This window comes from Ruegeria sp. BHSC026 (assembly GCF_059613065.1).
Map to the genome: position 1 here is coordinate 1 of NZ_JBXWRV010000008.1, position 55,054 is coordinate 55,054.

The 55,054-nt window shown below is 63.0% G+C and carries 59 protein-coding genes (1 of these 59 cut by a window edge); 31 read left to right on the plus strand and 28 right to left on the minus strand.

The window, feature by feature from the left end:
* The coding region (locus AC2FME_RS11470) for an ACT domain-containing protein (protein ID WP_496800497.1) at positions 1 to 770 on the plus strand (770 nt) is incomplete at its 5' end.
* Complete coding sequence (murJ, locus tag AC2FME_RS11475) at positions 767 to 2,308, plus strand: murein biosynthesis integral membrane protein MurJ (RefSeq protein ID WP_496688109.1); 1,542 nt, start codon at positions 767 to 769, stop codon at positions 2,306 to 2,308. The genes AC2FME_RS11470 and murJ, both read left to right, overlap by 4 nt.
* A gap of 3 nt (positions 2,309 to 2,311) precedes the next feature.
* Here murJ and AC2FME_RS11480 read toward each other — a convergent pair whose 3' ends face one another.
* Positions 2,312 to 2,998, minus strand: coding sequence for a rhomboid family intramembrane serine protease (locus tag AC2FME_RS11480; RefSeq protein WP_170342144.1), 687 nt, complete (start codon positions 2,996 to 2,998; stop codon positions 2,312 to 2,314).
* Positions 2,999 to 3,084: 86 nt separating this feature from the next.
* On the opposite strand from AC2FME_RS11480, the gene trpS reads away from it, so the two are divergent.
* A complete protein-coding gene (gene trpS / locus AC2FME_RS11485; protein ID WP_490359977.1) occupies positions 3,085 to 4,113 on the plus strand; it encodes a tryptophan--tRNA ligase in 1,029 nt (342 codons plus the stop codon).
* A 58-nt stretch (positions 4,114 to 4,171) separates the two neighbouring features.
* Here trpS and AC2FME_RS11490 read toward each other — a convergent pair whose 3' ends face one another.
* Positions 4,172 to 5,221, minus strand: a complete 1,050-nt coding sequence (locus AC2FME_RS11490; RefSeq protein WP_496800498.1) for a Glu/Leu/Phe/Val family dehydrogenase — start codon at positions 5,219 to 5,221, stop codon at positions 4,172 to 4,174.
* Between the two features lie 129 nt (positions 5,222 to 5,350).
* Here AC2FME_RS11490 and AC2FME_RS11495 point away from each other — a divergent pair, with 129 nt between their 5' ends.
* The 14 genes from AC2FME_RS11495 (at position 5,351) to AC2FME_RS11560 (ending at position 17,162) form a co-directional block, all read left to right on the plus strand.
* The gene (locus AC2FME_RS11495) at positions 5,351 to 5,812 is read left to right on the plus strand and encodes an Lrp/AsnC family transcriptional regulator (protein ID WP_496682099.1); all 462 of its coding nucleotides are present in this window, start codon (positions 5,351 to 5,353) and stop codon (positions 5,810 to 5,812) included.
* 58 nt (positions 5,813 to 5,870) lie between these two features.
* Positions 5,871 to 6,734: a branched-chain amino acid aminotransferase gene (locus tag AC2FME_RS11500; protein WP_496800499.1), complete on the plus strand. Its 864-nt coding sequence runs from the start codon at positions 5,871 to 5,873 to the stop codon at positions 6,732 to 6,734.
* A gap of 67 nt (positions 6,735 to 6,801) precedes the next feature.
* Positions 6,802 to 7,257 carry a universal stress protein gene (locus AC2FME_RS11505; protein WP_005978853.1) on the plus strand — a complete coding sequence of 152 codons (456 nt, stop codon included), beginning with the start codon at positions 6,802 to 6,804 and terminating at the stop codon, positions 7,255 to 7,257.
* Positions 7,257 to 7,850 (plus strand): 2-hydroxychromene-2-carboxylate isomerase, encoded by a 594-nt coding sequence (locus tag AC2FME_RS11510; protein WP_496682103.1) that lies wholly within the window; start codon positions 7,257 to 7,259, stop codon positions 7,848 to 7,850. Before AC2FME_RS11505 ends, AC2FME_RS11510 begins: the two co-directional genes overlap by 1 nt.
* A gap of 69 nt (positions 7,851 to 7,919) precedes the next feature.
* Positions 7,920 to 8,483, plus strand: coding sequence for a NifU family protein (locus AC2FME_RS11515; protein ID WP_496682105.1), 564 nt, complete (start codon positions 7,920 to 7,922; stop codon positions 8,481 to 8,483).
* Entirely contained in the window at positions 8,473 to 9,063 is a 591-nt protein-coding gene (tsaB, locus tag AC2FME_RS11520; protein ID WP_496800500.1) for a tRNA (adenosine(37)-N6)-threonylcarbamoyltransferase complex dimerization subunit type 1 TsaB, read from the plus strand. The genes AC2FME_RS11515 and tsaB overlap by 11 nt, the downstream gene beginning before the upstream one ends.
* Entirely contained in the window at positions 9,060 to 9,473 is a 414-nt protein-coding gene (locus tag AC2FME_RS11525) for a GNAT family N-acetyltransferase (RefSeq protein ID WP_496796744.1), read from the plus strand. The genes tsaB and AC2FME_RS11525 overlap by 4 nt, the downstream gene beginning before the upstream one ends.
* Positions 9,474 to 9,632: 159 nt before the next feature.
* A complete protein-coding gene (locus AC2FME_RS11530; protein WP_496682109.1) occupies positions 9,633 to 10,631 on the plus strand; it encodes a BMP family lipoprotein in 999 nt (332 codons plus the stop codon).
* Between the two features lie 113 nt (positions 10,632 to 10,744).
* Positions 10,745 to 12,274 carry an ABC transporter ATP-binding protein gene (locus tag AC2FME_RS11535; RefSeq protein WP_496800501.1) on the plus strand — a complete coding sequence of 510 codons (1,530 nt, stop codon included), beginning with the start codon at positions 10,745 to 10,747 and terminating at the stop codon, positions 12,272 to 12,274.
* A gap of 1 nt (position 12,275) precedes the next feature.
* A complete protein-coding gene (locus AC2FME_RS11540) occupies positions 12,276 to 13,370 on the plus strand; it encodes an ABC transporter permease (RefSeq protein WP_496682113.1) in 1,095 nt (364 codons plus the stop codon).
* Positions 13,370 to 14,338: an ABC transporter permease gene (locus AC2FME_RS11545; protein ID WP_496742208.1), complete on the plus strand. Its 969-nt coding sequence runs from the start codon at positions 13,370 to 13,372 to the stop codon at positions 14,336 to 14,338. Before AC2FME_RS11540 ends, AC2FME_RS11545 begins: the two co-directional genes overlap by 1 nt.
* An 87-nt stretch (positions 14,339 to 14,425) precedes the next feature.
* The gene (locus AC2FME_RS11550; protein WP_496800502.1) at positions 14,426 to 15,346 is read left to right on the plus strand and encodes a sulfite exporter TauE/SafE family protein; all 921 of its coding nucleotides are present in this window, start codon (positions 14,426 to 14,428) and stop codon (positions 15,344 to 15,346) included.
* Positions 15,347 to 15,475: 129 nt separating this feature from the next.
* Positions 15,476 to 16,396, plus strand: a complete 921-nt coding sequence (locus tag AC2FME_RS11555; protein WP_496682119.1) for a sulfite exporter TauE/SafE family protein — start codon at positions 15,476 to 15,478, stop codon at positions 16,394 to 16,396.
* Positions 16,397 to 16,418: 22 nt separating this feature from the next.
* Complete coding sequence (locus AC2FME_RS11560; RefSeq protein WP_496682141.1) at positions 16,419 to 17,162, plus strand: TIGR02186 family protein; 744 nt, start codon at positions 16,419 to 16,421, stop codon at positions 17,160 to 17,162.
* A gap of 3 nt (positions 17,163 to 17,165) precedes the next feature.
* On the opposite strand, the gene AC2FME_RS11565 is transcribed toward AC2FME_RS11560, so the two are convergent.
* The 7 genes from AC2FME_RS11565 to AC2FME_RS11595 form a co-directional block, all read right to left on the minus strand.
* Positions 17,166 to 17,894, minus strand: a complete 729-nt coding sequence (locus tag AC2FME_RS11565; RefSeq protein ID WP_496800503.1) for an SDR family oxidoreductase — start codon at positions 17,892 to 17,894, stop codon at positions 17,166 to 17,168.
* Positions 17,891 to 19,423 (minus strand): ATP-dependent DNA helicase, encoded by a 1,533-nt coding sequence (locus tag AC2FME_RS11570; RefSeq protein WP_496682124.1) that lies wholly within the window; start codon positions 19,421 to 19,423, stop codon positions 17,891 to 17,893. Before AC2FME_RS11570 ends, AC2FME_RS11565 begins: the two co-directional genes overlap by 4 nt.
* A gap of 51 nt (positions 19,424 to 19,474) precedes the next feature.
* Positions 19,475 to 20,113 (minus strand): acyl-homoserine-lactone synthase, encoded by a 639-nt coding sequence (locus AC2FME_RS11575; RefSeq protein WP_496800504.1) that lies wholly within the window; start codon positions 20,111 to 20,113, stop codon positions 19,475 to 19,477.
* A gap of 82 nt (positions 20,114 to 20,195) precedes the next feature.
* Complete coding sequence (locus AC2FME_RS11580) at positions 20,196 to 20,915, minus strand: helix-turn-helix transcriptional regulator (protein ID WP_496742201.1); 720 nt, start codon at positions 20,913 to 20,915, stop codon at positions 20,196 to 20,198.
* Positions 20,854 to 21,072, minus strand: a complete 219-nt coding sequence (locus tag AC2FME_RS11585; RefSeq protein ID WP_496682143.1) for a hypothetical protein — start codon at positions 21,070 to 21,072, stop codon at positions 20,854 to 20,856. Before AC2FME_RS11585 ends, AC2FME_RS11580 begins: the two co-directional genes overlap by 62 nt.
* 205 nt (positions 21,073 to 21,277) lie before the next feature.
* A complete protein-coding gene (gene ccrA, locus AC2FME_RS11590; protein ID WP_496682128.1) occupies positions 21,278 to 22,564 on the minus strand; it encodes a crotonyl-CoA carboxylase/reductase in 1,287 nt (428 codons plus the stop codon).
* Positions 22,565 to 22,676: 112 nt separating this feature from the next.
* Complete coding sequence (locus AC2FME_RS11595; protein WP_496688088.1) at positions 22,677 to 24,062, minus strand: 1-acyl-sn-glycerol-3-phosphate acyltransferase; 1,386 nt, start codon at positions 24,060 to 24,062, stop codon at positions 22,677 to 22,679.
* Between the two features lie 146 nt (positions 24,063 to 24,208).
* On the opposite strand from AC2FME_RS11595, the gene AC2FME_RS11600 reads away from it, so the two are divergent.
* From AC2FME_RS11600 to deoD, 3 genes are all read left to right on the plus strand, one after another.
* Positions 24,209 to 26,176, plus strand: coding sequence for a protein meaA (locus tag AC2FME_RS11600; RefSeq protein ID WP_496682131.1), 1,968 nt, complete (start codon positions 24,209 to 24,211; stop codon positions 26,174 to 26,176).
* 114 nt (positions 26,177 to 26,290) lie between these two features.
* Positions 26,291 to 26,608 (plus strand): H-NS histone family protein, encoded by a 318-nt coding sequence (locus AC2FME_RS11605; RefSeq protein ID WP_496800505.1) that lies wholly within the window; start codon positions 26,291 to 26,293, stop codon positions 26,606 to 26,608.
* Between the two features lie 19 nt (positions 26,609 to 26,627).
* Entirely contained in the window at positions 26,628 to 27,338 is a 711-nt protein-coding gene (gene deoD / locus AC2FME_RS11610) for a purine-nucleoside phosphorylase (protein ID WP_496682136.1), read from the plus strand.
* Between the two features lie 30 nt (positions 27,339 to 27,368).
* Here deoD and AC2FME_RS11615 read toward each other — a convergent pair whose 3' ends face one another.
* The 11 genes from AC2FME_RS11615 to AC2FME_RS11665 form a co-directional block, all read right to left on the minus strand.
* Positions 27,369 to 28,214 (minus strand): urea carboxylase-associated family protein, encoded by an 846-nt coding sequence (locus tag AC2FME_RS11615; RefSeq protein WP_496800506.1) that lies wholly within the window; start codon positions 28,212 to 28,214, stop codon positions 27,369 to 27,371.
* Between the two features lie 325 nt (positions 28,215 to 28,539).
* Positions 28,540 to 28,686 (minus strand): hypothetical protein, encoded by a 147-nt coding sequence (locus tag AC2FME_RS11620; RefSeq protein WP_496800507.1) that lies wholly within the window; start codon positions 28,684 to 28,686, stop codon positions 28,540 to 28,542.
* Between the two features lie 136 nt (positions 28,687 to 28,822).
* On the minus strand, positions 28,823 to 29,602 hold the full coding sequence (locus AC2FME_RS11625; RefSeq protein WP_496683194.1) for a succinate dehydrogenase iron-sulfur subunit: 780 nt from the start codon (positions 29,600 to 29,602) through the stop codon (positions 28,823 to 28,825).
* A gap of 12 nt (positions 29,603 to 29,614) precedes the next feature.
* Complete coding sequence (sdhA, locus tag AC2FME_RS11630; protein WP_496683195.1) at positions 29,615 to 31,420, minus strand: succinate dehydrogenase flavoprotein subunit; 1,806 nt, start codon at positions 31,418 to 31,420, stop codon at positions 29,615 to 29,617.
* 19 nt (positions 31,421 to 31,439) lie between these two features.
* Complete coding sequence (gene sdhD / locus AC2FME_RS11635) at positions 31,440 to 31,811, minus strand: succinate dehydrogenase, hydrophobic membrane anchor protein (RefSeq protein WP_496800508.1); 372 nt, start codon at positions 31,809 to 31,811, stop codon at positions 31,440 to 31,442.
* Between the two features lie 13 nt (positions 31,812 to 31,824).
* Complete coding sequence (sdhC, locus tag AC2FME_RS11640) at positions 31,825 to 32,211, minus strand: succinate dehydrogenase, cytochrome b556 subunit (protein ID WP_149776949.1); 387 nt, start codon at positions 32,209 to 32,211, stop codon at positions 31,825 to 31,827.
* A 215-nt stretch (positions 32,212 to 32,426) separates the two neighbouring features.
* The gene (locus tag AC2FME_RS11645; protein ID WP_496800509.1) at positions 32,427 to 33,089 is read right to left on the minus strand and encodes a DUF1194 domain-containing protein; all 663 of its coding nucleotides are present in this window, start codon (positions 33,087 to 33,089) and stop codon (positions 32,427 to 32,429) included.
* A 60-nt stretch (positions 33,090 to 33,149) separates the two neighbouring features.
* Positions 33,150 to 34,178, minus strand: a complete 1,029-nt coding sequence (locus tag AC2FME_RS11650; protein ID WP_496800510.1) for a MaoC family dehydratase — start codon at positions 34,176 to 34,178, stop codon at positions 33,150 to 33,152.
* Positions 34,178 to 34,384: a DUF1737 domain-containing protein gene (locus tag AC2FME_RS11655; RefSeq protein ID WP_496683208.1), complete on the minus strand. Its 207-nt coding sequence runs from the start codon at positions 34,382 to 34,384 to the stop codon at positions 34,178 to 34,180. The genes AC2FME_RS11650 and AC2FME_RS11655 overlap by 1 nt, the downstream gene beginning before the upstream one ends.
* Positions 34,385 to 34,396: 12 nt before the next feature.
* Positions 34,397 to 34,951, minus strand: a complete 555-nt coding sequence (locus AC2FME_RS11660) for an NnrU family protein (RefSeq protein WP_496683211.1) — start codon at positions 34,949 to 34,951, stop codon at positions 34,397 to 34,399.
* A 6-nt stretch (positions 34,952 to 34,957) separates the two neighbouring features.
* A complete protein-coding gene (locus tag AC2FME_RS11665) occupies positions 34,958 to 35,815 on the minus strand; it encodes an HpcH/HpaI aldolase/citrate lyase family protein (RefSeq protein ID WP_496683213.1) in 858 nt (285 codons plus the stop codon).
* 168 nt (positions 35,816 to 35,983) lie between these two features.
* On the opposite strand from AC2FME_RS11665, the gene AC2FME_RS11670 reads away from it, so the two are divergent.
* Positions 35,984 to 36,289 carry a hypothetical protein gene (locus AC2FME_RS11670; RefSeq protein WP_496800511.1) on the plus strand — a complete coding sequence of 102 codons (306 nt, stop codon included), beginning with the start codon at positions 35,984 to 35,986 and terminating at the stop codon, positions 36,287 to 36,289.
* Positions 36,290 to 36,292: 3 nt separating this feature from the next.
* Here AC2FME_RS11670 and AC2FME_RS11675 read toward each other — a convergent pair whose 3' ends face one another.
* On the minus strand, positions 36,293 to 37,048 hold the full coding sequence (locus AC2FME_RS11675) for a sulfite exporter TauE/SafE family protein (protein ID WP_496800512.1): 756 nt from the start codon (positions 37,046 to 37,048) through the stop codon (positions 36,293 to 36,295).
* A gap of 160 nt (positions 37,049 to 37,208) precedes the next feature.
* Here AC2FME_RS11675 and mdh point away from each other — a divergent pair, with 160 nt between their 5' ends.
* Positions 37,209 to 38,171 (plus strand): malate dehydrogenase, encoded by a 963-nt coding sequence (gene mdh / locus AC2FME_RS11680; RefSeq protein ID WP_496683221.1) that lies wholly within the window; start codon positions 37,209 to 37,211, stop codon positions 38,169 to 38,171.
* A gap of 98 nt (positions 38,172 to 38,269) precedes the next feature.
* Here the strand turns inward: mdh and AC2FME_RS11685 are convergent, their stop codons facing one another.
* The gene (locus tag AC2FME_RS11685) at positions 38,270 to 39,262 is read right to left on the minus strand and encodes a zinc transporter ZntB (protein WP_496800513.1); all 993 of its coding nucleotides are present in this window, start codon (positions 39,260 to 39,262) and stop codon (positions 38,270 to 38,272) included.
* A 368-nt stretch (positions 39,263 to 39,630) separates the two neighbouring features.
* On the opposite strand from AC2FME_RS11685, the gene sucC reads away from it, so the two are divergent.
* From sucC to lpdA, 7 genes are all read left to right on the plus strand, one after another.
* Positions 39,631 to 40,824 (plus strand): ADP-forming succinate--CoA ligase subunit beta, encoded by a 1,194-nt coding sequence (sucC, locus tag AC2FME_RS11690; RefSeq protein ID WP_005978933.1) that lies wholly within the window; start codon positions 39,631 to 39,633, stop codon positions 40,822 to 40,824.
* An 84-nt stretch (positions 40,825 to 40,908) separates the two neighbouring features.
* On the plus strand, positions 40,909 to 41,793 hold the full coding sequence (gene sucD, locus AC2FME_RS11695) for a succinate--CoA ligase subunit alpha (RefSeq protein WP_496800514.1): 885 nt from the start codon (positions 40,909 to 40,911) through the stop codon (positions 41,791 to 41,793).
* Positions 41,794 to 41,837: 44 nt separating this feature from the next.
* On the plus strand, positions 41,838 to 42,380 hold the full coding sequence (locus tag AC2FME_RS11700; protein ID WP_496683231.1) for a DUF805 domain-containing protein: 543 nt from the start codon (positions 41,838 to 41,840) through the stop codon (positions 42,378 to 42,380).
* Positions 42,377 to 45,331 carry a 2-oxoglutarate dehydrogenase E1 component gene (locus AC2FME_RS11705; RefSeq protein ID WP_496683233.1) on the plus strand — a complete coding sequence of 985 codons (2,955 nt, stop codon included), beginning with the start codon at positions 42,377 to 42,379 and terminating at the stop codon, positions 45,329 to 45,331. Before AC2FME_RS11700 ends, AC2FME_RS11705 begins: the two co-directional genes overlap by 4 nt.
* 6 nt (positions 45,332 to 45,337) lie before the next feature.
* The gene (gene odhB / locus AC2FME_RS11710) at positions 45,338 to 46,843 is read left to right on the plus strand and encodes a 2-oxoglutarate dehydrogenase complex dihydrolipoyllysine-residue succinyltransferase (protein WP_496800515.1); all 1,506 of its coding nucleotides are present in this window, start codon (positions 45,338 to 45,340) and stop codon (positions 46,841 to 46,843) included.
* A gap of 4 nt (positions 46,844 to 46,847) precedes the next feature.
* Positions 46,848 to 47,117, plus strand: coding sequence for a hypothetical protein (locus tag AC2FME_RS11715; RefSeq protein ID WP_496711656.1), 270 nt, complete (start codon positions 46,848 to 46,850; stop codon positions 47,115 to 47,117).
* Between the two features lie 69 nt (positions 47,118 to 47,186).
* The gene (gene lpdA, locus AC2FME_RS11720; RefSeq protein ID WP_496688049.1) at positions 47,187 to 48,575 is read left to right on the plus strand and encodes a dihydrolipoyl dehydrogenase; all 1,389 of its coding nucleotides are present in this window, start codon (positions 47,187 to 47,189) and stop codon (positions 48,573 to 48,575) included.
* A gap of 18 nt (positions 48,576 to 48,593) precedes the next feature.
* On the opposite strand, the gene AC2FME_RS11725 is transcribed toward lpdA, so the two are convergent.
* Positions 48,594 to 49,172, minus strand: coding sequence for a TetR/AcrR family transcriptional regulator (locus AC2FME_RS11725; protein WP_496711655.1), 579 nt, complete (start codon positions 49,170 to 49,172; stop codon positions 48,594 to 48,596).
* Between the two features lie 102 nt (positions 49,173 to 49,274).
* On the opposite strand from AC2FME_RS11725, the gene AC2FME_RS11730 reads away from it, so the two are divergent.
* Positions 49,275 to 49,868, plus strand: a complete 594-nt coding sequence (locus AC2FME_RS11730) for an NAD(P)H-dependent oxidoreductase (RefSeq protein ID WP_496711654.1) — start codon at positions 49,275 to 49,277, stop codon at positions 49,866 to 49,868.
* Here the strand turns inward: AC2FME_RS11730 and AC2FME_RS11735 are convergent, their stop codons facing one another.
* The 4 genes from AC2FME_RS11735 to AC2FME_RS11750 are packed head-to-tail and all read right to left on the minus strand — an operon-like array spanning position 49,869 to position 52,774.
* Positions 49,869 to 50,474: a pyridoxamine 5'-phosphate oxidase family protein gene (locus AC2FME_RS11735; protein ID WP_496688041.1), complete on the minus strand. Its 606-nt coding sequence runs from the start codon at positions 50,472 to 50,474 to the stop codon at positions 49,869 to 49,871.
* Entirely contained in the window at positions 50,458 to 51,201 is a 744-nt protein-coding gene (locus AC2FME_RS11740; protein WP_496800516.1) for a lysophospholipid acyltransferase family protein, read from the minus strand. Before AC2FME_RS11740 ends, AC2FME_RS11735 begins: the two co-directional genes overlap by 17 nt.
* Complete coding sequence (locus AC2FME_RS11745) at positions 51,201 to 52,100, minus strand: cell division protein FtsX (protein WP_496796726.1); 900 nt, start codon at positions 52,098 to 52,100, stop codon at positions 51,201 to 51,203. The genes AC2FME_RS11740 and AC2FME_RS11745 overlap by 1 nt, the downstream gene beginning before the upstream one ends.
* On the minus strand, positions 52,097 to 52,774 hold the full coding sequence (locus AC2FME_RS11750) for a cell division ATP-binding protein FtsE (RefSeq protein ID WP_496711651.1): 678 nt from the start codon (positions 52,772 to 52,774) through the stop codon (positions 52,097 to 52,099). The genes AC2FME_RS11745 and AC2FME_RS11750 overlap by 4 nt, the downstream gene beginning before the upstream one ends.
* A gap of 182 nt (positions 52,775 to 52,956) precedes the next feature.
* Between AC2FME_RS11750 and AC2FME_RS11755 the strand changes: the two genes are divergently transcribed.
* On the plus strand, positions 52,957 to 53,700 hold the full coding sequence (locus AC2FME_RS11755) for a zinc-ribbon domain-containing protein (protein ID WP_496800517.1): 744 nt from the start codon (positions 52,957 to 52,959) through the stop codon (positions 53,698 to 53,700).
* A gap of 6 nt (positions 53,701 to 53,706) precedes the next feature.
* Here AC2FME_RS11755 and AC2FME_RS11760 read toward each other — a convergent pair whose 3' ends face one another.
* Positions 53,707 to 55,054 carry the 3' portion of a TIGR02302 family protein gene (locus AC2FME_RS11760; protein ID WP_496683255.1) on the minus strand. The gene runs 1,190 nt beyond the window's last position, so 1,348 of the gene's 2,538 nt are visible here — the last part of the coding sequence; the start codon falls outside the window, past its right edge; its stop codon occupies positions 53,707 to 53,709.

The window sequence follows — 55,054 nt, forward strand, 5'->3', positions numbered from 1 at the left end:
AGGCGCTGCGCGAGGCGCTGGCGGGCTGGTCCAAGGCCGATCTCAAGACCGAGACCGCGCGGCACTATGACCCGTATTGGCAGGGTCTGAACCTCGAAACCCATGTCGAGTTCGCCGAAATGCTGCGAGCGCTGGAACACGGCGGCGACCCGGGCGCCATGGAAATCCGTCTGCACCCCGACGAGGACCGCGACGCTACCCGTGCCTGTTTCGCCATGGCCGACCATCCCGGCATCTTTGCCCGCATCGCCGGGGCGCTGGCGCTGGCGGGGGCCAACGTCGTGGATGCGCGCAGCTACACCACCAAGGACGGTTATGTCACCGATGCCTTCTGGATCCAGGATTCCGAAGGTCACCCCTTTGACACGGCCCGCTTGCCACGCCTGACCCAGATAATACACAAGACATTGAAGGGCGAAGTGGTCGCCCGCGACGCGCTCAAGTCTCGCGACAAGATCAAGAAGCGGGAAAAGGCGTTCAATGTTCCGACCCACATCACCTTCGACAACGAAGGTTCGGAAATCTACACCATCATCGAGGTCGATACCCGCGACCGCCCCGGCCTGCTGTACGATCTGGCCCGAACTCTTGCAGCGGCCAATGTCTATATCGCCAACGCGGTGATCGCGACCTATGGCGAGCAGGTGGTGGACACGTTCTATGTCAAGGACATGTTCGGGCTGAAATACCATTCCGAGTCCAAGCAGCGCACGCTCGAGGCCAAGTTGCGCAGCGCCATCGCCGAAGGCGCCGAGCGGGCGGCCTCATGAAGCAGATCCGCCTGTTTTCGGGCCTGTTCACGGTCGGGTTCTGGACCCTGGCCAGCCGCATTCTGGGATTTGCGCGCGAAATCCTTCTGACCGCGCTGATCGGCCCGGGGCCCGTGATGGACGCCTTTGTTGCGGCCTTCCGCCTGCCCAACATGTTCCGCCGATTCTTCGCTGAGGGCGCTTTCAACGCGGCCTTCGTTCCGATGTTTTCGAAACGGCTGGAAGGCGGCGAGGACGCGCAAGGGTTTGCGCAGGATGCGTTCAACCTGCTGGCAACGGCCGTTCTGGCGCTGGTCGGGCTGGCCATGGTCTTCATGCCGGGGCTGGTCTGGCTGACGGCCGAGGGGTTTTATGGCGACGAACGTTTCGATCTAGCGGTCGGTTACGGATATGTCGTCTTTCCCTACATCCTGTTCATGTCTCTGGCCGCGCTGTTTTCCGGGGTTCTCAATGCCACCGGTCGCTTCGCCGCCGCTGCTGCGGCTCCGGTCCTGCTGAACATCTTCGCCTGCACGGCACTTATCGTAGGCGCGGTAACCGGGGGCGAGGTCATCCGTTGGCTCATTGCCGTCATACCCATTGCCGGGGTCGCTCAACTGGCGCTGGTTTGGGTCGCCACCGAACGCGCCGGAATTCGCATCCGGTTCGGCCGACCGAAGCTCAGCCCTGACATGCGCAAGATGGTGCGCATCGCCGTTCCAGCCGCCCTTGCGATGGGGGTGACCCAGGTCAATCTGGTCGTAGGGCAGTTGGTTGCGTCAAAGACCGAAAATGCCGTCAGTTGGCTGTTCGCTGCCGACCGGCTGTATCAGCTGCCGCTGGGCGTGGTCGGCATCGCCGTGGGCATCGTGCTGTTGCCCGACTTGTCGCGTCGTCTGCGCGCGGGTGACGGCGATGGTGCGCGCAACGCTTTTTCCCGCGCCGGAGAATTCACCCTCTTGTTGACTATTCCGGCAACCGTGGCCTTCGTGCTCGTCCCGGTCCCGCTGGTTTCGGTCCTGTTCCAACGCGGCCAGTTCACCCCCGAAGACACGGCTGCCACCGCACTGGCCGTGGCGGTCTATGGCGTCGGCCTGCCGGCCTTCATGCTGCAAAAGCTGCTGCAACCGCTGTTCTTCGCGCGCGAGGATACCCGTTCGCCCTTCCGGTATGCCGTGGTGGCTATGGTCATCAACGCCGTTCTGGCTTTTGGGCTGTACCCGATCGTCGGCTGGATCGCCCCAGCCATTGCGGCCTCGGCCGCCGGGTGGGGCATGGTGGCGCTGTTGGCACTGGGTGCCCGGCGCATGGGCGACGAGGCTCGTTTCGACGACAGGTTCAAGCGCCGCGCGCCCAGAATATTGGTCGCTTCAATAGGAATGGGTGTGGCGCTGGTCGTGGCAATGCAGATGTTCGGCTGGGCATTCGACATTCCGGGTTGGCGGTATCTGGCGTTACTGGCCCTGATCGTGGTCGCCGCAGTGTCTTACTTCCTTCTGGGCCACCTGCTGGGTGCGTTCCGCCTGTCCGAGTTCCGGTCCGCCCTGCGAAGGTCCTGACCGTCAATCCCGCCGGATACGCCCCACCAGCCGCGCCCATCCTCCCGGTGCCACGAAAAACGACAGCCCGAACCCGGTCGCGAAGCCACCCAGATCGGCAACCCAATCCGAGGTGCCGCCGAAGATCAGGCCGAACAGCAGTTGGATGCCCATCAGCACCGCGATCAACTGGAATGCCCGTGCCTGGTTCTCTCCGACCAGCGACAGCCTGCGCCATAGCAGCCAGGTGAACGCGCCGATCAGGCCGTAGACCGGCGGGAAGCCCCCGACCAGCGGATAGCGCGGGTCCAGCAGCACCGCATAGGCCAGCGCCCCGCCCACGCCGGACAGCACGAAGATCACCAGCATCGCAAAACCGCCAAAGACCTCGCCCACCATCTTGCCCATCGCCAAGACAAAGACGCAGACAAAAAGCGCCTGGGTAAAGCTGCCCGAGACGAAGGGGTAGGTGAAGAACCGGATCACATGCTCGACCGGCCAACGCCCGTTCATCACCATCCAGTCGAATATGTCGGCCGAGAAGGAATAGCGCTGGATCGCCTCCAGCCGCCAGCCTACCGCGCCGGGTCCGCCGACCAGGCCGCGCGTGCCGAGGGTGAAGGCCAGTTCGATCCCCATGATGAACAAGACCAGCGCCACCACCACGGGTGGCAGGGGGTTCACGGGGGGTGTGTAGTGCTCGCTGCTCATTGGGCGGGCCTTTCGCGGCTGTTGACGTCCCTTTGCCTCATGGGTAAGCGACGGAGGCTTATTTTTCCAGACGGGAGTTCCCTTCCATGACCGAGACCAAGTTCACGCCGCGCGTGTTTTCCGGCATTCAGCCCTCGGGAAACCTGCATCTTGGCAACTACCTTGGTGCGCTCAAGCGTTTTGTGGACATGCAGGGGCCGGAGATGGAGACCGTGTACTGCATGGTCGATCTTCACGCGATCACCGTCTGGCAGGATCCCAAGGAACTGGCGCATTCCACGCGCGAGCTGTGCGCGGGCTTCATCGCCGCCGGCATCGACCCCGAACAGTCGATCCTGTTCAACCAGTCCCAGGTGCCCGAGCACGCGCAACTGGCCTGGATCTTCAACTGTGTCGCGCGCATGGGCTGGATGCAGCGCATGACCCAGTGGAAGGACAAGGCTGGCAAAAACCAGCAGAACGCTTCTCTGGGTCTGTTCGCCTATCCCTCGCTGATGGCCGCTGACATTCTGGTCTATCACGCGACCCATGTGCCGGTGGGCGACGACCAGAAACAGCACCTTGAACTGACCCGCGACATCGCCATCAAGTTCAACCACGACTATGGCGTCGATTTCTTCCCGATCACCGAGCCGGTGATCGAGGGCGCGGCGACGCGCGTGATGAGCCTGCGCGACGGGGCCAAGAAGATGTCCAAGTCGGATCCGTCCGACATGAGTCGGATCAACATGACCGACGATGCCGACACCATCGCCAAGAAGATCCGCAAGGCCAAGACCGACCCCGACGCCCTGCCCTCGGACGTGGACGGGCTGGAAGGCCGCCCCGAGGCGCGCAACCTGGTCAACATCTATGCCGCGCTCAGCGATCAGACGGTCGAGCAGGTTCTGGCCGAGGTCGGTGGCAAGCAGTTTGGTGAATTCAAGCCGATGCTGGCCGATCTTGCGGTCGCAAAGCTGTCGCCGATCTCGACCGAAATGGCGCGGCTGATGGGCGATCAGGCCGAGATCGACAGGATCCTGGACCGTGGCGCGGAACGGGCGCGGGAGATCGCGGCTCCGATCCTCAGCCGCACCTACGAAATCGTGGGGATGGTGGGCGCCGGCCGCGCCTGAGAACCAGATGGAAACAGCAGCGCCGCCCCGGATCCGGGGCGGCGTTTTTCGTTGCAGATCAGGCAGCCTGCGGGTGAAGTTTTTCCTCGACGATGGATTCGGCCACCGCATGGGGGCTGACGCCATCCACCTTGGCGCGGGTCAGGATGCGGTCCATCGTCCGCTCCAACGCCTCGAGCCGCTGACCGACCCAAGCTTCGCGGTCCTTGATCTTCAGGATTTCGGTCGCCACGTTCACGATCCCGCCGCCATTGGCCACGAAATCCGGGGCGTAGAGGATGCCGCGGTCATGCAGTCGCTGCGCGTCGACATCGGTTGCCAGCTGGTTGTTGGCCCCTCCGGCCACTGCGCCGACCTTCAGCAGCGGAATGCTGGTTTCGTTCAGGATGCCGCCGATCGCGCAGGGCGCGAAAATATCCGCCTCGGCCGCATAGACCGCATCAGGCGCGACGGCCTGCGCCGCGAACCGGTCCGCCAGCCGGGTAGTCTGGCCCGCATCGATGTCGGTAATCACCAGTTTCGCCCCTGCGTCATTCAGCAGCGCACACAGGTGTTCGCCCACATGGCCCAGCCCTTGCACCAAGATGGTCTTGCCGCTCAGGTCGTCGGACCCGAACCGATGCCGCGCAGTCACGCGGATGGCGTTGAAGATCCCGCGGGCGGTGATGGGCGACGGGTCGCCGCTGGCGAATGGGCCATCGGGCAGACCGGCGACATATTCGGTTTCGGTGCCGATCTGGGCCATGTCTGCCGGGGTCATCCCCATGTCCTCGGCCGTCCAGTATCGGCCACCAAGGCTTTGCACAACGCGCCCGAAGGCCTGCAACAGCCGGGGCGTCTTGTCCGCGCTCGGGTCGCCGATGATAACGGCCTTGCCCCCGCCCAACGGCAGATCGGCCGCTGCGTTCTTGTAGGTCATGCCCCGCGACAGGCGCAGCGCATCGTCCAGCGCCTCGGACGGGTGACCATAGGTGCGCATCCGCACGCCGCCCGCTGCAGGCCCCAATTGCGTGGAATGGATCGCCACAAAGCCCGAAAGCCCGCTGGCGGCGTCTTTGAATTCGACCACACGCTCGTGATCTGGCGCGTCAATCGTGGTTATTTCCATTTTGCTCCTCCGGAAAGACAGATGGAGCTTGCCACATCGGACCGAGCGATTTTCGCCAATATATGCTGGTCAGAACATGCCTCTTGGCGATAATAATAATCTGAGCCGATTATTTTAGGGATTTTCTCCATGGACCAGATCGACCGCAAGATCGTGCGCGCGCTACAACAGGACGGGCGCATGACCGTTCTGGACCTGGCCGAAAAGGTGGGCCTGTCGCCCACACCCTGCGCGCGACGCCTGGAGCGCCTGCGCCGCGACGGGGTGATCACCGGATATTCGGCGCAGGTCGACCCCGAGAAACTGGGCTTTGGCGTCACGATTTTCGTGTCTGTCGAACTGGAGAAACAGGACCGCAACGCCATCGACGCATTCGAACGCGCCATCCTGCGCTGTGACGAGGTGATGGAGTGTTACCTCATGACCGGCTCGCGCGACATCCTGCTGCGCGTCGTGGCGCGTGACCTGACCGCCTTCGACGCGTTTCTGGAGAACCGGCTGATGCAGATTCCGGGCATCCGCAACCTACGCTCCAACTTCGCCCTGCGCGCGATGGTCAAGCGCGACGTGTTGCCATCGTCGGCCGGATAATCTGCTGGACCTCGGGCGCGCGCGCTCCTACGGTTCGGCGGAATTGACGGAGGGCACAATGGCAGTCGGCAAGAATATCCGCACCTATTTCGATGGAACATGGCACGATGACGATGCCCCGATCATGCGGGCCGCGGACCACGGGGCCTGGCTGGGATCATCGGTGTTTGACGGCGCGCGCTATTTTGACGGAATGGCGCCCGATCTGGCGGCGCATTGCGACCGGGTGAACCGCTCGGCCGAGGCGCTGATGCTGACCCCAACAGTGTCCACGGAACGGATGGTCGAGCTGGTCCAGGAAGGGCTGGCGACCTATCCCAAGGATGCCGCGGTGTACATCCGCCCAATGTACTGGGGCATCGACGGCGACGCGACCGCGATCGTGCCGCAGGCCGGAAGTACCGGGTTCGCGATCTGCCTGGAAGAGATCCCGATGGCCCCCGAAACCGCTTCGGCCACCCTGACCACCACGCGGTTCCGCCGGCCGGTCCTGGAAAACGCCGTGGTCAACGCCAAGGCCGGGTGCCTGTATCCCAACAACGCGCGCATGCTGACCGAGGCCCGCTCCAAGGGGTTTTCCAACGCGCTGGTGGCCGATGCCCTTGGCAACGTGGCCGAAACTGCAACCGCCAACATCTTCATGGTCAGGGATGGCGAGGTCTTTACCCCCATTCCCAACGGCACCTTCCTTGCCGGCATCACCCGCGCGCGGCACATCGACAACCTGCGCCGCGACGGGGTGACCGTGCATGAAACGGTGCTGTCCTTCGACGATTTCCGTGCGGCGGACGAGGTGTTCATGTCCGGCAACATGAACAAGGTCACACCGGTGACGGCCTTTGACGACACCCAGTACCAAGTCGGCCCCGTCACGCGCCGGGTGCGATCCTTGTACTGGGACTGGGCCGCAAGCGCCCGTTAGTCGGCCCGACCGAGTTGCCAGACTGCGAAGGCTGGGGCATGATCGCCAAAATCTTGAGAGGACAGTCATGCGCAAGTTCCTTGTAGTTCTGGATGACAGCCGCGAATGCCTGAATGCCATGCGCTTTGCTGCCATGCGGGCGGCGCATACGGGCGGCGGCGTGACCATCCTGTCGGTCATTCCGCCGGATGAGTTCAATCACTGGATCGGCGTGTCCGAAGTGATGCGCGAAGAGGCCCGCGAACGCATCCACGCCCATTTCGAGGTCTTCGCGAAATGGATGCGCGACAAGCAGGGGATCGAACCCGAACTGGCAATCCGAGAAGGCGAGCCGGTGGCCCAGATCATCGAACATATCCGCTCGGACCCGGAAATCGGGGTTCTGGTTCTGGGGGCCGGCACGGGCAAGAAGGGGCCCGGGCCGCTGGTCACACAACTGACCCGCAACGCCGGCGGCTTGCCGATTCCGATCACCATCGTGCCGGGCGACCTGAGCAAAGAGAAGCTCGAAGAGATCACTTGATGCCCGCCACCCTGCACTTCTGGTTCGATTTCGCCTCGACCTATTCTTACCTAAGCGCCATGCGCGTAGAACGGGAGGCGGCGCGGCGCGGGGTGCGCGTGGAATGGCAGCCATTTCTGCTGGGTCCCATTTTTGCCGAACAGGGCTGGACCACCTCGCCTTTCAACATCTACCCGACCAAAGGCCGGTACATGTGGCGCGACATGGAGCGGCTGTGCGCCTTGCGCGGCCTGCCGCTGACCCGTCCGGACCCGTTTCCGCAGAACAGCCTGAAAGCGGCGCGCCTGGCGCTGGCGCTTCCAGACTCCGGCCCACGGGCCGCGTTCGCGCGGGCCGTCTTCTCGGCCGAATTCGGAGATGGCCGCAACATATCCGACGACACAGTCCTGCAGGATGCGCTGTCCCAGGCAGGCGCCGCACCCGAGATGCTGGACCAGCTGTCAGATCCGGCCATCAAGGCCGCCCTGTTCGAACAGGTCGACCGCGCCAAGGCATTGGGCCTGTTCGGCGCGCCCAGCTTCGTGGCCGGCTCGGACCTGTTCTGGGGTGACGACCGCCTGGACATGGCGATCGAGCATGCGGCCCTGGATTAGAATCGTTCCAAATCTTGACTTCCCCGCGCCCGGCGCGCATATCAGACGCAAGCGATACGGAGCGCCGCCATGTTCATCCAGACCGAATCCACGCCGAACCCGGCAACTCTGAAATTCTTGCCCGGCCAGACCGTGCTCGAGGCGGGCACAGCGGATTTCCCGACGGCCGAGGCCGCCGAAAACTCGCCGCTGGCCAAACGCATCTTTGCGGTAAAGGGCGTAACGGGTGTGTTCTTCGGCAACGACTTCGTGACCGTAACCAAGGATGACGACGTTCAGTGGGACCACATCAAACCCGCGATCCTGGGCGCGGTGATGGAGCATTACCAATCCGGCCAGCCGGTCATGGGGGCTGGGGCGGATGCGGCCTCGGGTCACGCGGAACACACCGGCGAAGATTCGGAAATCGTCAATCAAATCAAGGAACTGCTCGACAGCCGCGTCCGCCCCGCCGTGGCGCAGGACGGCGGCGACATCACGTTCCACGGATTTGATCGTGGCGTTGTCTATCTGCACATGCAGGGGGCCTGCGCGGGCTGTCCGTCGTCGACCCTGACTCTGAAGATGGGGATCGAGAACCTGCTGCGCCACTACATTCCCGAAGTGACCGAGGTTCGCCCCGTTGCCGTCTGAGCCCAAGGTTCTGGCCTTTGACACATCGGCCGCGCATTGCGCGGCCGCTTTGATTTGCGGCCCGGACATCATCGCCAGCCGTGCCGAACCCATGGCCCGCGGTCAGGCCGAGCGATTGATGCCCTTGCTGCAGGACATCCTGACCGAGGCCGGGCTGGACTGGTCCGGGCTGGACGCGATCGGCGTCGGAACCGGGCCAGGAAACTTCACCGGCATCCGCATCTCGGTCTCGGCCGCGCGTGGTCTGGCGCTAGGCCTGAACAAACCCGCAGTCGGGGTGTCGGGCCTCGAAGCCCTGGCTGCGCTGGCCCCTTCGGGCCACATTCCGGCCATCCCCGCCCCGCGGGACCAGGTCTATTTGCAGAAGCCGGGAGCCGCACCGCAAGTTCTGCCTCGGGATCAGGCAGAACCACTGGGGCCGCTGTTTACCAACGACGACCCGGAGCAGCTGGCCTGCGCGATCGCGCGCATCGCCGCGCAACGCCGGACCCTGCCGCAAACACCGCCCGCGCCGTTGTATCTGCGCCCGGCCGATGCCGCGCCGTCGCGCGACGCGCCGCCGGTCCTACTGGATCCATGACGCCACAGGAGATGGCCGAAACCCATGCCGCGGCCTTTACCCAGTCGCGCCCCTGGACCGCGTCGGAGTTTGCCGATCTGACTGCAGGCCGTTTCACGCATGTGCTCGGAAACAAATCTGCTTTTGCCCTGTTCCAGGTCATTGGCGACGAGGCCGAGCTGCTGACCATTGCAACCCATCCCGACCGCCAGAGGCAGGGACTGGCGCGGGCGCTCATGCAGGGCTGGCAGACGCGCGCCAGCGCTCTGGGCGCGTGCCGCGCCGTTCTGGACGTCGCGGCCGACAACATTCCGGCCATTGCACTCTATCAAAGTTGCGGTTATGCGCCCTGCGGTCTGCGCCGGGCCTATTACAGGCGTCCCGGGGCGAACAATGTCGATGCAATTGTGATGGAGCGCACGCTGCCCTGACGAAAGCCGAGCGATTCCGAGACCAATTGGTCAAAAAGCGGTTGACCATGTCAGTTTCAGACGGCCTTAATTGCCGCTATCACAGCAGTTCTGCTCGCTCTGAGCGGGGCTGGGCGTAAGACCCGGTCCCGAAGTCATAATAAACAACGGGAGTATATGATGACCCTGATGAAATCCTTGATGGGCGCAGCCGCCGCCTTTGCACTGACGGCCGGCGCAGCCATCGCCGAACCGGCAATCATCTTCGATCTTGGCGGCAAGTTCGACAAATCGTTCAACGAAGCGGCCTATAACGGCGCCAAGCGCTGGGCCGACCAGACCGGCAAATCCTTCCGTGAAATCGAGCTGCAGTCGGAAGCGCAGCGCGAACAGGCCTTGCGCCGTTTTGCCGAAGCTGGTTCCAACCCGATCATCACCATGGGCTTTGCCATGGCCGATCCGCTGGCCGCTGTCGCGCCCGATTACCCGGACACCAAGTTCGTCGCTGTTGACGTAACCTGGCTGGACGCGCCCAATATCCGCCAGATCGGTTTTGCCGAGCATGAAGGTTCGTACCTGGTCGGCATCCTGGCGGCCATGGCCTCGAAAAACGGCACCGTTGGCTTCATCGGCGGTATGGATATCCCTCTGATCCGTCATTTCGGGTGCGGCTACGCCCAGGGCGCCAAATCGGTGAACCCCGATATCAACGTCGTCGCCAACATGACCGGCACCACCCCGGCCGCATGGAACGACCCGGTGAAGGGCTCGGAGCTGACCAAAGCGCAGATCAGCCAAGGCGCTGACGTCATCTATGCCGCGGCCGGCGGCACTGGCGTGGGTGTCCTGCAGACCGCTGCAGACGAAGGCATCCTGTCGATCGGCGTAGACAGCAACCAGAACCACCTGCACCCGGGCAAGGTTCTGACCTCGATGCTCAAGCGCGTGGACGTTGCCGTGTATGACGCCATGAAAGCAGGCGAGGACGTCGAAACCGGCGTGTTCACCATGGGCCTGGCCGAAGACGGTGTGGGTGTTGCCATGGACGAGAACAACGCGCCGCTGGTGACCGACGAGATGATGGCCGCCGTTGAGAAGGCGCGCCGCGACATCATCGACGGCAATGTCACCGTCGTCAGCTACTACGAGAACGACAGCTGCCCGGCACTGCAGTTCTGATATCGCACGGGGCGGGGGAGGCCCTCCCGTCCCGCATCCACTCATGCCGCTGTTTCGCAACGACCCGATGATCGCGAGTTCAGCGCAGCTTTTTCGGCAATCGAGGACAAGACATGACAGTCCCCGCCATCGAGCTCAAAGGGATTTCCAAAGCCTTTGGGCCAGTTCAAGCGAACAAGGACATCTCGATCAGCGTCGCCCCCGGCACGATCCACGGGATCATCGGTGAAAACGGTGCGGGCAAATCCACGCTGATGAGCATTCTTTACGGCTTCTACAAGGCCGACAAAGGTGAAATCTGGATCAACGGCAAAAAGACCGACATCCCCGACAGCCAGGCCGCGATCGCCGCGGGTATCGGCATGGTCTTTCAGCATTTCAAGCTGGTTGAAAATTTCACCGTTCTGGAAAACATCGTTCTGGGCGCCGAAGATGGCGGGCTGCTGGCCCCCTCGCTGGCCAAGGCCCGCAAAGAACTGAAAGCGCTCGAGCAGGAATACGAGCTGTTCGTAGACCCCGACAAGCGCATCGACGAGATCGGCGTGGGCATGCAGCAGCGGGTTGAGATCCTCAAGGCGCTGTATCGCAAGGCGGAGATCCTGATTTTGGACGAACCCACCGGGGTGCTGACCCCGGCCGAGGCCGACCAGCTGTTTCGCATCCTCGACCGGCTGCGCGCCGAAGGGAAGACCATCATCCTGATTACCCACAAGCTGCGCGAGATCATGGAGGCCACCGATACGGTGTCGGTGATGCGCCGCGGCCAAATGACCGCCACGGTCAAGACTGCCGAGACCAACCCCGAGGAGCTGGCCGAGCTGATGGTCGGGCGCAAGGTTCTGCTGCGCGTCGACAAGGTGCCGGCCAAACCCGGCAAGCCCATTCTGGAAATCGAGAACCTGCGGGTGACGGATTCAACCGGTGTCGAGCGCGTCAAGGGCATCGACCTGACGGTTCGCGCGGGCGAGATCGTAGGCATCGCGGGCGTCGCCGGAAACGGGCAGTCCGAGCTGCTCGAGGTGTTGGGCGGAATGCGCCCCGGATCGGGGACGATCAGGATGAACGGCGTTCCTCTGGCGTTGAGCGGGCCAGGGTCGGACGGGCAAGCGCGCCGCTCCCAGGGCATCGCCCATGTGCCCGAGGACCGGCAGCGGGAAGGCTTGATCATGGATTTCCACGCCTGGGAAAACGTGGCGTTCGGCTATCACCGCGACCCGGCCTATCAGCGCGGGATCTTCATGGACAACGCCGCCCTGCGCGCCGACACCGAACGCAAGATCGAGAAATTCGACGTGCGTCCGCCGAATGGCTGGCTGTCGGCCAAGAATTTCTCGGGCGGGAACCAGCAGAAGATCGTCGTGGCGCGCGAAATCGAGCGAAACCCCGACCTGCTGCTGGTGGGTCAGCCGACCCGCGGTGTGGACATCGGGGCGATCGAGTTCATTCACAAGCAGATCGTCGCCCTGCGCGACCAAGGTAAGGCGATCCTGCTGGTCTCGGTCGAACTGGAAGAGATTTTCTCTCTGTCTGACCGGATTGCCGTGATGTTCGACGGACATATCATGGGCGAGCGCCTGCCCCATGAAACGGATGAAAAAGAACTGGGCCTGTTGATGGCCGGTGTTGCGGGGGAGGCCGCGTAACATGGACAAGATGCCAAAATGGGCCGACGTCATTCTGATCCCGCTGATCAGTCTGATCCTGGCCGCGATCCTGTCGACCCTGGTCATTCTGGCCATCGGCGAAAACCCGGTCGAGGCGGTGAACCTGATGGTCACCGGCGCGCTTGGGTCGACCTATGGCTGGGGCTACACCCTGTATTATGCCACCAACTTCATGTTCACCGGTCTGGCGGTCGCGGTGGCATTCCACGCGCGTCTGTTCAACATCGGCGGCGAAGGCCAGGCAATGTTGGGCGGACTGGGCGTCGCCATGGTTTGCCTGTATGTGCCGTGGCCGCACTGGAGCATCGCCCTGCTGGCGGCCATGGCCGCCGCGATGCTGTTCGGGGCGGCCTGGGCGGCGATTCCGGCCTATCTGCAGGCCAAGCGCGGAAGCCATATCGTGATCACCACGATCATGTTCAACTTCATCGCTGCGGCACTGCTGAACTACATGCTGGTCAACGTGATGCGGCCAGCCGGTTCGCAAGACCCGGCAACCGCCCGCTTTGCCGAGGCGGTACATCTGCCGACGCTGCACGAGATGCTGGCACCGATAGGAATCAACTTCTCCAAGGCCGCCCCGGCCAACATTTCGCTGATCGTGGCGCTGTTGGCCTGTGTGGTGGTCTGGGCGCTGATCTGGCGCACCCGTCTGGGCTATGAAATCCGGGCCTATGGGCATTCGGAGACCGGTGCGGTCTATGCCGGTATCTCGCCGGTGCGCATCACCATCGTGGCGATGCTGATCTCGGGCGCTTTGGCGGGTCTGATGGCGATCAACAACGTCATGGGCGAGGCCGAGCGGCTGGTTCTGAACTCGACCGAGGGCGCAGGCTTCATCGGCATCGCCGTGGCCCTGATGGGCCGCTCGCACCCGTTCGGCGTGTTCCTGGCGGCCATCCTGTTCGGCTTTCTGTACCAGGGCGGCGCGGAACTGGCGCTGTGGACCTCGATCCCGCGCGAACTGATCGTGGTGATCCAGGCGCTGGTGATCCTGTTCACTGGGGCGCTGGACAACATGGTGCGCATGCCGCTTGAAAAGCTGTTCCTGGCCCTGCGCAAGGAGGCGAACTAATGGACTCCTTCCTGACACTGATTCAAGTTCTGGATTCGACCGTCCGCTTGGCCACGCCGCTGCTGCTGGCCTGTCTGGCAGGGCTGTATTCGGAACGCGCGGGCATTTTCGACATCGGCCTCGAGGGCAAGATGCTGATGGCTGCGTTCTTCTCGGCGGCGGTTGCGGCCGTCACCGGATCGGTCTGGCTGGGCCTGCTGGCCGGGATCGCAGCGTCGCTGGTGTTGTCGGCCCTGCACGGGCTGGCCTCGATCACCTTCCGCGGCAATCAACTGATTTCGGGCGTGGCGATCAACTTTCTGGCGGCAGGCCTGACCGTGCTGATCGCACAGGACTGGTTCCAGCAGGGCGGCCGCACGCCCTCGCTGTTCGGAGGCGGCCGGTTCGAACCGATCACATTCCCCTTTGCCGAGGCGCTGAGCGGCGTCCCGATCATCGGGCCCATCTACTCCGAACTGCTGTCGGGCCATTCGATTCTTGTATATGTGGCGTTTCTGATGGTTCCTGCCACGTGGTGGGTGCTGTTCCGCACCCGTTTTGGGCTGCGGCTGCGCGCGGTCGGGGAAAACCCCGCCGCCGTTGATACCGCAGGGGTTTCGGTGGTCGGCCTGCGCTATGCCGCCGTGGCCATCTGCGGTGTTCTGTGCGGGATCGCCGGGGCCTATCTGGCAACCGGGTTGCAGGCCGGTTTTGTCAAGGACATGACCGCCGGCCGCGGGTTTATCGCACTGGCAGCCCTGATCTTCGCCAAGTGGCGCCCATGGCACGCCATGTGGGCCTGCCTGCTGTTCGGGCTGCTGCAGGCGGTGGCGCTGCGGTTCCAGAATATCGATCTGGGAGGCATCGTGATCCCGGTGCAGGCCATGGACGCGCTGCCCTATATCCTGACGGTCGTGATCCTGGCCGGTTTCGTCGGCAAGGCCATTCCGCCGAAGGCAGGGGGCGAGCCGTACATCAAGGAGCGATAAGGCCAGTTCGGGACTGATTGGCAGTCCTGTTCGCTGCACAGCGGCATGCAGAGTTGATTTTGCATGCCGCAACCGCTCTAAAGGGGTATGCACGTCTACCTTCCCATCGCCGAAGTGTCCGTGAGCCCCTTCCTTTTGCTGGGGACCGGAATCACGGTCGGATTCCTGTCGGGAATGTTCGGCGTGGGCGGCGGCTTCCTGATAACCCCGCTGTTGTTCCTGATCGGCATTCCGTCGGCCGTCGCCGTGGCGACCTCGGCCAAGCAGGGGGTGGCATCTTCGTTTTCGGGTCTACTGGCCCATCTGAAAAGACGCACCGTCGATCTGAAGATGGGATCGGTTCTGCTGGGCGGCGGCCTGCTGGGCGCCACGATCGGAATGATCGCTTTCAACGCCCTCAAGCATCTGGGACAGGTCGATCTGGCGGTCCAGCTTTGCTGTGTGGTGTTCCTGGGCCTGATCGGCAGCATGATGTTCGTTGAAAGCGTGCTTTCCATCCGTCGGGCTCGGCAGGCAGGCGGTACCGTTTCCGCGGGCCGCCGTCGGCACGGATGGATTCATGGCATGCCGTTCAAGACCCGGTTCAGGGCCTCGAACCTTTATGTCTCGATCATCCCGCCGGTGATGGTGGGCTTTGGCGTCGGGGTCTTGTCGGCCGTCATGGGCGTGGGCGGGGGGTTCATCATGGTGCCGGCCATGATCTATATCCTGGGGATGCCGACCAAGGTCGTGATCGGGACTTCTCTGTTCCAGATCATCTTCGTCGCCGGCTTCACGACGATGATCCATGCCTCGACCAATTTCAGCGTCGATATCATCCTTGCCCTTTTCCTGTTGATCGGAGGCGTCGTCGGCGCCCAGTTCGGAACCGGTCTGGGCGCCCGCCTGAAGTCCGAGCAGCTGCGCATCCTTCTGGCGGTGATGGTCATGATCGTCGCCGCCAAGGTTGGGCTGGACCTGACCATCGATCCTGTCGAACACTACAACCTGTCTGAATTTCTTGGATAGAACTTATGGTCCGGCACCGCTTCGACACTCACTCACGACCGCCCCGAGAATCCACTGGGCTTGGGCCGGCACTGTCTCCGGCCCCCGCGTTCAGCCCTGCCCCCGCAGATTCAGGAGCGTGTTGACAGCATGTATATTTACCTTCCCATTGCCGAAGTCTCCGTAAATGCCTTTCTTCTGTTGGGGCTGGGCGGAATGGTGGGCATCCTGTCGGGCATGTTCGGCGTCGGCGGAGGCTTTCTGATGACCCCGCTGCTGTTTTTCATCGGCATCCCGCCGGCCGTCGCGGTCGCCACTGAGGCCAACCAGATCGTGGCGTCGTCATTCTCGGGGGTGCTGGCGCATTTCCGACGAAAGACTGTCGATCTGAAAATGGGCTGCGTTCTGCTGGTGGGCGGCCTGTTAGGGGCCGCGCTGGGTGTCGTGGTGTTCAACTACCTCAAAAGCCTCGGCCAGGTCGATCTGCTGGTCAAGCTTTGTTACGTGGTATTCTTGGGCGTCGTAGGCGGCCTGATGTTCATCGAAAGCCTGAACGCGCTGCGCAAATCCCGCCGGGCCGGAGGGCCGGTAGCCAAACGCCGTCAGCGCGGATGGATCCATGCCCTGCCCTTCAAGATGCGGTTCCGGACCTCGGGCCTGTATATTTCGGTGATCCCGCCGGTTCTGGTGGGCCTGTGCGTCGGCGTACTGTCGGCCATTATGGGGGTCGGCGGTGGCTTCATCATGGTGCCTGCAATGATCTATCTGCTGGGCATGCCGACCAAGGTGGTCGTAGGGACATCGCTGTTTCAGATCATCTTCGTTACCGCCTTCACCACAATGTTGCATGCCACCACGAACTATACCGTGGATATCGTGCTGGCGGTGCTGCTGCTGGTCGGAGGTGTGATCGGCGCGCAAATCGGCACCGTCATCGGATCACGCATGCCCGCCGAACAGTTGCGCGTGCTGCTGGCCGCCCTTGTTCTCGCGGTCTGCGCCAAACTGGCACTGGATCTGCTTCTCCAACCGGCCGAGCTCTATTCGCTCGGCACCGACGGAGGGCACTGACGTGTTGCGCTGGATTCTAGCCATGGTGTTGCTGTCCCTGCCCGCTGCGGCAGCGCAGGAACAGGTCGTTCTGGGCCTCAGCCAGGACCGGGTTGCCATCACCGCCGATTTCGACGGTTCCGAAATTCTGATTTTCGGCGCCGTCAAGCGCGAGGCGCCCATTCCCGACGGGCCACCGCTGGAGGTGATCGTGGCCGTGGCCGGCCCGTCCGAACCGGTCATGGTCCGCCGGAAGGAAAAGAAATTCGGCATCTGGGTCAACACCGACAGCGTCCTGGTCGATTCCGCGCCCAGCTTTTATGCCGTGGCGACCAGCGCCCCGTTCAACGAGATCATCAGCGACACCGAGGACCTGCGCTATCGGATCTCGATCAAGCGCGCGATCCGCTCGGTCGGGGCCGCGATGCATATCCGGCAGGCTCAGGACTTTGCCGAGGCGGTCGTCAGAATCCGCGAGGATGAGGGCCTGTATTCGATTCGTGAAAACACCGTTGCCGTGGATGAACAGACACTGTTCCGCACCTCGATCGACATGCCCGCTGACCTGACCGAAGGCGACTATCTGACCCGCATCTTCCTGATGCGCGGCGGTCAGGTGATTTCGGAATTCGAAACCACCATCGACGTGCGCAAGGTGGGGCTGGAGCGGTTCCTGTACAACATGTCCCGCCAGCAGCCTGTCTGGTACGGGCTGATGTCGCTGGTGATCGCCATCGCGGCGGGATGGGGCGCATCCACGGCCTTCCGGCTGCTGCGTGAAAGTTGAGGCCTAGCCGCGGCCGATATAGGGCATCGTGGTCGCCATGACGGTCATGAACTGAACATTCGCCTCGGGCGGCAAGCTGGCCATGTGCAGAACCGACCGCGCCGCATCCTCGACCGCCATCGTCGGGTCCGGCTCGCGCCCTTCGGCAATGGCCCGTTCAACCAGACCCTGCACCATCGGGGTACGCGCGTTTCCGATGTCGATCTGACCGCAGGCAATGCCGAAGGCCCGCCCGTCCAAGGACAGGCTGCGCGTCAAACCGGTTATGGCATGTTTGGTAGCGGTATAATGCACCGAGTTCGGACGCGGCACATGCGCCGCGATCGAGCCGTTGTTGATGATGCGTCCACCTTGCGGGCTCTGCCGCCGCATCGCACCGAACGCGGCGCGGGCGCACAGAAACATCCCATTCAGATTCACGTTGACGCTCTGATACCAGTCGTCCAGCGCGATCTCGTCGATCGTTCCGGCGGGCGCAAAAATGCCGGCGTTGTTGAACAGAACATCCAACCGTCCGGCCTGCACCTGAAACGCATCGAACGCTGCCGACACCGCTTGGGGGTCCGTCACGTCGGCCACCAGCGGAATAGCGTTTTCGCTCGCGGCGGCCATCTGGTTCAGCTTGTCCGCACTGCGCGCCAGCAGGCCGACCTTCCAGCCCTGATCCAGAAACAGTTCGGCGGTGGCTCGCCCGATCCCCGAGCTGGCACCGGTTACGATGATCGTCTTCATGTCTCCTCCGCCTCCAGCGTAAGTTTTGCGGCCGGGACCGCGCGCAGGTCGTCAACCTGCAACGGGTGGCTCGGCTTCGAAAGCCGATTGCGCACCACCCAGATCAGCCGCTCTTGCGCCCGGGTGATGGCCACATAGGCCAGCCGTTTCCAAAGGGGTTGCCCGGCCTCAGTCCGGCCCATCCGGGCGGCGGCGTAAAGGTCAGGGGCAAAGACCTGCACCGTGTCCCACTGCGAGCCCTGCGCCTTGTGGATCGTCACGGCGGCCCCATGCAGAAACGTGGCCCCCATGCGCGCGGCAAAGGGGATGAAGGGCTCTTCCTCGTCCGGTTTTTCGATCTGCACGATCGAAGCGGCGCTCACCTGCGGGTCCTCGGCCCCCATGACATGCAGCCGCGAGAACCCCGGCTTGCGCCCCGGTCCCAGATAGATCACCTGCGCGCCCTTGATCAGCCCGCGCGCCTCGAGGTCGAGCCGCTTCTTGCGGTGCTTCAGCGGCAGCTCGATCCCATCGCAAATCAACGGTTCGCCTTCCAACAGCTCGGTCTCGGGGGCCCCATGCACCTGGCGGAAGGCCTGGATCAGCCGGATACGCGTCGCGTTCCGCCAGACCAGAACCGGGCTGCGGGCCATCAGGTCGACCTCGACCCGCTGGCCCCAGACCACGCGGTCATCCGTGCGGGCGGTCTGCTCGACAAGGCGTTCGAAATCCTCGAACCCCATCGCCGGATCGGCCAGCGCATGGGCCAGGTCCAGAATGGGGTTGTCGGCCTCTTGCCGGTGCACCCGGTGCAGGATCAGCTTGCGAGGTTCCGGCAAAGCATCGAACACCATCGACCCGGACTGGTTCACCGGCGCCAACTGCGCCGGATCGCCGAACAGCAGCAGGGTGGGAAAGATCTCCTTGAGATCCTCGAACTGCCGGTCGTCCAGCATCGAGGCCTCATCGACGAACCCGATATCCAGCGGCTCGTCGCGCCGTTTCCAGCCGGTGATGAAATCCGACCCGCGCAGGCCGGCGGCGGCCAGAGCACCGGGGATGGACTTGTTGTTGGCGTAAAACGCGGCGGCGCGGTCCAGCGCCTCGTCGGTCAGGCCTTCAATCTCGGGGCGATCGTCGTTGCCCGCCAGCCATTCGGCGATCCGCTCGTATTCCGGATCATAGACCGGCGTGTACAGAATCCGGTGAATGGTGGTGGCCGGAACACCGCGCAACCGCAACACGCTGGCGGCCTTGTTGGTCGGGGCCAGAATGGCAAGGCTGCGCTTGTCCTTCGATTTGCGGCTTTCATAGTCGCCCGAGACGATCTGAACTCCGGTCTCGGCCAGCGCCTTGTAAAGTTCGGCCAACAGCAGGGTTTTGCCCGACCCGGCCTTGCCGATCACCGCCATCACCCCCGACTCGCCTTGGCCGGGCAGCTTGAGCAGCGCATCGTCTTCCAGGTCCACGCCTGCGGTTTTCAGCATCTGGGCGATGCTGTCGAAGGCGGCGGCCTGATCTTCGGAAAATGTGACCTTGGGCAGAGACATGGCGCGACCCTACAAGGCCGCGCCAGTCTGCGCCAGATGCGGAATCCAACGTCAGGCAGACAGTGCGAACCGATGCCGCGCGGTGGACCCGAAGGCTGTTCGGAACCACAGCCGCGACAGCTCGCGCGGGATGCCCGCCCGCTCGGCCACACGGTTGCAGTCCTCGGCCGAATAGGGCCACAGTCCGACCGAGATCTGGTCACGCCCAGTTCCCTCTGAGCCCAGCACGATCGGAGACGACCCGATCAGGCGATAGATGCGAATCATGCGCGCATCGAAAACCCCCGCGATGTGGGTCAGGCCAAAGCCCTCCATCACCTCGCCGCCGCTCAGCATGATGGCACCGGCCGTGTGCGGGCTGGCCCCGCGCGACAGGCAGAATCGGGTCACTTCCCAGATCAGGGGGCTGCAAATCGGCCGACCTCCGGTCAGATGTCCAAACACGTCATTCACCATAACCGGGCCCGTCGTCGGCAGAATTCGCATGGACCCGCCATGGCTGCCATCCGGCTCCTCCCAGATCACATACAGCGGGTTCAGATCATCATACTGGTCCCGCTCCTCGCCTTTTTCGTTGACGTGAACGTCCCACCCCAGGCGGGTCTTGAATTGATCGGCGCGGTCGCGAAACATCCCCTCGGCCAATTTCGGAAATTTATGAAGTTCGTCAGCGTATAAATAACGCAGCATGACTTTTCCCCTTGTCGTCCAGTGCTGGAACGAAGGGGGTACAAAGCCATGGTTAATTTACTGTGTTTGGGGCGCGCGGCCCTTAAACCACTATTAATCCCCGGCTCAGGGCTTTTGCGATGGCGTGCGTGGTGTTCAACGCTCCCAGCTTGGCCCGCGCGCTTTCGATATAGACCCGCAGCGTGTGTTCGGAAATCGACAGGGAATGGGCGACCTGCGCCCGACTGTAGCCAAGGGCCAAAAGTGTCATGGCATCAATCTCGCGCGGCGACAGCGAACGGGGCGAATCCGGTTGCCGGGACCGCTCGAATTCCAGCGCCTTTCGGTTGAAGTAATGCGCGATCAGGATCAGTTCGCGGCCATATGCGCCGATGAAGGCCTGCCACGCGTCATCCGCACATGAATGGTTCACGGTAAAGAGGGCAAACTGGCCATTCGGGCCGCGGATAGGTATCGAGTAACCTTGATTGCCGACCCCGTGCGCCAATGCATCCTTCAAAAAGGCCTTGGCGACCTTGCCCGACCAGTCCAACGCCTTCCAGTCAACCGGCTGGAACCGTTGGAAACAGCCCAGAATGACCGGATCGATGCGATGATAGTTGCGCTCCTGATAGCGCTCGGCCCAGGCGTCGGGATAGGTCGTGCACCCATATTGTTCACCGCCGCCATCGACCCAGTGATACACGATGTGATCGATTTTCAGCTTGTCGCGAAGCCCGACGGCAACCGCGCCCAGTTCGTCAAGCGTGCTGGTGTTTTCCAAGTCCTCCAGGACCTGACTCAAATCGACCTGCGTTCCCATTCGACGGTGCCCGCGCCTCACGCTCGAGGGACGCAATCTCGGCCGCTGCAATCAGCTTCGTGTCATCAAGCTGTTCGGCCAAAGCCGTCAGCCCATTGGCAACTGCGAAGGCGTTGAGGTCCGACAGTACGTCCAGTATCCACTCATTCTGCGCCATCAGGGTCGCTCCGAAACAGTTAACGAAGGGTTAACACAACCATAACATGTGTGTGATTTTGTTGCATATTCGCTTCTTTCTACTCCCCAAAAATGGCGGGTCCGCAATCTCCAAGCGACTGAAGTTCAAGAAGGGGCTGCAAAACAGAAAACGCCCGCGAGTCGCCGGAACGATTCGCGGGCGTTGATGTGTTTCAACGCCCCGCTCAACCGCGGGCGTCCAAGACCTCCTCGAGGGTGCGTAGCCCGGTGCGCGGCGCCTGAACCAGAACCGACATGTTTCCTGGCTTGTGCTCGTTGCGCATCATCTTCATGTGGGCTTCGGGCAGTTCGTTCCATGGGAACACCTCGGACATGCAGGGATCAAGCCGCCGTTCGAGCATCAGTCGGTTCGCCGCCGAGGCCTGCTTGAGATGCGCGAAATGCGACCCCTGCAGGCGTTTCTGGTGCATCCACATGTACCGCACGTCGAAGGTCAGGTTGTAACCGGTGGTGCCGGCGCAGATGACCACCATGCCGCCCTTCTTCACCACGAAAGTCGAGACCGGGAAGGTGGCTTCGCCGGGGTGCTCGAACACCATGTCGACATTCACGCCCTTGCCGGTGATGTCCCAGATCGCCTTGCCGAATTTGCGGGCTTCCTTGAACCATTCGGCGTATTCGGGTGTGTTGACCGTAGGCAACTGACCCCAACAGTTGAAATCCTTGCGGTTGATGACACCCTTGGCGCCCAGCCCCATGACGAAGTCGCGCTTGCTTTCGTCCGAGATCACGCCGATTGCGTTGGCGCCCGCCGTGTTGATCAGCTGGATCGCGTAGGAGCCCAGACCGCCCGACGCGCCCCAGACCAGAACGTTCTGGCCCGGCTTCAGGTCATGCGGTTCATGCCCGAACAGCATCCGATAGGCAGTGGCCAGCGTCAGCGTGTAGCAGGCGCTTTCCTCCCAGGTCAGATGCTTGGGGCGCGGCATAAGCTGCTGCGCCTGCACGTTGGTGAATTGCGCAAACGACCCATCGGGCGTTTCATAGCCCCAGATCCGCTGGCTGGGCGAATACATCGGGTCACCGCCGTTGCATTCCTCGTCGTCGCCATCGTCCTGGTTGCAGTGGATCACGACCTCGTCGCCGACCTTCCAGCGTTTCACCTTGTCGCCCACCGCCCAGACGATGCCCGATGCATCCGAGCCCGCGATGTGATACGGGGCCTTGTGGCCATCAAAGGGGCTGATCGGCTTGCCGAGCGAGGCCCAAACGCCGTTGTAGTTGACGCCCGCCGCCATCACCAGAACCAGCACTTCGTGGCTGTCCAGCTTGGGCACATCGACCACTTCCAACTGCATCGCAGTGTCGGGCTCACCGTGGCGCTCCTTGCGGATGGCCCACGCATACATCTTCTTCGGCACATATCCCATCGGCGGGATTTCACCCATTTCGTAGAGGTCTTTTTCCGGTGCCTCGTAGGACGCGATGCCGCTGTCGGTGTCCAAAGCCATTGTGGCCTCCTCTGTCAAACATGTTCGCCGCGACGCAGAATCGCGCGCTTCATAGGCTGGAATATTGGCCCATGAGTAATTTTGCAACCCATTTTGGATCATTATTGAAATTTTATGACCCAGCAGCCGCAGAAATTTCTTTTGCAGCCGCAGAACCATCCGGGTCTTCGCTGATGGGCGCTGAGGCGGCATAATACTGCATCAGATCCAGCCGCTCGACCGATGGCGACAGCATACCGTTGTTTCTGCTCAGTATTCGCCGTTCGACCAGTTGTTCGATCGCTGGCGAAATAGCTTTCAGGTCTTCGTCCGTCGCGCCTTCCCGCCGCATCAGTTCGGCGATGCGTGACTGAACGTCAGACTCGGAGATGGTGCCGTTCTCGCGAACGAGCCAACACGCGGCGGGCGCTGGCACCAAAGGAATTGCCCGACCGATCCGACGCATCAGTTCTCGGGCCAGATCCGTCATCAAGTCCGGGCCAGCTTGTTTGCGGAACTCCTGCAGCGAAATGGGCAGGCCGTACCGAACCGAGGCCAAGCCGAACCGCTTGTAGCGCCCGATGATACGGCGCCATACCTGTTTCAGGCTCCACCTTGTGATCACGCCGATCCGAGCGCGAAACCGCCGTTCGCTGCCCAGGGCGGCAGCGGTCAGGATCGTATCCTCCAGCACCCTGTCATAGTTCAGCGCAACCGGCACGAACACCACATCCCGCCCATCGGGGCTGGTGCCGTCGATGATGTATTTCAGCAGCCCCAGCTTGGGTCGGCCCAGCGCCCCGGTCAGGCTTAGGCCACCTTCAGGAAACATCGCCTGCGTGACACCGGCATTGGTGGCCAAGCGCACATAGCTGGCCAGAACCTGCCGGTAGAGTTCGCTGCCGGACTTGCGCCGGATGAAATAGGCTCCCATCGCGCGGATCAACCGGCTGAGCGGCCAGACCCGTGCCCACTCGCCCACCGCATAGGACAGCGCCGACTGTTGCGCGGCCAAATAGGTCACCAGAACATAATCCATGTTGCTCCGGTGATTCATTACAAAGACCACGGTTGCTTTGGGATCGATCTCCTTCAATGCGGCCTCGTCCTCGTGGCTGAGGCGGACATTGTAGAACGCGTTGCTCAACCACCGAGCCAACCGAATGGCAAAGCTGAAATACATGAAGGCCGAAAACGACGGGACGATTTCCCGGGCGTATCGCCGGGCCTGCTCGAACGCGACCGCTTCGGGGATACCATGTTCTTCGGCGTGGTGCTGAACAGCCTGACCAACCTGCGGGTCATAGATCAGGCGTTGGATCATGTCATGACGCTCGGCCAGTTTGAACGGCTGGATTGGCCGTTGCAGGCGCTGGTTCAACCGTTCAACAGCCCGTTCAAGCCGGCGGCGAAAGAACCAGCGCACCGACGGGAACAGGAAATGCGAGGCAAAAGTGACCGCGGCAAACACCACGATCAGAACAAACAGCCAAATCGGTAGCTCAACGGTCTGCGTCATGCCGGCACAGTGCCATCAAACCGCCGCCGTCACAATCGGCAGCACGCCGTACATGCCGCAACGCAGCGAATTGACATGTGCTGAAAATTGCGCTTTAGAACCCATGAGAGAAATATTGTTACCCATCGACGCATGAGGCTCTGACCATGACGCAGACGCAGAAAGACCGCCCCTGGCTCATCCGAACCTATGCCGGTCATTCCACGGCCAAAGCCTCGAACGCGCTGTACCGGTCTAACCTGGCCAAGGGGCAGACCGGTTTGTCGGTGGCCTTCGATCTGCCGACGCAGACGGGTTATGACAGTGATCACACCCTGGCCCGGGGCGAGGTCGGCAAGGTCGGGGTGCCGGTCTGCCACCTGGGGGACATGCGGGTTTTGTTCGATCAGATCCCGCTGGAGCAGATGAACACGTCGATGACGATCAACGCCACAGCCCCTTGGCTGCTGGCGCTGTATATCGCGGTGGCCGAGGAACAGGGCGCCGATGTGTCCAAGCTGCAGGGCACGGTACAGAACGATCTGATCAAGGAGTATCTCAGCCGCGGCACTTATGTCTGCCCACCCAAGCCCTCGCTCAAGATGATCGCGGATGTGGCCGAGTACTGTTATTCGAACGTACCGAAATGGAACCCGATGAACGTGTGTTCCTATCACCTGCAAGAGGCCGGCGCGACGCCCGAGCAGGAGCTGGCCTATGCGCTGGCCACCGCCATCGCGGTCCTGGACGAGTTGCGTCCCCGCGTTCCGGCCGAGGACTTTCCGGCGCTGTGCGGCCGCATCTCGTTCTTCGTGAATGCGGGCATCCGATTTGTCACCGAAATGTGCAAGATGCGGGCCTTTGTCGACCTTTGGGATGAAATACTGCAACAACGTTATGGCGTGGAAAACCCCAAGTTCCGCCGGTTCCGCTATGGTGTTCAGGTCAACTCGCTGGGCCTGACCGAGCAGCAGCCCGAGAACAACGTCTATCGCATCCTGATCGAGATGCTGGCCGTGACCCTGTCGAAAAAGGCGCGCGCCCGGGCGGTGCAATTGCCCGCCTGGAACGAGGCACTGGGCCTGCCGCGCCCCTGGGACCAGCAATGGTCAATGCGAATGCAACAAATCCTAGCCTATGAGACAGACTTGCTGGAATATGACGACCTGTTCGACGGCAACCCGGTGGTCGATGCCAAAGTCGAGGAACTGAAGCAGGGCGCCCGGGCCGAGCTGGCCAATCTGGAGTCGATGGGCGGTGCGGTTGCGGCGATCGACTACATGAAATCGCGGCTGGTGGATTCCAACGCCGAGCGGCTCAACCGGATCGAGCGCAACGAGACCATCGTCGTCGGCGTGAACCGCTGGACCGAGGGTGAGCCCTCGCCGCTGCAGACCGAGGATGGCGGGATCATGGTCGTCGATCCGGCGGTCGAACAGGAACAGATCGATCGCCTGAACGACTGGCGTGCCGCCCGCGATGACGCCGCCGTGAGCGCGGCGCTGGCCGATCTGCGCGCCGCCGCGCAATCGGGCGCCAACATCATGGAGCCCTCGATCGCCGCGGCCAAGGCCGGCGTCACCACCGGTGAATGGGCCGAAGAGATGCGGCGCGTCTTTGGTACCTATCGTGGCCCGACGGGCGTTTCGGGGTCGGTCTCGAACAAGACCGAAGGCTTGGACGACCTGCGCGCGGCGGTGGATGCGGTCAGCGACCGCCTTGGGCGTCGCCTGAAATTCCTGGTGGGCAAGCCGGGGCTGGACGGCCATTCCAACGGTGCCGAGCAGATCGCCTTCCGCGCCCGCGACTGCGGCATGGACATCACCTATGACGGCATCCGCCTGACCCCCGAGGAAATCGTGAAGTCGGCCATGGATCAGCAAGCTCATGTGATCGGCCTGTCGATCCTGTCGGGCAGTCACCTGCCGTTGGTTCAGGAAGTCATGACACGCCTGCGCGAAGCTGGCTTGGGTGATATTCCCGTTGTCGTCGGGGGCATTATCCCGGACGAAGACGCGGATCGCCTCAGATCGATGGGTGTTGCCAATGTCTATACTCCCAAGAATTTCGAACTGAATGCGATCATGGGAGACATCGTGGCGTTGGCAGATCCAAAAACGATCGCCGCAGAATAAAACAGAAATGAGCGCGCTTATTATTCGATTTCAGTAAAAAAGATTAGAAAACAAAGAAAGTTCTCCTTACCGTGTGCGGACAATTCGCAACCGAAATTGACAGGTACGGGGAAAATGGCGATCAATCTTGAAAAAATGTCGCGTCAGGAACTTCTGGAATTGCGCGGCCAAATCGACACGGCTTTGGAGAATGCCGAGGCCCGCGAGCGCGAAGAAGCCCTGAAAGCGGCTGAACAGGCCGCGGCGGCTTATGGGTTCTCGCTGTCGGACCTGACGGTGAAGGCGTCCAGATCTGGAAAGAGCGGCAAAGCCAAGGCAAAATACCGGAATCCGGCTGACCCTTCGCAAACTTGGACGGGGCGCGGGCGCAAACCGAAATGGGTACACGAAGCGCTGAAAGCCGGAGCAGTTATAACCGATCTTGAAATCTGAATGAGGGTTTTGTACCAAAATGACAATTCACATTGGCGCCGAAAAAGGTGAAATTGCCGAAACCGTGCTTTTGCCCGGCGACCCCTATCGCGCGAAATGGGCAGCGGAAACTTTCCTGAGCAATGTCCGCCAGATCAACGATGTGCGCGGAATGCTGGGATTCACCGGCGAATGGAAAGGCAATCCGGTCACCATTCAAGGCAGCGGAATGGGAATGCCCTCGCTGTCTATTTACGTCAATGAACTGATCCGGGACTACGGTGCGAAAACCCTGATCCGCATCGGCTCGTGCGGTGGCATGCAGGAAAACGTCAAACTGCGCGATGTGATCATTGCGATGACGTCAACGACGCTCAGCACGCCGTCTCGGGGCATCATGAAAGAGATCAACTTCGCGCCCTGCGCCGACTGGTCGCTGTTGCAGGCGGCCGTGCAGGCGGCCGAGGCGAAAGGAACCCCGATGCATGTCGGCGGTATCTACTCGTCGGACGTGTTCTATGACGAACGCCCCGACCTGAACGAGCAGATGGTGCGCCACGGCATCCTGGGTGTCGAGATGGAGGCCGCCGAGCTGTATATCCTGGCCGCACGGCACAAATGCCGCGCTCTGGCGGTTCTGACCGTGTCCGATCACCTGCTGACCGGCGAGGCCCTGCCCTCGTCCGAACGCCAGAGCAGCTTTGGCGACATGGTGGAAATTGCGCTGCACGCCGCCTTCCCGAACGCCTGAAGCCAACCGGCCCGGGGCTATTCCCGGGCCTCAGCGCCCGTGCGAGCGGTCATAGCCATTGGGCGCCGGGCTTTGCCATCCGGTCAACGTCCCCTCGGCAGGCGCAAACACTTCGACAAGCAGCGGATGACAGGCGGCGGTGTCCGATGAATGCTCGGCCGAGCAATCCCCGCCCGGGCATGCGCTGAGGTCGCCCAGCAGATCGATTTCAGCGAAAAACTCCAGATAGTCGCCCGGACGCACCGGCGACGCCTTCATGAAATACTGCCCGGTATCGCGGGTGAAGCCGGTGCACATGAACACGTTCAGCACGTCGTGCACGGCCGGCTCGGCCTCGGCCAGCGAAAGGCCCAGATGGTCGGCCAGCGCGCGGGTCAGGTTGGAATGGCAACACTGGTGATACTGCGTGCCCGACAGCAGATTGCCGGTGTAGGGGTCGCAGCGCGTTCCGATCACGTCATGCACCGACCCGCCATATTCGTCGATGCCGTACCAGTCCAGCGTGTCGGCCACGATCGTCGCCATGGGGCGCAGATGGGGAAAGCTGGACCACAGCCGCTCGCCCGTCGTCACGTGGGTTCCGTGCAACGCGCGGGTCTTGCCTGAATAGAAACGCTCGGACAGGTCGTGCAGGCTCCACAGGTTCAGGTCACCGACCTGCGGGCCCTCGACCGAAGTAATGCGAAAGAAATGCCCAGCCGGAACCTCGAAACACCGCGCGTCGCGTGGCGGGACCAAAACCTCGCCCGTTTTGCGCGAGGTTGACCGGGCCGCCCCAAGCAGCGGCATGTCCGGCGCCGACAGGCTGTCATTGGGATAGCAGATCACCGGAGCGATGGCCCGGCGGGCGGCGGCGTCGGGTGGTGGGTTCGTCATGCTGCGTCCGTCCATTTTTTCGACACAGTGACGCAGATCGCGTCGGCGGGAAACCCCAAGGATTCGCTGGCGCCGAAATGTCAGGTTCCGGTTCGCTCGCACTGGTTCGGCTGCGTCTCGGAACGGGACACGGCACCGCAGAATGCACAGCTCCAGATCCCGTCCTGCCGGTGTCGCCGCCAACGACAGTCGCGCGTCAGCGCCGACGTGCGCGATCGCCAAAAGAAATAGGCGAATACACCGGCGGCGAGCAGGAGCAGAAGAATAGGCATGCCCCTGCTTCGCTCACATCGTGCCGATGTTCAAGCCCAACCCCCGCCGCACATCAGGCCGCGTTGGCGTATTCGAACAGTTCGGGTTCCTTGTCCTCGGCGTGTTTCGCCGGCGCGGGTATAAAATAGGCCCAAGCCTGCTCCAGCAACTTCAGGGCTTCGGCTGCATCGGTTTTGGCGGTGCTGTTTTCGGTTTTCATCGGAGTGATCCTGTTTCCAATCCGTCACTCCTCCCCAGCGCCAAAAATAAACCCGACCGGGGCGGCGCACATCCGATGATTTCACATGTGGGCCATGCACTTGCCGCAATGCGGCAAGTGCGGTCTTGGTTCGGGGTCAAACGGTGCGTTCGACCATCAGCTTCTTGATCTCGGCAATCGCCTTGGCCGGGTTCAGACCTTTGGGGCAGGTCTTGGCGCAGTTCATGATCGTGTGGCAGCGATACAGCTTGAACGGATCCTCGAGCTGATCCAGACGCTCGCCCGTGGCCTCGTCACGGCTGTCGATGATCCAGCGATAGGCATGCAGCAGCGCCGCGGGGCCAAGATAACGGTCGCCGTTCCACCAGTAGCTGGGGCACGAGGTCGAGCAGCTGGCGCACATCACGCATTCATACAGACCGTCCAGCTTCTTGCGGTCCTCGATCGACTGCCGCCATTCTTTCGCAGGCCGGTTGGTCTTGGTTTCCAGCCACGGCATGATCGAGGCGTGCTGTGCATAGAAATGGGTCAGATCGGGGATCAGGTCCTTGACCACCGGCATGTGCGGCAGCGGATAGATCTTCACGTCGCCCTTGATCTCGTCCATGCCGTAGATACAGGCCAGCGTGTTGATCCCGTCGATGTTCATCGCGCAGGAGCCGCAGATCCCCTCGCGGCAGGACCGGCGGAAGGTCAGCGTCGGGTCGATCTTGTTCTTGATGTAGATCAGCGCATCTAGAACCATCGGGCCGCAATCGTCCATGTCGACGAAATAAGTGTCGACCCGCGGGTTCTGGCCATCGTCCGGGTTCCAGCGATAGATCTGGAACTTGCGAACGTTGCTCGCCCCTTCGGGCTTGGGCCAGGTCTTGCCCGTCGTGATGCGCGAATTCTTGGGGAGGGTCAGTTGTACCATGTGTTCCTCTCCTTAGAAGGTCCGCGCCTTGGGCGCGATCTTTTCAAGGCTGATGCCGCCCTGTTCTTCGGGCGTCAGCGGATCGACGATGACCGGGCGATAGCTCAACTCGACCGAGTTGCCCTCGACCCGCGCCACGGTGTGCACGCGCCAGTTCTCATCGTCGCGCTCGGGGAAGTCCTCGTGCGCGTGGGCGCCGCGGGATTCCTTGCGCGCCTCGGCACCAACGATGGTGGCCAGCGCGTTGGGCATCAGGTTGGTCAGCTCCAGCGTTTCCATCAGGTCGCTGTTCCAGACCAGGCTGCGGTCGGTGACCTTCAGGTCGTCCAGCTTTGCCGCGATCGCGGTCATCTTCTCGACGCCTTGCGCCAGCGTTTCGGCGGTGCGGAACACGGCTGCATCTTCCTGCATGGTCTTCTGCATTTCCAGCCGCAATTCGGCGGTCGGGGTCGCGCCATTGGCGTTGCGCAGCGCGTCGAACCGGTCGAAGGCCTTGTCGACCGACGCCTTGTTCAGCACCGGGTTCGGCGCTTCGGGGTCCACCACCTTGCCGGCGCGGATCGCGGCGGCCCGGCCGAACACCACCAGGTCGATCAACGAGTTCGAGCCCAGCCGGTTGGCGCCGTGCACCGAGGCGCAGCCGGCCTCGCCCACGGCCATCAAGCCGGGCACCACGGCGGTGGGGTTATCGGCGGTCGGGTTCAGCACCTCGCCCCAATAGTTGGTCGGAATGCCGCCCATGTTATAGTGCACCGTCGGCAGAACCGGGATCGGCTCCTTGGTCACGTCGACGCCGGCAAAGATTTTGGCCGATTCAGAGATCCCCGGCAGCCGCTCGGCCAGAGCCTCGGCCGGCAGGTGCGACAGGTTCAGGTGGATGTGATCACCATTCTTGCCCACACCCCGCCCTTCGCGGATTTCCATCGTCATGCAGCGGCTGACATAGTCACGCGGCGCCAAGTCCTTGTAGTGGGGCGCATAGCGCTCCATGAACCGTTCGCCTTCCGAGTTGGTCAGATATCCACCCTCGCCGCGCGCGCCTTCAGTGATCAGACAGCCCGAGCCATAGATGCCGGTCGGGTGGAACTGCACGAATTCCATGTCCTGCAGCGGCAGACCCGCGCGGGCCACCATGCCACCACCATCGCCGGTGCAGGTATGGGCCGAGGTCGCGCTGAAATAGGCGCGGCCGTAACCGCCCGTAGCCAGCACGACCATCTTGGCGTTGAAGACATGCATGGTACCGTCGTCCAGCTTCCAGCAGACGACGCCCTGGCACTGACCGTCCTCGGACATGATCAGGTCGATCGCAAAATACTCGATGTAGAATTCCGCGTTGTTCTTCAACGACTGTCCGTACAACGTGTGCAAGATCGCGTGACCGGTCCGGTCGGCGGCGGCACAGGTGCGCTGCACCGGCGGGCCCTCCCCGAATTCGGTGGTGTGGCCACCGAAGGGGCGCTGATAGATCTTGCCTTCCTCGGTCCGGCTGAAGGGCACGCCATAGTGCTCCAGCTCATACACCGCCTTGGGCGCCTCGCGCGCCAGGTATTCCATCGCGTCGGTGTCACCCAGCCAGTCCGAGCCCTTGACGGTGTCATACATGTGCCACTGCCAGTGGTCGGGGCCCATGTTCGACAGCGACGCCGCGATGCCGCCCTGTGCCGCGACGGTGTGCGAGCGCGTCGGAAAAACCTTGGTTACGCAGGCCGTGCGCAGCCCCTGCTCGGCCATGCCCAGCGTGGCCCGCAGCCCGGCCCCACCGGCGCCGACGACAACCACGTCATATTCGTGCGTTTCGTATTCGTATGCAGCCATTTCTTTCAGCTCCGGGGTGTTAGAGGGCGATGCGGGCGATGGCAAAGATGCCAGCGGCGGCCGCGCCATAGGACAGACAGGTCACGAGGATGATCAGAACCTTTTCAAGCGTGCCGTGCACGTAGTCCTCGATCATCACCTGCGCGCCATCGGCGAAGTGCTTGAAGCCAACGGCCAGCGTCAGCGCCGCAACGATGGCCGGGAACGGGCGCGAATAGTAGTCCAGCATCATGTCATAAGGCTGGCCCAGGGTCGGCCCGAAGGTAAGGACGAACAGCGGCACGAGGATCAGCAAGGCAACCGAGCTGACCTTCATCGCCCAGAAATGCTGGGTGCCGGATTTGGCCGAGCCCAGGCCAAGGGCACGTTTGCGGTCGGTAAGGTAACGCATGTCAGGCCTCCGGTTATGCAACGATCAACAGGGTGACGAGGGTCAGAACGACCGATCCGATCACGACCGCCCAACCCAGCTTGTAGGCAGTGGGCAGGTCCAGCCCGACGGCGTTGTCCCAGATCAGGTGGCGGATGCCGGCCAGGGTGTGGTACCACAGCCCCCACAGCGACAAAGCCATCACCAAGTCGCCCAGCAACGACGTAATCACGGCATTGGCGGTTGCATAGGCCTCGGGCGAGGTGGCCGCGGCCAGGAACCACCACACGATCAGCAGCGCCGCCACCAACATGGCGTTGCCGGTGATCCGCGTGAGGATCGAGGTGACAGAGGTCAACTGTGGACGATAGATCGACAGATGCGGCGAAAGCGGGCGGTTCCCCCGATTGACATCGGCCATGGCGGCTCCTTTTTGGGTTGGCTACCGAAGGTTTTACTGTTTTTTACATCTCTGTCACGCGCCGCAGGTGCAAAAAAGAGCAAATTGCGCGCAAATGACCCTATTGGCCGTTTTTTGTGATCACGCAAAATATTCCCGTGATCACAAATCTCATCGCCACCCGTCAATGTTAGCGTTTTCAGGCCGCAAGCGATGTGATCACGAATCTTTTTCCGTCACTTGACCCTGGCCGTCTGGCGGGTGACTTCGCGCAGCAGTTTCTTGCGGATACGTTCTGGATAGTCTTCAAAACCCGCAGCCGAGACCACGAAGGCACCTTCGCCCACGATGACGTTTTCATAGAAATAGGCGGTCAGATCGGGCTCGCTTTCCTCGATGGCGATGGCGTTCACGGTGATCCCCTGACGGCGCAGCAGGTCGTGTATCTCGGTCGGCTCAATGCCTTCGTTCGACACCCCGTCGCCCGAGATGTCGATTAGGCGGCGCTTGCAGTCTGGTACGTCCAGAAAACTGTTCACGGTCATTTCCAACGCCTCGCCGATCGCGGTCGAAAAGTTGCGCCATACGCGCGGATCTGTCGCCACCTGTTCCGCAAATGCGTCCAATGCGGCGAACCCGTCGATGCGGGTCCAGGGGATGGTGACACGCTGCCGCGACTCGCCAGTCCATTGCACCAGCATCAGCCGGGCTTGGCCGCGCACCAGCGCCTCGGACACGACCGGGTCGCGCAACCCGGCCGCCAGGCCATCCATCTGGATGCGGTATTCCGAACTGTCGACCGAGCCGGAAACATCCACGGCCAAAGCCAGCGCCAGATCGCAGGCCGACGCCGGGCGGCCAAGGCAGAGCGCAGCAGCAAGGATACGCAGAAAAGACATGAGCTGAACCTAGCACGGTTCGGCCCGGTCGGAATCACAAGACTGTGGGGGTCAGCCCGCTCAGATCGGCATAAGCGCCCAATAGTCCAGATCCAGCAGCACGTCGGGGCTGTACTTTCCATCCTGGCCGCGCAAGGCAAAGGGCTCGCCGCCCTTGGTCGCCACCAGTCGCAGGCGGATGGCACCCACACCCGGCACGCCGGTTTCGGCCTTGTCCAACACCTCGGACCACGCCTTGATGGTGTCTCCGGCGAAACAGGGGTTGGCATGGGCACCGCCGTTCAGGCCGACGATCATCTGCGCATTGGCCAGCCCGTTGAAGGACAAGGCGCGCGCCATCGAGATCACATGGCCGCCATAGATCAGCCGCCCATCGGGCCGGAAAGTCAGGTCGAAATGCACTTTGGCGGTGTTCTGCCACAAGCGGGTGGCCAGCATGTGCTCGGCCTCTTCCACGGTCACGCCATCGACATGGTCGATGGTTTCGCCGATCTGGTAGTCACCCCAGCGGTGCGGTTCACCTGCCAGAGCAAAGTCATATTTGCTGAAATCCAGCCCGTTCGGCACCATGAGGTCACCGGGCTCCAGCGCCTTTTTTAGGTCCGGCACCACGGTTTCCGGGGCAGGCGCGTCAAGGTTCGATTTCCGCACCATCACCCAGCGCACATATTCGATCACCACCTCGTCGCGCTGGTTCAGCCCGCGAGTGCGCACCCAGACGACCCCGGTCTTGCCGTTCGAATTCTGTTTCAGCCCGATGACCTCGGATTCCGACCGCAGGGTGTCGCCGGGGTAGACGGGTTTCAGCCAGCGGCCCTCGGCATAGCCCAGATTGGCGACCGCGTTCAGCGACACATCCGGCACCGTCTTGCCGAACACCACGTGGAACGCCGCCAGATCGTCGATCGGGCTTTGCGGCAGGCCGCAGCTCCGGGCGAACTCGTCCGAGGAATAGAGCGCGTGGCGCGCGGGATAGAGCGCATGATAGAGCGCGCGCTCACCCACCGTCACGGTGCGGGGCACCGCGTGGTGCAGCACCTGCCCGATGGCGTAATCCTCGAAAAAGCGGCCCGGATTTGTTTTTGCCATTACTGCTGTCCCAGTTTCATGTCAGGGGAATAATCGGCCGCGACCTGCTTGGTCACGGCCTGCGCACAGCGCATCTTGTTGGTGGACGGGTCGAACGCATAGGCCGGAGAGCCGTGCAACTCCCACCCTTTGGCCAGCGCCTCGGACACCTTGTGGCAGAAGGCCGAGGTGTCCTCTTCGGTCAGCAGTCGATAAAGTTTCGCCATCAGATCACCCGCCTAGCCCGGGAACGGAGACGGGCCGACCAGCCCGTGAATGTAGCCGATGACGCCCAGCAGCACGATCGAGGCCACGAAGAACATCGCATCCTTGCCCAGCGTTCCCGGCTCGCCCGGGGTCCAGTCGGGCTCGGACTTGTTGATGACGATCACTTCGACCACCGCCCATGCCAACAGGCCGCCGAACAGGATGATCGACGCCAGATCGCCATTGACCAGCAGATGCGCAAAGGCCCAGAGCTTGAACCCGCCCAACATCGGATGACGCACCTTGTTCAGCAGTCGGCCCTTGGTTCCGGCCGGGCTCATCATCCAGATCGCGATTAACACCAGCAGGTTGTTGATGTGGATCATGAAGCTGGGTGGTGCCCAGACATGGATGAAATCGGTCATGCGATAGCCGAAAATCATCAGCAGGATCGACACGACCAGCGCACCCGCAACGGCCCCCTTGCCGGCGTCACCCATGGCCGCGCGGCGGGCTGGCATCAGGCGCTTGAACAGATGTGCGGCCCACCAAAGCGCCACACCGAGAATGAGAAGAACGAAGCCCATGCTGGCTTACCCCGCTTGCAAAGCTGATATCGCCTCTGCTTTTGCCAGAATTTCGCGGGCAGTTACAACGTGCAGATTTTCCACGATCTTACCATCGACCACGGCAACGCCCTGCCCCTTGGCCTCGACCTCTTCGAAAGCGGCGATCTGACGGCGGGCTAGGTCGATCTCAGCCTCGGAGGGGGCGAAGGCGGTGTTGGCGGCCTCGACCTGCGCGGGATGGATCAGGGTCTTGCCGTCGAAACCCATGTCGCGGCCCTGCGCGCATTCGACGGCCAGCCCCTCGGTATCCTTGAAGGCGTTGTAGACACCATCGACGATCACCAGCCCCTCGGCCTTGGCGGCCAGCAGGCACAGGCCCAGCGAGGTCATCAGCGGCAGGCGGTCGGGGCGGAATCGGGTCTGAAGCTCTTTGGCCAGATCGTTGGTGCCCATGACAAAGCCCGCCATCAGCGGGTGGGCCGCGATCTCGGCCGCGTTCAGCATGCCGCGCGGGGTTTCCATCATCGCCCAGATCGGCAGGTCGCCGGTGATTGCGGCCAGCGCATCGACATCGGCGGCCGAGTTGACCTTGGGCAGCAGCACCACGTCGGCATCCATCTCGCGCACGGCCTCGGCATCGGCGCGGCCCCAAGGGGTGTCCAGACCGTTGATTCGCACGATCTTGACGCGCGGGTCATAGCCGCCCGTCGCCAGCGCGGCCTTGAGCGTTTCGCGTGCGTTCTCTTTTTCATCGGCGGCAACCGCGTCTTCCAGGTCGAAGATGATGGCATCGACCGGCAGCGAGCGCGCCTTGTCGAGCGCCCGTTCCTTGGAGCCGGGAATGTAGAGAACGGATCGGTAGGGGCGCTGGCGCGGATCCATGGGAACCTCTCGTTGAAATAAAGTTGCGCAGAATGGGGCATTTTTTGCCGTAAACTTCAAGGCCAAAATCGCCGCATTGCAGCATGCGACGCAACGCCCGGTGGTTTTACCGCAATTGCAGAGGGTTCCGGCAGCCTTGGTCCAGTCAACAGGCACAGGGGGCCGGAAATGAATCAGCGGTTGTTTCAGATGACGATGGGGCTAGGAATCATGGTGCTGGCGGCGCAGCAGGTACAGGCGCAAACGTCGAACTGTGCGCCACGACCGGACGTGCTGCAGCGGTTGGCAGAGACCTATGGCGAGACCCGGCGCGGTATCGGCATGGCGCGGCAGGGTGCGGCTATGGAGGTCTTTGCCTCGGACGAAACCGGCACTTGGACGATCACCGTGACACTGCCCAACGGGCTGACCTGCCTGGTGGCCGCGGGCGAGGCCTATGAGACGCTGGCCGATGCCCTGCCTCCGAACACATGACAGTCAGATCAGCGCGTCCCAGATCAGCTTTGACCCGGTCAGGGTCAGCAGAACATAGGCGATGCCGAAGAACAGCCGCTCGGACATCATCCAATGGGCGCGCACGCCCAGCCAGGCGCCGAGGATGGCGAAAGGGGTCAGCAGCAGGTCGGCCCAAGCGGTCTGCAGGGTGAACATGCCCAGATAGGCATAGGGGACGAACTTGGCGATGTTGATGACCCAGAAGACCAGCACGGTGGTGGCCTGGAACTCGGTCTTCGTCAGGCGCTGTGACAGCAGATAGACGGCGGCGGGCGGGCCGCCGGCGTGGCTGACGAAGCTTGTGAAGCCGGCGACCAGCCCCGCGAACAGCCCGGCCGGAGGCGGCAGGCGGTTGGCGAAGCCGCGCACCCAGCCGCGGGTCTGCGCCACATGCCAGACAACGAAGCCCACCGAAATGCCCCCGATCAGCAGGCGCAGCAGGTCTTCATCGGTCGCCCGGTACAGCAGCGCGCCCAGCGCCACGCCCGGCACCGCGCCCAGCATCAGCAGACGCGCGTCGGGCCAGTTCCACCGTTTCCAGTAGGGGCGCAGGGTGGCCAGGTCGATCACCATCAGGATCGGCAACATTAGCGCCAGCGCCTGCCCCGGATCAAGGATCAACGCCAGAATCGACGACGACGCAAAGGCCACGCCCGAGCCGAAGCCGCCCTTGGAAATGCCTGCAAAGATCACGGCCGGGATCGCCACGGCAAAAAACATCAGGTTCAATTCGACCATGCGGCGGCCTCGAAACGGCTTGTCCTGTGGGTGGTTTAGCGCAACCGGCCCGGGGCAGGCAAACGGTATGCGGTCGCATGCCGCGCCGCAGAACCCTTGCGCAACGGCGTTTTAGCGACTAGCAAAACCGCGATTTCAAAACCGACCGGAGACAATCCAAATGGCCAGACCCAAGATCGCGCTGATCGGCGCAGGTCAGATCGGGGGCACGCTTGCCCACCTCGCAGCAATGAAGGAACTGGGGGATGTCGTTCTGTTCGACATCGCCGAGGGCATCCCGGAAGGCAAGGCGCTGGACATCGCCGAATCCGGCCCGTCCGAGGGCTTTGACGCCAAGCTGAAGGGCACCCAGTCCTATGAGGACATCGCAGGCGCAGACGTCTGCATCGTGACCGCCGGCGTGCCGCGTAAGCCGGGCATGAGCCGTGACGACCTGCTGGGCATCAACCTGAAGGTGATGAAGTCGGTCGGTGAAGGCATCGCCGCCCACGCCCCCGACGCCTTCGTCATCTGCATCACCAACCCGCTGGACGCGATGGTCTGGGCGCTGCGCGAATTCTCGGGCCTGCCCCACAACAAGGTCTGCGGCATGGCCGGCGTGCTGGACTCGGCCCGCTTCCGCCACTTCCTGGCCGAAGAATTCGACGTGTCGATGAAGGACGTCACCGCCTTTGTTCTGGGCGGCCATGGCGACACGATGGTTCCTTCGGTGCGCTATTCGACCGTTGCCGGCATCCCGCTGCCCGACTTGGTCAAGATGGGCTGGACCACGCAGGAGAAGCTGGACGCCATCGTCCAGCGCACCCGTGACGGCGGCGCCGAGATCGTCGGCCTGCTGAAGACCGGCTCGGCCTATTACGCGCCCGCCACCTCGGCGATCGAAATGGCCGAAGCCTATCTGAAAGACCAAAAGCGCGTTCTGCCCTGCGCGGCCTATTGCGATGGCGAGTTGGGCGTGAAGGGCATGTATGTAGGCGTGCCTACCGTAATCGGCGCCGGCGGCATCGAGCGGATCGTGAACATCCAGTTGAACGCGGAAGAACAGGACATGTTCGACAAGTCGGTCAACGCCGTGAAGGGTCTGGTTGAGGCCTGCAAAGGCATCGACAGCTCGCTGGCGTAACACCCGGCTCGGGTCACCGGGGCTCCGGTGGCCTCGTCAAACAATCGATCGTCGCCCCGCTGGTGCCCACCGGCGGGGCGTTTCGATTGACAGGACGGTCAGCGAAACATCCCAAGCCATCGCGCCACCAGCAACAGCACCCCTCCCAGGGCCACCAGCAGCAAACAAACAACCCAGAATGCGTCCGGGTCTTGGGCCCCGGGGATGCCGCCGACGTTGATCCCCAGCACGCCAGCCACCAGACCCAGGGGCAGAAATACGGCGCTGACAACTGACAATACCAGCATACGGTTGTTCATGCGTTCGGCACGTTCATCCATCAGCTGGTCGTGAATGATCTGAACCCGCTCGCGCACGGCCGCCAGATCTTCGCCAATGCGGTAGATGCGCTCCGAGGCTTCGCGCAATCTCGACCGGTCATAGGGCTGCAGCCAGGGCAAATCTTCGATCTCGAGCGTCGTCAACGCATCGCGCTGTGGCACCAGGTATCGCCGCAGAACGATAGATGACCTGCGGATCGCCGCGAGTTCGGCCCGGGAAATCTCGGCGTCCGGCTCCAACAGCAACTCCTCGAGGTCATCCACGCGTTCGTTCAGATCGGTGATGGCGGGCTCGGCCCGGTCGGCCAGCCGCAAGGCCAACCGCGCGACGAAGTCACCTGGCGATCGCGGTGCCTGCCCACGATCGATTGCCGCCAGCATGTCCGCAACCGCATCCAGTGGGCGGCGCCAGACACCGATGATCTTTGTTTCCGTCAGCCACAGTCGGACCGAGATCATGTCCTCGGGCGGCTGCCCCTCCAGCAGGTTCACGCCCCGCAGGTTCAGGATAACGCCTCCGCCATGCACGGTGCAGCGGGGTCGTGTTTCGCCGGCCATCAGCGCATCTATCACGAACTCATCCAGCCCGGCGGCGCGGAGCAGCGCAACCGTGCCTTCTCCCTCAAGACGCAAGTGCTGCCAGGCAAACTGCTCTTCCGGACCGCGGGGTGACCAAGCGGGAAAGCCATCGGCATCCAGCAGCCGCGCATTGCCAGATCCATCGAAGATCATGGTCATCGTGTCGGGAAGGGAAGGAGTGGTCACTGTCATCCGCTCAGTCATTTCTTATTCGACCCAAGTATCTTGACGGATCAAGACAGGTCCAGACAGGTTAGCGGCCAAGCGCGCCGGCGCCAAGTCATTCGAATTCGGCGAGGCCCGATACTCCACCGCGATCCGAGCCAGTACTGTTGGCGCAAACGGCTTAGAAGGCGGCTCTTGAATGTATTTTTGCGACAGATTCTCGGCGGGTCGAATCAACATCAACCAACTCATCTTTTGTGATCACACCCCAAAAAGCCGTGATCACAAAAACGGAAAATCCTCGGCAAAAACCTTCTTCCGGTAAGAAAACCCTTTAATTTTGCCCGTTGGACACCCCTATAACGATCCAATCGTAGTCAGACGGGACAGTTTCGATGAACATTCACGAATATCAGGCCAAGGCCCTTCTTCGCAGCTATGGCGCGCCGGTTTCGGACGGTCGCGCGGTACTGCGTGCGGAAGAGGCGAAAACCGCAGCCGGTGAACTGGACGGCCCGCTTTGGGTGGTCAAGGCGCAGATCCATGCCGGGGGCCGCGGCAAGGGTCACTTCAAGGAACCCGACGCCGGCGACAAGGGCGGCGTGCGTCTGACCAAATCGGTAGAGGAAGCCGCCGAAGAAGCCAAGAAGATGCTGGGCCGCACGCTGGTCACGCACCAGACCGGCCCCGAAGGTAAGCAGGTCAACCGCGTGTATATCGAGGCCGGATCGGGCATCGAGCGCGAGCTGTACCTGGCCCTGCTGGTCGATCGCCAGACCAGCCGCATCTCGTTCGTGTGCTCGACCGAAGGCGGCATGGACATCGAGGAAGTGGCCGCCGCGACGCCCGAGAAAATCCTGTCCTTCTCGGTTGACCCGGCCACCGGCTATCAGCCGTTCCACGGCCGCCGCATCGCTTTCTCGCTGGGTCTGGAAGGCGCGCAGGTCAAGCAATGCGTGCGCCTGATGGGCATCCTCTACAAAGCCTTCGTCGAGAAGGACATGGAGATGCTGGAAATCAATCCGCTGATCGTGGCCGAGGGCGGCGACCTCAAGGTGCTGGACGCCAAGCTGAGCTTTGACGGCAACGCGATCTATCGCCACCCCGACATCGCCGAACTGCGCGACACCACCGAGGAAGACCCCAAGGAGTTGGAAGCCAGCAAATACGACCTGAACTACATCGCGCTGGATGGCGAGATCGGCTGCATGGTCAACGGCGCGGGCCTGGCCATGGCCACGATGGACATCATCAAGCTTTACGGAGCCGAGCCGGCCAACTTCCTGGACGTGGGCGGCGGCGCCACCAAAGAGAAAGTGACCGAGGCGTTCAAGATCATCACCAGCGACCCGAATGTCAAAGGCATCCTGGTCAACATCTTCGGCGGCATCATGCGCTGCGACGTCATCGCCGAAGGCGTCGTCGCCGCGGTGAAAGAGGTGGGCCTGAAGGTTCCGCTGGTGGTGCGTCTGGAAGGCACCAATGTCGAGAAGGGCAAGGAGATCATCAACAGCTCGGGCCTGGACGTGATCGCCGCAGACAACCTGGACGACGCCGCGCAGAAGATCGTGAAGGCGGTCAAGGGCTGAACCCGTTAACGCAGGGCGGGTCACGGCCCGCCATTCCGATGAATGCTGGCGGGTCGGACCCCGCCGAAAACAGGAGAACGCCAAATGGCAGTCCTCATCGACGAAAAAACCAAAGTGATCTGTCAGGGCTTTACCGGCTCGCAGGGCACGTTCCACTCTGAACAGGCCATCGCCTATGGCACCAAGATGGTCGGCGGTGTGACGCCGGGCAAAGGCGGCATGACCCATCTGGGCCTGCCCGTGTTCAACTCGGTCCACGAGGCCAAGCACCAGACCGAGGCCAACGCCACCGTGATCTACGTGCCGCCGCCCTTTGCCGCGGATTCGATCCTCGAGGCGATCGACGCCGAGATGGAAGTGATCGTCTGCATCACCGAAGGCATTCCGGTGCTGGACATGATGAAGGTGAAGCGCGCGCTGGAAGGCAGCAAATCGCGCCTGATCGGCCCGAACTGCCCCGGTGTCATCACGCCCGACGCCTGCAAGATCGGCATCATGCCCGGCCACATCCACAAGCGTGGCTCGGTCGGCGTCGTGTCGCGTTCCGGCACGCTGACCTACGAGGCGGTCAAGCAGACCACCGATGTGGGTCTGGGACAGTCCACCTGCGTGGGCATCGGCGGCGACCCGATCAAGGGCACCGAGCATATCGACGTGCTGGAGTGGTTCCTGGCCGATGACGAGACCGAGTCGATCATCATGATCGGCGAGATCGGCGGCTCGGCCGAGGAAGAAGCCGCGCAGTTCCTGGCGGATGAGGCCAAGAAAGGCCGCAAGAAGCCGGTCGCCGGGTTCATCGCTGGCCGCACGGCGCCTCCGGGCCGCCGCATGGGTCACGCGGGCGCCATCGTCGCCGGCGGCAAGGGCGGTGCCGAAGACAAGATCGAAGCCATGCGCAGCGCCGGCATCGTCGTGGCCGAAAGCCCCGCCAAGCTGGGCGAGGCCGTGCTGGAAGCGATCGGCAAGTAACCTGCCGGCCCGACTTGCGGGCCGGCCCCAGCGGAGCGAAACACATGACCTTCACCGAAGCCGTCAGAACGTGTTTCTCCAAGTATTTCACCTTCTCGGGGCGGGCCTCTCGCCCCGAGTATTGGTATTTTTTGCTGTTCATCGTGATCTGGAACGCGATCGCCGCAGTCATCGACTGGCAGTTCTTCACCCAGGTTTCGACCATCCAGACCGAGGCCGGAACCTCGGTCACCGCGGTATCCAGCCAGCCGGTTCAGACGATTGTCGGCCTGATCGTGTTTTTCCCGCATCTGGCCGTGGCCTGGCGGCGGATGCACGATACCGGGCGCAGTGGGCTTTATGCCCTGCTACCGGTCCTTCTGATCCTTGGGGCTGCGGCCGTTCTGGTCTTTGGCATCGGCCTCGCCTCGAGCTTCCAGCATGGCGGAAACCTCGACATCCTGTTTACCCGCGCCACGCTGCTGATCGTGATCCCGACGCTGCTGGTTCTTTTCGTGTCGCCCCTGCTGGTGCTGTGGTGGCTGTCCCGCCCCAGCCAGCCGGGCACCAACAAATACGGTCCCAACCCATATGAGGTAGCCCAATGACCGAACACTCGCCCAATTCCGCCTTCCATGCCTCGAGCTTCATGCAGGGGCACAATGCCGAGTATCTGGAGCAGCTTTACGCCCAGTACACCAAGGACCCCGGCGCCATCGACGCGGCCTGGGCCGAGTTCTTCCGGCAGATGGGAGACGCAGCACCCGACGTCCAGAAAGAGGCGCAGGGCCCCTCCTGGGCGCGCCCCGACTGGCCGCCGATGCCCAATGATGACCTGACCGGCGCCCTGACCGGCGAATGGGCCGAGACCGATGCCAAGGCGGCCGGCGACAAGATCAAGGAAAAGGCCGCCAAGGCGGGCGTCGAGGTCAGCGACGAGCAGGTCAAGCGCGCGGTGCTGGACTCGATCCGCGCCCTGATGCTGATCCGGGCCTACCGCATCCGCGGGCACCTGGTTGCCGATCTCGACCCGCTCGGCATGCGCTCGACCGAGCCCCACCCCGAGCTGGACCCCAAGACCTATGGCTTCACAGACGCCGACATGGACCGGCCGATCTTCATCGACAACGTGCTGGGTCTGCAAGTCGCCAGCATGCGCCAGATCGTCGAGATCGTGAAGCGCACCTATTGCGGCACCTTCGCACTGCAGTACATGCATATTTCCGACCCGGAACAGGCCGCCTGGCTGAAGGAACGGATCGAGGGTTACGGCAAGGAAATCGCCTTTACCAAGGAAGGCCGCAAGGCGATCCTGAACAAGATGGTCGAGGCCGAAGGCTTCGAGAAGTTCCTGCACGTGAAATACATGGGCACCAAGCGGTTCGGCCTGGACGGGGGCGAGGCGCTGATCCCGGCGATGGAGCAGATCATCAAGCGCGGTGGCGCGCTGGGTCTGAAGGAAATCGTCATCGGCATGCCGCACCGCGGCCGTCTGAACATTCTGGCCAACGTGATGGGCAAGCCTTACCGCGCCATCTTCAACGAATTCCAGGGCGGCAGCTTCAAGCCCGAGGACGTGGACGGCTCGGGCGACGTGAAATACCACCTGGGCGCCTCGAGCGACCGCGAGTTCGACGGCAACACCGTGCACCTGTCGCTGACGGCGAACCCCTCGCACCTGGAGGCGGTAAACCCGGTTGTTCTGGGCAAGGTCCGCGCCAAGCAGGACCAGCACGGCGACACCGAGCGCACCCAGGTCATGGGCGTTCTGCTGCACGGAGACGCGGCCTTTGCCGGTCAGGGCGTGGTGGCCGAGGGCTTTGGCCTGTCGGGTCTGCGCGGCCACCGCACCGGCGGCACCATGCATATCGTGGTGAACAACCAGATCGGCTTTACCACCGCGCCGCATTTCTCGCGTTCGAGCCCCTATCCGACCGACATCGCGCTGATGGTCGAGGCCCCGATCTTCCACGTCAACGGCGACGACCCCGAGGCGGTGGTGCATGCGGCCAAGGTGGCGACCGAGTTCCGGCAGAAGTTCCACAAGGACGTGGTCATCGACATGTTCTGCTATCGCCGGTTCGGTCACAACGAGGGCGACGAGCCCATGTTCACCAACCCGATCATGTACAAGAAGATCAAGACCCACAAGACCACGCTGTCGCTGTACACCGAGCGGCTGGTCAAGGACGGACTGATCCCCGAGGGCGAGATCGAGGACATGAAGGCCGCGTTCCAGGCGCATCTGAACGACGAGTTCGAGGCCGCCAAGGAATACAAGCCCAACAAGGCCGACTGGCTGGACGGGCGCTGGTCGCATCTGGACAAGAACAAGGAAGAATATGTCCGCGGCGAAACCGCGATTTCGCCCGACACCCTGGCCGAGGTCGGCAAGGCGCTGGTGAAGGTGCCCGAAGGCTTTGCCCTGCACAAGACGGTGGGCCGCCTGCTGGAACACAAGAAGCAGATGTTCGAAACCGGTCAGGGCTTTGACTGGGCCACCGGCGAGGCGCTGGCCTTCGGGTCGCTGCTGACCGAGGGCTACCCGGTGCGCCTGTCGGGGCAGGACGCCACCCGCGGCACCTTCAGCCAGCGCCATTCGGGCTTCATCAACCAGGAAACCGAAGAGCGCTACTATCCCCTGAACCACATCCGCTCCGGACAGGCCCAGTACGAGGTAATCGACTCGATGCTGTCGGAATACGCGGTTCTGGGCTTCGAATACGGCTATTCGCTGGCCGAGCCCAACGCGCTGGTTCTGTGGGAGGCCCAGTTCGGCGATTTCGCCAATGGCGCGCAGATCATGTTCGACCAGTTCATCAGCTCGGGCGAAAGCAAATGGCTGCGCATGTCCGGCCTTGTCTGCCTGCTGCCGCACGGGTTCGAGGGGCAAGGCCCCGAGCACTCGTCGGCGCGACTGGAGCGGTTCCTGCAGATGTGCGGCCAGGACAACTGGATCGTGGCCAACTGCACCACGCCCGCGAACTATTTCCACATCCTGCGCCGTCAGCTGCACCGCACCTTCCGCAAGCCGCTGATCCTGATGACGCCGAAATCGCTGCTGCGCCACAAGCTGGCCATCAGCAATGCCGAGGACTTCACCACCGGGTCCAGCTTCCACCGGGTGCTGTGGGACGACGCGCAAAAGGGCAATTCGGACACGCAACTGGTGCCCGACGACAAGATCAAGCGCGTGGTGATGTGTTCGGGCAAGGTCTACTACGACCTGCTCGAGGAGCGCGACGCGCGCGGGATCGACGACATCTATCTGCTGCGGATCGAGCAATACTATCCGTTCCCGGCCCATTCGCTGATCAACGAGCTTGAGCGGTTCAAACAGGCCGAGATGGTCTGGTGCCAGGAAGAGCCCAAGAACCAGGGCGCCTGGAGCTTCATCGAACCCAACATCGAATGGGTCCTGACCCGGATCGGCGCCAAGCATACCCGGCCCAGCTATGTGGGCCGCGCCACCTCGGCCTCGCCCGCGACGGGTCTGGCCAGCCAACACAAAGCCCAACAAGAGGCGCTCGTGAACGAAGCGCTGAGCATTGAAGGATAAGAAACGATGACGATTGAAGTTCGTGTTCCAACGCTTGGCGAGTCGGTGACCGAAGCCACCGTTGCGACCTGGTTCAAGAAGCCCGGCGACACCGTGGCGGTCGATGAAATGCTGTGCGAGCTCGAGACCGACAAGGTCACGGTCGAGGTACCCTCGCCCGCCGCCGGCGTGCTGGGCGAGATCGTCGCGGCCGAAGGCGAGACCGTGGGTGTCGATGCCCTGCTGGCCACGATCCAGGCCGGCGAGGGTGCCGCCCCCGCCCCGGCCAAGGCCGAAACCGCCCCGGCGGCTGCCCCTGCGGCCTCGGGCGGCAGCGTCGACGTGATGGTGCCCACGCTGGGTGAATCGGTGACCGAAGCCACTGTTTCGACCTGGTTCAAGAAGGTCGGCGACACCGTCGCGCAGGACGAGATGCTGTGCGAGCTGGAGACCGACAAGGTCTCGGTCGAGGTTCCCGCCCCCGCAGCCGGCGTTCTGGCCGAGATCCTGGCCCCCGAAGGCGCAACCGTCGAGGCCAACGGCAAACTGGCCGTGATCTCGGGCGCTGAAGCAGGCGCCGCGCCCGCTGCTCCGGCCGCGGCCGCCCCGGCCCCCGCAGCAGCCGCCACCGGCAAGGACGTGGCCAATGCGCCGTCGGCCGAAAAGGCCATGGCCGAGGCCGGCCTGTCGGCCGATCAGGTCACCGGCACCGGCCGCGATGGCCGCATCATGAAGGAAGACGTGGCCCGCGCCGTGGCCACCGCCGCCGCCCCTGCCGCGGCCGCCCCGGCACCGGCCGCCGCCCCGCGCGCGCCCGTGGCCGCCGAGGACGCCGCGCGCGAGGAACGCGTGCGCATGACACGCCTGCGCCAGACCATCGCCAAGCGTCTGAAGGACGCGCAGAACACCGCCGCGATCCTGACCACCTACAACGAGGTGGACATGACCGAGGTGATGGCCATCCGCAACCAGTACAAGGACCAGTTCGAGAAGAAGCACGGCGTGCGCCTGGGCTTCATGTCCTTCTTCACCAAGGCCTGCTGCCACGCTTTGAAAGAAGTGCCCGAGGTCAATGCCGAGATCGACGGCAATGACATCGTCTACAAGAACTACGTCCACATGGGCGTGGCCGCCGGCACCCCGCAGGGTCTGGTGGTTCCGGTGATCCGCGACGCCGACCGGATGTCCTTCGCCGAGATCGAGAAGGCCATCGCCGAGAAGGGCAAGCGCGCCCGCGAAGGCAAGCTGAGCATGGCCGAGATGCAGGGCGGCACCTTCACCATCTCCAACGGTGGCGTCTATGGCTCGCTGATGTCCTCGCCGATCCTGAACCCCCCGCAGTCGGGCATCCTAGGCATGCACAAGATCCAGGAACGCCCGATGGTCATCAATGGCGAGATCAAGATCCGCCCCATGATGTATCTGGCCCTGTCCTATGACCACCGGATCGTCGATGGCAAGGGCGCGGTCACCTTCTTGGTGCGCGTGAAAGAGGCGCTGGAAGATCCGCGCCGTCTGCTGATGGACCTGTAATCGCATGGCAACGCATGTTCTATGGCAGGCCGACGTGGCCGATTTCGACGCCTGGCTGAAGGTGTTCCGCGAGGATCAGCCCATGCGCAAGGCGGCCGGGATCGTCGACCTGCATGTGTGGAAAGACCCCGATCAGCGTGACCACGCGGTGGCGCTGTTCGCAGTCGCCGACCTGGACAAGGCCCGGGCGTTCTTCGACTCGGAAGAACTGGCCATGCATCACGAACGCGGTGGCGTGGCACATATCCAGGTCAAGCTGCTGACACCGGTCTAGGCCGAAACACCGGCGGCCCGCACTTCGGGTCGCCGTTCAAAATACACTCCGCGGATTTGGGAGAACAAAATGGCTAACTATGACGTCATCGTAATCGGCGCCGGTCCCGGCGGCTATGTCTGCGCCATCCGCTGCGCGCAGCTGGGCCTGAAAACCGCCGTCGTCGAAGGGCGCGAGACGCTGGGCGGCACCTGTCTGAACGTGGGCTGCATCCCCTCGAAGGCGCTGTTGCATGCCAGCCACCAACTGCACGAGGCCGAGCACAACTTTGCCAAGATGGGCCTCAAGGGCAAAAGCCCCTCGGTCGACTGGAAACAGATGCAGGCCTACAAGCAGGACGTGATCGACACCAACACCAAAGGTGTCGAGTTCCTGTTCAAGAAGAACAAGATCGACTGGCTCAAGGGCTGGGGCTCGATCCCTGCGCCCGGCAAGGTCAAGGTTGGTGACGACGTGCACGAGGCTAAGAACATCATCATCGCCACCGGGTCCGAGGCGGCCTCGCTGCCCGGCGTCGAGGTGGACGAGAAGGTCGTTGTAACCTCGACCGGCGCGCTGGAGCTGGGCAAGATCCCGAAAAAGCTGGTGGTGATCGGCGCAGGCGTGATCGGGCTGGAACTGGGCTCGGTCTACCAGCGTCTGGGCGCCGAGGTGACGGTGATCGAATACCTCGACGTCATCACCCCAGGCATGGACCCCGAGGTGCAGAAGACCTTCCAGCGCATCCTGAAAAAGCAGGGCCTGAACTTCGTCATGGGCGCCGCGGTGCAAAAGACCGAGGCGACCAAGACCAAGGCCAAGGTGACCTACAAGCTGCGCAAGGATGACAGCGAGCACGTGATCGAGGCCGACACCGTTCTGGTCGCCACCGGGCGCAAGCCGTTCCATGACGGTCTGGGGCTGGATGCGCTGGGGGTCGAGCTGACCCCGCGCGGCCAGATCAAGGTGGGCAAGGACTGGCAGACCAACGTGCCGGGCATCTACGCCATCGGCGACGTGATCGAAGGCCCGATGCTGGCTCACAAGGCCGAGGACGAAGGCATGGCCGCCGCCGAAGTGGTCGCGGGCAAGCATGGCCATGTGAATTATGGCGTCATTCCGGGCGTGATCTACACCTGGCCCGAGGTTGCCAATGTCGGCGAGACCGAAGCCACCCTCAAGGAGCAGGGCCGCGCCTACAAGGTCGGCAAGTTCAGCTTCATGGGCAATGGCCGCGCCAAGGCGAATTTTGCCGCCGACGGGTTCGTCAAGATCCTGGCCGACAAGGAGACCGACCGTATCCTGGGCTGCCACATCATCGGCCCCGGTGCGGGCGATCTGATCCACGAGGTCTGCGTGGCGATGGAATTCGGCGCCTCGGCCGAGGATCTGGCCCTGACCTGCCACGCGCACCCGACCTATTCCGAGGCCGTGCGCGAGGCCGCGCTGGCTTGCGGAGACGGTCCGATCCACGCCTGATGAGTTCGGCTCCGGCGGTCAGGCCGCCGGAGTCAGCCACGCCCGCAGATAGGTTTCCAGCCGGTCGGTGAATGTCGTCGCCGAATGCAGGGCGCAGAATTTCAGTGACATGGCCTGGATGGCAAAGGCCTGCACGCCCTCGGCCAGCAGGTCGGTCGACACGTCCTGTCGGACCTCGGCCTGATCCAGCCAAATCATCACGATCCGAAAGTATTTCTCGAAGCAATAGGCGATCGGCCCGATTTCAGAGATCGCGGCGGCACCGGAATAACGGATCAGCAGGTCGAACACATAGCGTTCCGACATCATGAAATCATGCACCGGGGCCAGGGCCTCGATGATCTGGGGCACGGTGTTCGGCGGTTCCGCCGCCTGCGCCTGATCCAGACAAGCGTCCAGTTTTTCGCCGATCAGGATCTCCATCAGCGCGTCCTTGTCGTGGAAATGGGCAAAGAAGGTGCCCTTGGCCACGCCGGCGGCCTGCACCACCTCTTCCACGCGCAATGCCTGGTATCCGTTCTTTTGCACCACATCCGCCGCCGCCTGCAGCAGCTTGGCGCGGGTTTTCAGGGTTCGTTTCTGAATTGTCTTTTGCATGAGGCTTGTTCGCATGTTTTTTGACCGTGGTCAAATTTTATATTGACCGTGGTCATTTTTTGATTCTATAAAATGACCGTGGTCAATTTTAGGAGAACTCCGATGCAACCCAAGAAAATTCTCATTCTCGACGGTCACCCCGCCGAAAGCAGCCTGTCGCGCACCTTTGCCGACACCTATGCCCAAGCCGCCCGCGCAAAAGGTCATGACGTGAAAACCGTTCACCTCAGCGATCTGGAGTTCGATTTCGATTTCGGACAGGGCAACTATCATGATTTCAAACCGCTGGAGCCGGTTCTGGAACAGGTTCTGCAGGATTTCGAATGGAGCGATCACCTGGTACTGACGATGCCCATGTGGTGGGGCGGCCTGCCTGCCAAGCTCAAGGGGCTGATCGACCGGATGTTCATCCCGGGCCGCACGTTCGACACCCGCAATCCCAACAAGCTGGGGCTTCCGGCGCCGATGCTGGGCGGGCGGACCGCGCGGGTCATCATCACCTCGGACACGCCGGGCTGGTTCATGCGGCTGGCCTATCGCCGGGCGCTGATCCACCAGATGCGCGGACAGGTTCTGGGGTTCGTCGGGTTCAAGCCGACACGGTTCACCTGGTTTTCCGGCGCCAGCTACCCCAAGCAGGACAGCGTCCAGAAATGGATCGCGCGGGTCACCCGGCTGGGCGCAGCGGCAGCGTGATCACCACATCGTCTTTGCGGCGCGCGCACCCCATTCCCGGTCGTAGCGTGCGCCGCCTTCCTCGCCCTGCGACACCTCGGCCAGGATCTCGCCCACTGTCGGCAATCCGGCACTGCGATCGCCGCCGGTCCAGGTTTCGGCCCGCATCAGCGCGCGGGCGCATTGCGTGTAGATTTCCCCGATTTCGATAACGATCACGGTGGCCGGTTGCTTGCCCTTTTTCTCGAACCGGGCGCGCAGGTCGGAATCGGCCGTCAACCGGGCAGTGCCATTCACCCGCACCACGTTGTTCGAGCCGGGCACCATGAACATCAGCGCTACACGCGGATCGCGCACGATGTTGCGCAGGCTGTCCAGGCGGTTGTTGCCGCGCCAGTCGGGCAAGGCAAGGGTGCCGGGGTCAAGTTCCGTGACTACCGGGCCGTCATCACCCCGGGGGCTGCCATCCACCCCTTCTGGCCCCACCGTGGACAGCACGCACAGACGCGACGCCATAATCCATTTACGGTAAAGCGGCGTCAGCTGCCGCGCGACCTTGCGCAACGAGGCCGCGCCGGGGGTGCCGTACAACGTCTCGAGCGCGGTGATGTCATTGATGTACCGCATCCGGATCAAACCCAACTTCGCGCATCAATTCGTTCGAGCGCGTCTCGATCACTTCTTCCAGCCTGGCCAGAAAGTTTTCGCGATCGACACCCGGTTCGATCGGGTCGAGGAACTCGACGATTGCATGGCCGGGTTTACGCAGAATTCCCGACCGGGGCCAGAATACTCCCACATTGGTGGCCGCCGGCACGCAGGGGAAGCCCAGCCCCTCGTACAGAACGGCGGAGCCGACCTTGTAGGGCTTGTAGACCCCCGGCGCCACGCGGGTGCCCTGCGGATAGATCACCAGCTGTCCGGGTTCGGTAAACTCCTTGGCGACGTCCTTGACCATCTTGGCCACCGCGGCGCCGCGTTTGCCTCGATCGACCGGTATACAACCCAGTCGACGTGCGTACATACCGATGATTGGAGTCCACAGCAGTTCGCGCTTCATGATGAACTTGCCGTGGGGAACCGCGTCAAAGATCAGGATGATATCGAAGAATGACTGGTGCTTTGCGGCGATCACCACCTCGCCCGTGGACACGTTGCCGCGCACCTCGCCGCGAATGCCCACCATCCAGCGCGCCAGCCAAATAGTGGTGCGCGCATAGATCTTGCAGGCGCGCAATGCCCCGCGCTTGGAGAACAGCGCATAGGGCGCGAAGACCAGGCCCAGAACCGCCATCCATGCGTAGATCGTGACCATGAAGATCAGCGAGCGCACCCATTGGAACGCCATTGCCATCACGAAAGCTCCTTCAATTTGCGACGGGCCGCCGACCATGTCGCGGCAAAGGCCACTGCCGCGCCCAGAATGGGGATTACGGCGGGCAGTAGCCAATCGAGTCCCTGAAACCCAAGGCCGGTCAGGAAACCGCCCGCGTCCGAGGCCTCGGGCAGCAGCAGCACCCCGGTCAGGCCCAGAACCGCCCCCACCACAGCACCGAAAAACGCGCGCCAGGTAAACCGCCGCACGAAAGCGCCGGCGATGAAACGGTCGCGCGCGCCGACCTGACGCAACACCTCGATGATCTGGGCGTTGGCCGCAAGCGAGGCATTGGCCGCAAGCGTGATCATCGCCGCCGTGGCCCCACCGATCAGCAAGATCGAGATCCAGCCCAACCGCCGCAACGAGGTAGCCGCATCGACCAGCGGCTCGCGCCAGCGGGAATGGTCATCCAGAACGGCTCCGGGCACCTCGGCCGCCAGCCGCAGGCGCAGGCCCATCGTGTCCAGCCCTGGCTCGCCCTCGATGATTTCGATCAGCTGCGGCACCGGCAGCGTGTCCAGCGGCAGGTCTGGTCCAAACCAGGGGGCCAGCAGCGCGGCCTGCTCCTCGGCGCTGATCGCGCGGGCCGAGGCCACGCCGGGGGTCTGTTTCAGAACCTCCAACGCCGCCTGCGTCTGCGCGGCGCGCTGTTCAGCGGGCGCATTGATCCGCAGAGTGGCCGCTCCGGCCAGCTCCGAAGCCCAGCGATCGGCCAACCGGCCTGCGGCCAGCGACAGCGCCAGCGCGAACACGGCCAGAAACGCCATCGCGCCCGAGACGAACAGGGTCAGATGGGCGGTGAAGCCGGTGGGCGGCACCACGCGGTCTGCCCTTGTGTCGCGGCGCAACAGTGTGCGGATGTCCTGCCCGATCATAGGTCTGCCCCCGCCAGATGCAGCCGCCGCTGCGAGATCCGCAGCACCCGCGCCTGCACATGGCTTTTGGCCGCCCGGATCAGGCTCAGGTCATGGGTGGCGATCACCACCGTCTTGCCCATGCGGTTCAGCTCGATCAACAGCTGCATCAGCCGCTGCGACATCTCCCAATCTACGTTTCCGGTGGGCTCATCCGCCAGCACCACGTCGGGCGACAGGATCACCGCGCGGGCCAGCGCAGCCCGTTGCCGCTCGCCGCCCGACAGTTCGGGCGGCAGGGCGTCCATGCGGCTGCCGAGGCCGACCCATGTCAGCAATTCGGCAAGATCGGCACCGTGGGACTCCTCCGCGCGGCCTGACACCATCAACGGCAGGGCCACGTTCTCGGCCAGGGTCATGTGATCCAGAAACCGGCAATCCTGATGCACCACCCCGATCCGGCGCCGCAGCAGGGCCATCTGATCGCGGTCCAGCCGGGCGATGTCCTCATCAAAGGCACTGATCCGCCCCGAACTGGCCAGCAGCGCCCCGTAGCACAGTTTCAGCAGCGTGGTCTTGCCAGCCCCCGACGGCCCGGTGAGGAAATGGAAAGACCCCGGCTGCAACTGAACCGAGACATCGCTCAGCAGCTCACCGCCACCATAGCCGTAGCTGACATTTTCCAGCTCGATCACGCCTGCCCCCATTTTCGGTTGCGCCCTTCTTGCCCGAGCCCGCCCCCGGTTTCAATGCCCGCACCGGGTCCATTTGGCGACACTTGGCACGACCTGCGGAAATCGCGCTTTGCTGATATGTCTTAACGGACTATCATCCTTGGAAAAATGACGAACTGGCCCATGCCGGCCGCGGAGGCTGTATGCGACTAACATGCCCGAACTGTAACGCCCAGTACGAAGTGCCGGACGATGTCATTCCGGAAACCGGTCGGGACGTGCAATGTTCCAATTGTGAACAGACATGGTTCCAACCCAAGCATCCCGACAAGGACGGTCAGACGGATGTGGCCGAAAATGAGCCCGCACCGACCTCGACCGAGACGCCGCCTGAAGACCCAGACGAGCCTACCGCGCCCAAGCCGGAAGACACGGCCAGACCTGCGCCCGGATCCGAAGCCCCGAAACCGGAGCCGCGCAGCAGCGTGGACCCCACGGTCGCCAGCATTCTCCAGGAGGAGGCCGCCCGCGAGGCGGAATTGCGCGCCAAGGAAGGCACCAGCCTTGAAAGCCAGCCGGATCTGGGCTTGGACACTCCGCCCAAACCGGCGCCCGCCACCAAGCCGCCCGCTGCCACCGAAATCGCAGGCAACGCCGCGCAGACTGGCGCCTTGCCGGACGTGGACAGCATCAATTCCAGCCTGCGCGGGGATGCGGCGGCAGACGCCGCCCCTGCAACCGAGGCGGCACCGCGCCGCTCGGGCGGGTTCATGCGCGGGTTTGCCCTGATGCTGATCATCGGCGTGGTGCTGTTTCTGATCTACGGAAATGCCCGACAGATCAGCGAGGCGGTACCGCAGGCCGAACCGGTCCTTCAGTCTTATGTGAACCTGGTCGATCAGGCCCGCGTCTGGCTGGAAACGCAGGCGGGTTCGGCAGCCGAATAGGCCGCTTCAGAACCGTTCGAGCAACCGCTTGAGATATTCGAGTTCGATCTTCGGGCGGTCTGTTTCGCCGGTGCGACGGCGGATTTCATCCAACAGCTCGCGCGCCCGACGATAGACGTCTTCGCCCTGCAGCAGGTTCTCGTCCGTCGAGATCGACCCCGCCGCGCCCGGATTCCGGCCCAGCGGATCGCGATTGTTGGCCTGCATGTCGCCATCCTGCGTGCCCTGACCCGGCTGGTTCTGCTGATTCTGGGCCATGGCTTCGCCCAGTGACCGCATGCCCTCGCGCAAGGCCTCCATCGCTTCGGACTGACGGTCGATGGCCTCGGCCAGATCCTGATCGCGTAGGGCCTGTTCGGCCTCGTCCATGGCCCGCCCGGCGCGGCCCAGCGATTCCCGTGCCGCGTCGCCTTCGGGCGTTCCGGCCCCGGGCAAGTTCTGTTGCTGGCGTCGCAATTCTTCCCGCAGCGCCTGCTGGCGATCCGCCAGCATCCCTTCACCGCTCTGGCCTTCGCCGGATTGGTCCGAGCCCTGCCCGCCTTGACCCTCGTGGCTCTGGCCCCGGCCCTGCCCGCCGGACTGGCCCTCGTTGCCCTGGCTTTCACCGGCCCGAGCCCCCGGGTTGAACTGTTCCTGCAGGTCGCGGAAGGCCTCGTCGCTCAGGCCCTGTTGTTCGCGCAGGGTTTCGGCCAAGCCTTCCATGGCTTGTTGCCCTTCCGACTGGCCGCCCTGACCCTGACCTTGGGTCACGCGCATGTTTTCCATCATCTGCTGGAATTCCTCCAGCGCCTGCTGCGCCTCGGCCATGCGGCCCTGTTCCATCAGTTCCTGAATGCGGTCCATCATGCGCTGCAGGTCATCCTGCGTCATCTGCATGGTCTCGCCGTTCTGGTTCTGCTGACCCTGCTGGCCGCCCTGATTCTCTTGCGCCAATCGCTGCAGTTGGCGCAGATATTCGTCGGTCGCCTCGCGCAGTTCTTGCATCAGATCGGCGATCTCCTCGTCGCTGGCGCCGTTCTTCATCGCCTCGGTCAGCCGTTCCTGCGCCCGGCGCATCCGTTCCAGCGCATCCGCCAGCGTGCCTTCCTCGATCAACAGGGCTAGATCCCACAGCGCCTGGGCGATTTCCTCCTGCTGTTCCGGTTTCAGACCGAACTCGGTGAAGGTTTCCAGCCGGCGCAGGATGAAGCGCAGGCGTAGATAGGCGGTTTCCGAGCGGAAGATGTCTTCGGGACGGTGCGACACGGCGCGCAGCACCTGCGCCACGCGCGGCGCGTTAGCCCGCGCCCACAACAGATCGCGCCGCTGTTCGATCACCGCCGCAGCGAGCGGGTCAAAGAACCGACGCGCGGGC

Bases quoted from the DNA above. Each gene is read 5' to 3' on its own strand.
- AC2FME_RS11685 (WP_496800513.1), bottom strand. From the start codon at position 39,262: ATGACAGTGACCACTCCTTCCCTTCCCGACACGATGACCATGATCTTC.
- AC2FME_RS11665 (WP_496683213.1), bottom strand. From the start codon at position 35,815: ATGGATCCGCGCCAGCGCCCCTACCGATCCGTTCTCTACATTCCCGGC.
- AC2FME_RS11650 (WP_496800510.1), bottom strand. From the start codon at position 34,178: ATGGCAAAAACAAATCCGGGCCGCTTTTTCGAGGATTACGCCATCGGG.
- AC2FME_RS11730 (WP_496711654.1), top strand. From the start codon at position 49,275: ATGCAACCCAAGAAAATTCTCATTCTCGACGGTCACCCCGCCGAAAGC.
- AC2FME_RS11570 (WP_496682124.1), bottom strand. From the start codon at position 19,423: ATGTCTCTGCCCAAGGTCACATTTTCCGAAGATCAGGCCGCCGCCTTC.
- AC2FME_RS11620 (WP_496800507.1), bottom strand. From the start codon at position 28,686: ATGAAAACCGAAAACAGCACCGCCAAAACCGATGCAGCCGAAGCCCTG.
- AC2FME_RS11500 (WP_496800499.1), top strand. From the start codon at position 5,871: ATGGCAGTCGGCAAGAATATCCGCACCTATTTCGATGGAACATGGCAC.
- AC2FME_RS11545 (WP_496742208.1), top strand. From the start codon at position 13,370: ATGGACTCCTTCCTGACACTGATTCAAGTTCTGGATTCGACCGTCCGC.
- AC2FME_RS11615 (WP_496800506.1), bottom strand. From the start codon at position 28,214: ATGACGAACCCACCACCCGACGCCGCCGCCCGCCGGGCCATCGCTCCG.
- AC2FME_RS11555 (WP_496682119.1), top strand. From the start codon at position 15,476: ATGTATATTTACCTTCCCATTGCCGAAGTCTCCGTAAATGCCTTTCTT.
- AC2FME_RS11755 (WP_496800517.1), top strand. From the start codon at position 52,957: ATGCGACTAACATGCCCGAACTGTAACGCCCAGTACGAAGTGCCGGAC.
- AC2FME_RS11525 (WP_496796744.1), top strand. From the start codon at position 9,060: ATGACGCCACAGGAGATGGCCGAAACCCATGCCGCGGCCTTTACCCAG.
- AC2FME_RS11700 (WP_496683231.1), top strand. From the start codon at position 41,838: ATGACCTTCACCGAAGCCGTCAGAACGTGTTTCTCCAAGTATTTCACC.
- AC2FME_RS11550 (WP_496800502.1), top strand. From the start codon at position 14,426: ATGCACGTCTACCTTCCCATCGCCGAAGTGTCCGTGAGCCCCTTCCTT.
- AC2FME_RS11675 (WP_496800512.1), bottom strand. From the start codon at position 37,048: ATGGTCGAATTGAACCTGATGTTTTTTGCCGTGGCGATCCCGGCCGTG.
- AC2FME_RS11480 (WP_170342144.1), bottom strand. From the start codon at position 2,998: ATGAGCAGCGAGCACTACACACCCCCCGTGAACCCCCTGCCACCCGTG.
- AC2FME_RS11715 (WP_496711656.1), top strand. From the start codon at position 46,848: ATGGCAACGCATGTTCTATGGCAGGCCGACGTGGCCGATTTCGACGCC.
- mdh (WP_496683221.1), top strand. From the start codon at position 37,209: ATGGCCAGACCCAAGATCGCGCTGATCGGCGCAGGTCAGATCGGGGGC.
- AC2FME_RS11745 (WP_496796726.1), bottom strand. From the start codon at position 52,100: ATGATCGGGCAGGACATCCGCACACTGTTGCGCCGCGACACAAGGGCA.
- AC2FME_RS11575 (WP_496800504.1), bottom strand. From the start codon at position 20,113: ATGCTGCGTTATTTATACGCTGACGAACTTCATAAATTTCCGAAATTG.
- AC2FME_RS11605 (WP_496800505.1), top strand. From the start codon at position 26,291: ATGGCGATCAATCTTGAAAAAATGTCGCGTCAGGAACTTCTGGAATTG.
- odhB (WP_496800515.1), top strand. From the start codon at position 45,338: ATGACGATTGAAGTTCGTGTTCCAACGCTTGGCGAGTCGGTGACCGAA.
- AC2FME_RS11515 (WP_496682105.1), top strand. From the start codon at position 7,920: ATGTTCATCCAGACCGAATCCACGCCGAACCCGGCAACTCTGAAATTC.
- sucD (WP_496800514.1), top strand. From the start codon at position 40,909: ATGGCAGTCCTCATCGACGAAAAAACCAAAGTGATCTGTCAGGGCTTT.
- AC2FME_RS11740 (WP_496800516.1), bottom strand. From the start codon at position 51,201: ATGGCAATGGCGTTCCAATGGGTGCGCTCGCTGATCTTCATGGTCACG.
- ccrA (WP_496682128.1), bottom strand. From the start codon at position 22,564: ATGGCTTTGGACACCGACAGCGGCATCGCGTCCTACGAGGCACCGGAA.
- AC2FME_RS11600 (WP_496682131.1), top strand. From the start codon at position 24,209: ATGACGCAGACGCAGAAAGACCGCCCCTGGCTCATCCGAACCTATGCC.
- lpdA (WP_496688049.1), top strand. From the start codon at position 47,187: ATGGCTAACTATGACGTCATCGTAATCGGCGCCGGTCCCGGCGGCTAT.
- AC2FME_RS11595 (WP_496688088.1), bottom strand. From the start codon at position 24,062: ATGACGCAGACCGTTGAGCTACCGATTTGGCTGTTTGTTCTGATCGTG.
- AC2FME_RS11495 (WP_496682099.1), top strand. From the start codon at position 5,351: ATGGACCAGATCGACCGCAAGATCGTGCGCGCGCTACAACAGGACGGG.
- deoD (WP_496682136.1), top strand. From the start codon at position 26,628: ATGACAATTCACATTGGCGCCGAAAAAGGTGAAATTGCCGAAACCGTG.
- trpS (WP_490359977.1), top strand. From the start codon at position 3,085: ATGACCGAGACCAAGTTCACGCCGCGCGTGTTTTCCGGCATTCAGCCC.
- murJ (WP_496688109.1), top strand. From the start codon at position 767: ATGAAGCAGATCCGCCTGTTTTCGGGCCTGTTCACGGTCGGGTTCTGG.
- AC2FME_RS11530 (WP_496682109.1), top strand. From the start codon at position 9,633: ATGACCCTGATGAAATCCTTGATGGGCGCAGCCGCCGCCTTTGCACTG.
- AC2FME_RS11705 (WP_496683233.1), top strand. From the start codon at position 42,377: ATGACCGAACACTCGCCCAATTCCGCCTTCCATGCCTCGAGCTTCATG.
- AC2FME_RS11535 (WP_496800501.1), top strand. From the start codon at position 10,745: ATGACAGTCCCCGCCATCGAGCTCAAAGGGATTTCCAAAGCCTTTGGG.
- AC2FME_RS11540 (WP_496682113.1), top strand. From the start codon at position 12,276: ATGGACAAGATGCCAAAATGGGCCGACGTCATTCTGATCCCGCTGATC.
- sdhC (WP_149776949.1), bottom strand. From the start codon at position 32,211: ATGGCCGATGTCAATCGGGGGAACCGCCCGCTTTCGCCGCATCTGTCG.
- AC2FME_RS11505 (WP_005978853.1), top strand. From the start codon at position 6,802: ATGCGCAAGTTCCTTGTAGTTCTGGATGACAGCCGCGAATGCCTGAAT.
- sdhD (WP_496800508.1), bottom strand. From the start codon at position 31,811: ATGCGTTACCTTACCGACCGCAAACGTGCCCTTGGCCTGGGCTCGGCC.
- AC2FME_RS11490 (WP_496800498.1), bottom strand. From the start codon at position 5,221: ATGGAAATAACCACGATTGACGCGCCAGATCACGAGCGTGTGGTCGAA.
- AC2FME_RS11655 (WP_496683208.1), bottom strand. From the start codon at position 34,384: ATGGCGAAACTTTATCGACTGCTGACCGAAGAGGACACCTCGGCCTTC.
- AC2FME_RS11560 (WP_496682141.1), top strand. From the start codon at position 16,419: ATGGTGTTGCTGTCCCTGCCCGCTGCGGCAGCGCAGGAACAGGTCGTT.
- AC2FME_RS11625 (WP_496683194.1), bottom strand. From the start codon at position 29,602: ATGGTACAACTGACCCTCCCCAAGAATTCGCGCATCACGACGGGCAAG.
- AC2FME_RS11725 (WP_496711655.1), bottom strand. From the start codon at position 49,172: ATGCAAAAGACAATTCAGAAACGAACCCTGAAAACCCGCGCCAAGCTG.
- AC2FME_RS11735 (WP_496688041.1), bottom strand. From the start codon at position 50,474: ATGCGGTACATCAATGACATCACCGCGCTCGAGACGTTGTACGGCACC.
- AC2FME_RS11565 (WP_496800503.1), bottom strand. From the start codon at position 17,894: ATGAAGACGATCATCGTAACCGGTGCCAGCTCGGGGATCGGGCGAGCC.
- sucC (WP_005978933.1), top strand. From the start codon at position 39,631: ATGAACATTCACGAATATCAGGCCAAGGCCCTTCTTCGCAGCTATGGC.
- AC2FME_RS11580 (WP_496742201.1), bottom strand. From the start codon at position 20,915: ATGGGAACGCAGGTCGATTTGAGTCAGGTCCTGGAGGACTTGGAAAAC.
- AC2FME_RS11585 (WP_496682143.1), bottom strand. From the start codon at position 21,072: ATGGCGCAGAATGAGTGGATACTGGACGTACTGTCGGACCTCAACGCC.
- AC2FME_RS11645 (WP_496800509.1), bottom strand. From the start codon at position 33,089: ATGTCTTTTCTGCGTATCCTTGCTGCTGCGCTCTGCCTTGGCCGCCCG.
- AC2FME_RS11670 (WP_496800511.1), top strand. From the start codon at position 35,984: ATGAATCAGCGGTTGTTTCAGATGACGATGGGGCTAGGAATCATGGTG.
- sdhA (WP_496683195.1), bottom strand. From the start codon at position 31,420: ATGGCTGCATACGAATACGAAACGCACGAATATGACGTGGTTGTCGTC.
- AC2FME_RS11660 (WP_496683211.1), bottom strand. From the start codon at position 34,951: ATGGGCTTCGTTCTTCTCATTCTCGGTGTGGCGCTTTGGTGGGCCGCA.
- AC2FME_RS11510 (WP_496682103.1), top strand. From the start codon at position 7,257: ATGCCCGCCACCCTGCACTTCTGGTTCGATTTCGCCTCGACCTATTCT.